Raw genomic sequence first — 46316 nt, 5'->3', positions numbered from 1 at the left:
GAGGTTCTCGTGATTTCAACCAGGCTCGCCGCTACCAACGTCCTGGCCGGGTACATCTAGCGCCCTCTACCCGCCGCGCACCAACCGTGAACCCGCACCAACCGTGATCCGGCGCCAGTCCTGGACCCGTACCACGCCGGGCTCTCCCCCCACGCCACTGAGGGGCGCCCGGTCCTCGGCGCCGAAGCGCGCGGGGTTTCTCCAGAATGAGCCGAATCTTCGCCAGCACCACTCATTCCCGAGAAGACCGCTACGTTCGGACGACTGAATCACCTGGGATGCTCTATCCGGTCGGATTTCCCAGTGAGGCGGCGGGCGTGGGAGCAGCGATCGGGCGGCCCTCAACAGGGCTGAGGCTCATTGAGAATCAACGGAACACAGCCGTTCTGAAGAGCACAGCCGTTCTGAAGAACACAGCCGTTCTGAAGAACACAGCCGTTCTGAAGAACACAGCCGTTCTGAAGAGCACAGCCGTTCTGTAGAACACAGTGGCTGGGATGGCGCGTGAGCGCGCAAAGGGCACGGGACGTAGCTGGGAGGCGGGCTGCTGTAGCGGACCCCTGCCTCCAGGTAGTGAGATCCCACTCAATCGCCTCAAGGTTCACACGGCCAAGCCTTGGCGTGGAAGCGCTACGCCTGGCCGGTCGCGATGAGCCAGATGAGGAGCAGGTTGAGAACCACGATGAGGAGAATCACGACCCAGGTGATCACGCGCAGGACGGTGCCGTTGCGGAATACCCCCATGAGCGTCTTATTCTCGGTGAGGCGTGCGAGCGGAATGAGCGCGAACGGGAGCCCGAGGGAGAGCAGCACCTGGCTCATGACTAGTGCCCACGTGGGATCCACGCCCATCGCGAGGATGATCAGCGCGGGGATCAGCGTGATGGCCCGGCGAGCGACCATAGGAATCCTGACCTTCAGGAGTCCCGACATGATCGTGGCGCCCGCGTAGCACCCGACTGAGGTGGAAGCGAGTCCCGAGGCGAGTAGGCCGAGGGCGAAGACCACGCCAATCGTGGGGCCGAGAGCGTCGGTAATGGCCGCGTGGGCACCCTCGATCGTGTCGGTGCCCTCTACGCCGCGGAGGCTCGCAGCGGCAAGCAGCAGCATTGCGATATTGACGCCACCGGCGACAATCAAGGACAGCCCAACGTCCCAGCGAGTGACCGTGAGCAACCGCCTGAGCCCGCTCGGCGTGTGCGCGGCACCGTGTCGGTCCCGGGCGAGCGCCGAGTGCAGGTATACCGCGTGCGGCATCACGGTGGCCCCGAGCATACTTGCAGCGAGCAGCACGGTCTGCGTGCCCTGGAAGCGGGGCACCAGACCCTCGAGCATGCCCTGCCCATCGAGCGGGCTGAAGAGTAGGCCGGCGAGGAAGCCGATCGTGATGATCGCGAGCAGGCCAATCACCACAAACTCGAAGGAGCGCTGCCCGCGCCTGGACTGGATCGTGAGCAGCAGCATGGACACAAGCCCCACGATGAGGCCTCCCAGCGGCAGTGGGACCCCAAAGAGGAGATACAGGGCGAGCGCTCCCCCGATCACCTCGGCGACGTCCGTGGCCGCGGCAACAAGCTCGGCCTGCAGCCAGTAGAGTCGGCGCGGCCATGTTCTCATGCGGCCACCCAGCAACTCCGGCAGGCTCTGCCCGGTCACGAGCCCCACCTTTGCCGACAGGTACTGCACAAGCATCGCCATGACGTTGGCGACGACAAGCACCCAGAGCAGTAGATACCCGTACTCGGCACCCGCGGTGAGGTTCGCCGCGACGTTCCCGGGGTCGACGTACGCAATCGCGGCAACAAAGGCAGGTCCGAGCAGCCCCACCCCGCTGGCGCGGCGCGCAGGTCGGATACTGCTCGGACCAGCGGTGCGGGGGGCCGAGACTTCGGGTTGCCGGGTCATAAAGTTAGACTAGCCGAACAAATACCGACTGAGAGGTGAAGCCGCAGTCAGCTGAGTGCAAATTGGCCCTATTGACCGAGTCGCACCCTACAGGCTGAGTAGCCGAGTGGCGGCGCTCTCCAGGAGGTCGGCAAACCCCTCAGCACCGAGATACTCACGCAGTGGCGTCAGAAGCGTCCGCAGGGACTCTCCAAGTGCGGGATCCGGCATCGCCGCCAAAGCCTGGAACACGAGCAGCGCATCTCCGGGCAGACGCTGCGCGAGGCGGACCCGAGCCACACTCTCGGACACACACGCGAGGAAGAGTTCGTGTTTGGTGCGGAAGTTCGCATACACGTGCGGCTGCGGCACTCCGGCGCGGGCTGCAATGCGCGCGGTCGAGGTGCCGTGATACCCCGAGAGGCCGAACTCGTGGAGTCCGGCCTCAATCAGGTGTTCACGATTCTCACCGGGCCGCCGGCGAGAGCGGGGCTCCGGCATCTGGTTAACCCAGGTCAAGAATCTTACGGTAGTGCTCACCCACCGGCTCAAAGCCGCGGTGGTTGTAGAACGATCCGATGCGCGCGGTGGCGGTGGACAGCTGTCTCACCCCGCGACCCATGCAGTAGTGTTCGTTCGCCTGCATCAGGCGGTCACCGATCCCCTGTCCGCGGGAGGCTTCGTCAACAACGATCTCCTGGAGGTGGGCGGTGAGCCCGGGGGCATGCAGCAGGCGGGACACGGTAAGAAGCGAGTAGCCTACGACCTTGTCACCGGACTCGGCGACGAACAACACGTTCGTTTCCTGGTCGCGGTGACGCAGAACGTTGTCGTAGGCGACAAGGAACTCGTCGCTCCCGATCGTCTCGCGCCCCGTCGTGAACTGCCGGGCGAGAGCGAGGACGGCACGACCGTCCTCGCTCTGCGCGCGGCGAATCACGATGCGTGACTCGGTCGCCGACTTAGCGGGCGAAGTTGCCACGGTAGTACTCGTAGACCCAGCCCACGACCCCGACAAGCACCAGCGGCACCGTCAGGAAGGAGAACCAGAAGTTGAATCCGATGCACATACCCAGGATCACGAGGGAGATCGCGAATGCCAGGAACAGCGGCCACCAGCTCCAGGGGCTGAACTCGCCGAGCTCGGGATCCCCGTCGTCGATGTCCGAGTCCAGCAGATCCTCGGTCAGAACCCCGCCCTGCTTCTTCTGCACGAGCATCAGATACACAGCGATGAAGGCAGTCAGCCCGCCAGAGAGCAAGATCGTTGTCGATCCGGCCCACTCGACGTAACCGTGCTCGATGAGGTTCCACACGGTGTACACCGATGCGAGCAACACCATGTAGGCGGTCAGGATCCAGAAGATGACAATGTTGGATTTCATAGTGAGTCCTCCTCAGATCACTTCTGCTCGGAGAGCGCGGGAGCCGGTGCCGGCTGCTCCACACCACTGACCTCGGGGTGGTTGAGGTCGAAGGCGGGAGACTCGGAGCGGATGCGCGGAATCGAGGTGAAGTTGTGGCGCGGCGGCGGGCAAGAAGTTGCCCACTCGAGCGAGCGGCCGTAGCCCCACGGATCGTTGACCGTGACCTTGGTCCCGCGACGCGAGGTGATGTACACGTTCAGGAGGAACGGGATCATCGACGCACCGAGGATCATGGCACCGATCGTGGAGAGCTGGTTACCCCACGTGATGCCATCCGAGGGCAGGTAGGTGTAGTACCGGCGAGGCATCGCCATGACACCCAGCCAGTGCTGCACGAGGAAGGTCATGTGGAAGCCGATGAACAGGACCCAGAAGTGAATCTTGCCTAGACGCTCGTCGAGCATCTTGCCCGTCCACTTCGGCCACCAGAAGTAGAAGCCGGCGAACATTGCGAAGACCACGGTGCCGAAGACGACGTAGTGGAAGTGCGCCACGACGAAGTAGGTGTCCGAGATGTGGAAGTCGAGCGGAGGCGATGCCAGGATCACGCCGGTGAGACCACCGAACACGAAGGTGACGAGGAAGCCGAGCGACCACAGCATGGGGGTCTCGAAGGTGATCGAGCCGCGCCACATCGTGCCAAGCCAGTTGAAGATCTTCACACCGGTCGGAACTGCGATCAGCATGGTCATCAGCGAGAAGAACGGCAGCAGCACGGAGCCGGTGACGTACATGTGGTGTGCCCACACAGTCATCGACAGTGCAGCGATCGCGATGGTCGCGTAGATCAGCGTCTTGTAACCGAAGATCGGCTTGCGGCTGAACACGGGGAAGATCTCAGAAACGATACCGAAGAACGGCAGCGCGATGATGTAGACCTCTGGGTGACCGAAGAACCAGAACAGGTGCTGCCAGAGAATTGCTCCACCCTCGCCGCTGTAGATCTGCGCGCCGAAGATACGGTCAGCCGCCAGCGCGAAGAACGCCGCTGCGAGAACCGGGAAGACGAGGAGCACGAGGATCGAGGTGACGAGCGTGTTCCAGGTGAAGATGGACATACGCCACATTGTCATGCCGGGAGCGCGCATCGTGATGATCGTCGTGATGAAGTTCACGCCGCCCATGATCGTGCCGAAGCCAGCGATGCCAAGTCCCAGCACCCAGAGGTTGCCACCCACGCCCGGCGAGTACGTCATGTCTGACAGGGGCGCGTACGCAAACCAGCCGAACGATGCGGCACCCTGCGGAGTGAGGAAGCCACCGACCGCGATCAGCGAGCCAAAGGTGTAGAGCCAGAAGGCGAAGCCGTTCAGTCGCGGGAACGCGACATCGGGAGCGCCGATCTGGAGCGGCATGATGACGTTTGCGAAGCCCGCGAACAGCGGAGTTGCGAACATCAGCAGCATGATGGTGCCGTGCATGGTGAACAGCTGGTTGTACTGTTCCTTTGTCGCGACGACCTCAAGGCCGGGAGCGAACAGCTGCGCGCGGATCACGAGGGCCATGAGGCCACCGATGAGGAACCACACGAAGGAGCTGATCAGATACATGTATCCGATCACCTTGTGGTCCGTGGACGTCAGCCACGAGACAATGACGTTGCCCTTCTTCATGTTCTTGATATCCCTCATTACTCGTTCTGAGCCTTGGCCTGGTCGCCGTAGAAGCGATCCTGGTTCGGGTTCAGGTCAATTCCGGCCTCGCCGGTGTTGCCGGCTTCGCGCAGCGACTTAATGTATGCGTCGTACTCGTCCTGCTCGACGACCTTGACTTCGAAGAGCATCATCGAGTGGTACTCGCCACAGAGCTCTGCACACTTACCCATGAAGGTGCCGGTCTTTGTCGGCGTGAAGCTCATGTAGTTGGTCTGGCCCGGAATCATGTCCTTCTTGTACAGGAACTCCACAACCCAGAAGGAGTGAATGACGTCACGGGTTTCGAGACGGATCTCGGTGGTCTTATCGACGGGGAGGTAGAGAACCGGCATGGTCTCTTCCGTCGGCTCACCCTCGGTGTCGGTCTGCACCTGCACGCCCGAGAAGAACACGTCTTCGTTCGTGTAGTTGAAGTCCCACGCCCAACGCTTGCCGATGACCTCGACAACGTTCTCGGGGTTCTCGTAGCGCGACTCGATCTTGCTCTGCTCCTGCGCGGTGAACGCAAAGAAGCCGAGGACCAGAATCACCGGAACGACCGTGAAGAAGGTCTCGATCGGCATGTTGTACCGCAGCTGGACCGGAAGACCGGTCTGGCCCTTGCGGCGACGGTAGGCGATCGTGGCCCAGATGATCAGGGCCCAGGTGAGCACGCCGACGGCGAGCAGCACGGTCCACGAGGTCACCCACAGCCCGGTGATGCCGTCCGTGTGGTTAGTAGCTCCCTCAGAGCCTGCGGGCAAGAAGCCTCGCTGCTGCTCCGGGGTGCAGCCTGCCAAGAGCAACGCTGCCGAGAGCGCTACCGGGGCCGCAACCCATTTCATTCGACGATTGGAACGCACCGCATACCTTTCGAAATGTTTCGTGCCGCCCGGAATGCAGGCGAAGCTGATTACTCCCTGTTAGCTTAGCGCGAACCGAGGCGTTCCCCGAACCAACGCAGGGTGTCGCGGAATATCGGCGCGCAATTCGCTTACCCGAAGCTGTCGCCGCAGGCGCAGCTGCCCTGCGCATTGGGGTTATCGATAGTGAAGCCCTGCTTCTGAATCGTGTCCTCGAAGTCAATCGTGGCCCCGTTCAGGTACGGGATACTCATCTGATCGACAACAACCTGCACTCCCGTGAAGTCCACAACTGAGTCGTTGTCAAGCTCACGCTCATCAAAGAACAACTGGTAAATCAGTCCGGAGCAACCACCGGGCTGCACGGCGATCCGCAGGCGCAGATCGTCACGTCCCTCCTGGGTCAGCAGGCTCCGCACCTTGTCCTGTGCCGCATCGCTCAGGGCAACCCCGTGCGCCGGCTCCACACCTGTCGCCGCGGCGTCGGCCGCGATCGTCTCAGTACTCATGACTTCTCCTCGCTCGCGCAGTAAATAGAGATGCTTCTAGTCTACCGCCGCGGCGTGGGCAGCAAACCCTCGAAGCAACACGGTATTCTGGGGCACAGTGAGCCCACGCGTGTGGGTCAGGGACCGGGCGCAACAGTGCGCACCAGATCGAGAGGACAGGCGTGTCAAAGAAGGACGCTGCAGACGCGGCGGGCACAAACGAGCAGGACGCTGCCGCAGCTCAGGCCGGCAAGGGTCGGCCGACGCCGTCGCGCAAGCAGGCCCAGGCCGCCAACGCGCGACCCATCGTGGGGTCAAAGGATAAGACGCTCCAGAAAGAGCAGCGCCGCCAGCAGGCCGACGCGCGCGAGCGTGCGCGTCTCGGAATGATGGAGGGCGATGAGCGCTACCTCACCGTGCGTGACCGTGGCCCCCAGCGCCGCTTTGTGCGTGATTACGTTGACGCGCGCTGGAACATCGGCGAGATGCTGATCCCCATGATGCTTGTTGTCCTCGTGATGACCTTCATTCCCGGGATCGTGCAGGTCATCAGCCTCGTCGTGATCTGGGCCTTCGTCGCACTTGCGGTGCTCGACGCGGTGTTCCTCGGAATGCGACTCAAGCGCATCCTGGGTGAAAAGTTTGGTGAGGATCGGGTACAGCCCGGCTTCCGCTGGTACGCGGCGATGCGCGCGTTCCAGTTCCGTCCGCTACGGATGCCGAAGCCCCAGGTCAAGCGAGGGCAGCGTCCCGAGTAGGACTCCCCCGCCACACACCAAGAACGGCCCCGATTCGATCTGATCGAATCGGGGCCGTTCTCGTTTCGGGCGTGGCACTAGGCGGCAGCGTTGCCCCGGTACCCAATCCGGGCAAGCCCGCGGTTGATCGCGCGCGCCCACAGCGGCCCTTCGTAGATAAACGCTGTAAAGCCCTGCACGAGGGTCGCGCCCGCCAACAGGCGGTCGTGCACGTCGGCCGCAGTTGTCACGCCGCCGACGGAAATCACACAGAAGTCGGGATCCGGCGCGGTCTCGCGGATCCGGCGTAGCACCGCAAGCGAACGATGCTTCAGCGGCCCCCCGGAGAGCCCGCCGGCCCCCATCCGCTCGATCTCCCGCTCCGACTCGAGCAGCCCCTCGCGCGAAATCGTCGTGTTTGTCGCAATGATTCCGTCAAGACCCAGCCGCAGCGCGAGCGCAACGATGCCATCGATCTGCTCGTTCTCCATGTCGGGCGCGATCTTCACGAGCAGCGGAGTACCATCCGCGGCGTCACGCACCGCAGCCAACAGCGGCTCCAGCAGTTCGAGCTCCTGGAGACCCCGAAGGCCTGGCGTGTTGGGTGAACTCACGTTGACCGCGAGGTAGTCCGCGATCGGGGCAAGACGCTCGGTGCTCCACACGTAATCCTGCTGCGCGTCTTCAACCTCGGTGATTCGGCTCTTGCCGATGTTGACGCCGATGACGGGGCGGTTTCGGCGCAGCCGGGCGCGCTCGATGCGCGGCACGGCACCGGCCGATCCCCCGTTGTTGAACCCCATGCGATTGATCAGTGCGCGATCTCCCACGAGGCGGAACATGCGCGGCTGCGGGTTGCCGTCCTGCGCGTGACGGGTCAGAGTACCGACCTCGACGTGACCGAAGCCGATCTCGCCGAGGCCGGCAATCCCGATCGCGTTCTTGTCGAAGCCCGCGGCGAGGCCAAACGGGCTCGGGAACTCCAGGCCGAGGGTTCGCACGCGCAGCTGTGGTGCCGGCCGACAGAAGCGACGCACCAGTCCACCCAGGAACGGTGTCGCCTGGATAACTTTGAACGCGAGGTGGTGCGCGGGTTCGGGATCCATGTGACGCAGCACTGTCGAGAAGAGCAAGGGATAGAGGCGCATGGCTACTCCTGGGTCGCGGCCGGTGACCCGGTCGTATGGTCTGCGGGATCGGCGGCGACGGGTGGATGCGCGCGGAGTTCGGAGATCGCGGCGTCGAAGTCCGCGAGCGATTCGAATGCCTGATACACGCTCGCAAAGCGCAGGTAGGCGACCTCGTCAAGATCGCGCAGGTGGGGCAGGATCGCAAGCCCGATCTCATTGGCGTCGAACTGGGCGATGCCGCTCGATCGCACCGACTCCTCAACCTGCTGAGCAAGAACCGCGAGATCCGCCTCGGTGACCGGGCGCCCCTGGCAGGCTTTGCGCACACCACTCATGACTTTTGAGCGGCTGAACGGCTCGACAACGCCGGAGCGCTTGATCACGGTGAGGCTCGCGGTTTCCGTCGTGGTGAAGCGACGTCCGCACTCGGGGCACTGGCGACGGCGGCGGATCGACAGGCCATCGTCGGCGGTGCGCGAGTCGATGACCCGGGAATCGGGGTGGCGGCAGAATGGGCAGTGCATTACGCGGTCTCTTCCTCAAAACGGGTACTGACGGCCTCGCCGTGCGCGGGGAGTCCCTCCGCACCGGCAAGCGCGAGCAACGGTGCCTCAGCCTTGGCGAGCGCGGCCCGGTCGTAGCTCACGATCTGCTGCGGCCGCAGGAACGTGTGGGCACCCAACCCGGACGCGAAGCGCGCGGTACCGCCGGTGGGGAGGACGTGGTTCGATCCGGCCAGGTAGTCGCCGAGGCTCACCGGGGTAAAGCCGCCCACGAAAATCGCGCCTGCGTCGGTGATGCCAGCGAGCACGCCCTCGTCGTCACGCGTCTGGATTTCCAGGTGCTCGGGGCCGTAGGCGTTACTGACGCGCACGGCTTCGGCGAGCGTATCCACGAGGATCACCGCGGACTGCGGCCCGGCGAGCGCGGTTGCCACACGGTCGGCGTGGGCGGTGCGGGGTGCACGATCCGAGATCTCAGCCTGCACGCGCGCGGCGAACTCGGCGGAATCGGTCACGAGCACCGATGCGGCGGCCTCATCGTGTTCGGCCTGGCTGATCAGGTCGGCGGCTACGAAACGGGGGTCGGCCGAGTCGTCCGCGATGACAAGGATCTCGGTTGTGCCGGCCTCTGAGTCGATGCCGACGAGGCCGCTCACCACGCGCTTCGCTGCGGCGACGAACACGTTCCCGGGTCCGGTGACCACGTCAACGGGTTCGAGCCCGATCTCGGGAGCACCGTGGGCGAAGGCGGCAATTGCGCCGGCCCCGCCAATCGCGTACACCTCTTCGATCCCGCAGAGCGCTGCCGCCCACAGGACGGCCGGGTGGGGCAGTCCCTCGTGATCGCGCTGCGCCGGGGACGCAAGTGCCAGGCTCGGCACGCCCGCGGTCTGCGCCGAAACGGCGTTCATGATCACCGAAGATGGGTACGCGGCTTTGCCGCCCGGGGCGTAGAGCCCCACCCGCGAGACCGGCTGCCAGCGTTGCCGGATCACGGCACCATCACCGATGCGTGTCTCCTGCGGGGCCGGCACCTGTGCGGCGGAGCCGAGACGCAGCCTGGCGATGAGTTCGGTGAGTGCTTCGGACACCTCGGGTGGGCAGGCCTCGAGCGACGCCGAAATCGCAGCGGCAGGCACCCGGAGCACGTGCCCCTCGACACCGTCGAAGTCTCGGGCCTGCTCGCGGAGCGCCGCGACACCGCGCTCGGCAACCGCGGCGACAAGCGGGCGAACACGCTCGACGGCGACGTCGGCGCTCAGGGCCGCACGCGGCACCAGTTGCAGGAGATCGCTGCGGGAGAGCTCGCGCCCTCGGAGGTCAATCGTTTGCATCACGGAGTCCAGTCTACCGATGCGGCCGTGGCTCCCCCGCGTCCGGAGTCTGCAAGGATGGGTGAGTCACAACGGAAGGCGGCATATGCGCGGCACACGGACGCGTCGGGAGTGGAATGCGGAGGGCCCGACATGACTGTCGCAACCGCAGCACTCATCATCGGGCTTGTGGTCATCGGCTCGGCGGCCCAACGAATGGCGGGCCTCGGTTTCGCGCTGCTCGTTGCCCCATTTATGACGCTGCTGCTCGGGGCGCACTCCGGTGTACTGCTCGTCAATGTGCTCGGCGTGATCTCCAGCGTGCTGATCCTGCCCCGGGTGTGGCGGGCTGTCGACTGGTCAATGTTCCGCTGGCTCGGGGCGTTCGCGATTGTCGGTGCGGTGTTGGGCTCGTGGCTCGCGCTGCAGTTCTCCCCGGCGGTCATGGCCGTCGCGGTCGGGGTGATCGTGATCGTCGCACTCGGCGCGTCACTCACCCTCTCGGGAAACCGGTTCTCCACGGATCTGCGCGCACCTCGCGGCGTGGCCGGCTTCCTCTCCGGTCTCACGAACTCGCTCGCGGGTGTCGGCGGACCTGCGGTCAGCGCCTACGCCGTGCTGACCCGCTGGAACCAGACCACTTTTGCCGCGACACTGCAGCCGTACTTCATCCTCACTGGCGGCGTCTCCGTCGTGACCAAGCTGCTGCTCGATCCCGTGGCGCTGCCGCACATGGACTTGTGGTTCTGGGTGCTCGTGTTCGTGTCCGTGATCGGGGGCATCGTGCTGGGCGAGCGGCTGCTGCGCGTGGTGACGCCCACCCAGGTCAGACGCTTCGTGATCTTGCTCGCGTTCGCCGGGGCCGGCGCCTCACTGATTCGCGGGATCGTCGACCTGATCGGGTAGCGCGGGCCGGAGCATCCCGAGCCAGGCGAGCTCCCGAGCACCCGCGATCACGGCGGCGCGAGCCGCATCCGGTTCCACTTCCAGGAGCTGCGCGAGCGCGTCCGCGATCTGGCCCAGGGTGAGATCACCGTCGCTCGCGCCGACCGCGGCAGCGAGCAGAGGATCGGCCATGACTCGACGCGCGATCGGCCGATCCGTGACGAGGGTGATCGCGCGCGGCGCGTCCGATCCGGGATCGTGCAGGCGCTCCTCGGTGACCGTGTCACTCACGAGCCAATGGTGCGCGAGGACCTCGGCATCGCTGAGCCGTGCGGCCACAGCCCCTGCCGCGAAAGCACGCTCGAGGTCCGTGCCGAGTGCATCCTCGCTCCAGGCCCCAGTAGCCTGCTCAACGTGGACCACAGACTCGGGTGCGTGATCCGGCGCAGTCCCGAGTTCGCGCCGGATCCGGATCGATCCGAGCCCGATCGCAACGATCCTGCGCGCCGCAAAATCACCGAGCCAGGCATCGAGCAACGTGTCAAATTCCGCACTGCCGGGCCGGGCGCCGCCGTCCCGCGCCCAGGTCTCCGCATACTGTGTCGGACTCACCCGGTCGCGCTCGATGACCCAGGCCGTCACCGGCAGCCCCGAGGCCGCAAGCCACTCGCCCACTCGCTGCAACCCGTTTCCGCCCCACGGGGTCTCCCAGTTCGCAAGGCACAGCAGACTCCCGCCGGGAGCGAGCGCAGCGGGTGCCTGACTCACCACTGCGGCCGCAAGTGCGTCGCCGACAAGTCCGCCGTCGCGGTACTCATAGACCGGCCCGTCACCCGTGCGCGGGGTGATCACGAACGGCGGGTTGGAGAGGATCAGATCGAAGTGCTCCCCGGCGACAGGTTCAAGGAGGCTGCCCAGCCGGAACTCGATTGCGTGGTGCATGCCGTTCAGCACCGCATTCGCTGCGGCAAGCCGGAGGGCGCGCTCGGAGATGTCGGTCGCGATAACGCGGCCGCCGCGCAGCGCGAGGTGCAGAGCAACGATGCCGCATCCGGTCCCCAGATCGAGACTCAGCGCGACATCGCTGACCGGCGCCTGCGCGATGAGCGAGCGGGTGGCCCCGCCCACACCCATGACGTGATCGGGGCGTGCGGGGCCGCGGCGCAGCTGATCGTCGAGGTCGGAGAGGATCCACCACTCCTGCGGTGCATCCGCCCGCGCATCGCTCACGGTTTCCGGGTTCAGCGACAGCGCAGCGCTGAGCCCGGCAGGGGTGTCCGCCACGAGTTCGAGCTCCCGGGCACCCTGCGCCCCGAGTGTCGGCAGCGCCGCGTCGAGCTTCGCCGCGGGCACCGCCTCCCCCAGCAAGAACACGCGGGTGAGCGTGGCGAGCGGCGACGCCTCCCGGTCCGCGAGGGCGCGCGCAGCGGGGACACACACACCCCGCCGCCGCGCCGCGTCCGCGTCCGCACCGAGGAGGTCGCGGACGGCGGCCGAACGGTAGTCTGCGGCACGGAGATCATCGCGGAGATGACGGATCAGTTCGAGGTCCATCCCTCTAGCGTAGGGGGCGTGATCCCCCGGTTCCGCTCACAGAGCGCCGAGCGAGAACGAAGCAGAACGCCGAGGCAGCAAGCCCGAGCGCGGCGAGACCCACAACTGCCGAACGATCACCCACTCCGGTGCGCGCGAGTTCCGCGGGACGCGCTGATTCTGTGGAGCCAGCTGGAGGATTCTCCGTGTGGATTGGGGGATCAGGTTTCTCGGGCTTTACGGGTTTTACGGGCTTTATTGGTGTCGGCGGCTTGTTGTTGCCCAGCACGGTGAACTCGATCGAGTCCGTGCCAGTGATCGAATCAAGCACCCTGCACATGAGACTGAGATAATACTCGACCGACAATGCGTCGTCAGGTATCCGCGCGTCAATGCGGAAGATACCGGATTCCGATGCCACTACCGGTATGCGGAATAGATAATCGAAGGCTAACCCGTCTTCTAGATGGTAGAACGTGAGGTTTACCGTTGGCGTAGCTATACCGCCGATGGAACATTCCCCGCTGAGTTCCACGGTCTCCCCGGGATACGCCCGTGTTGCTGAGCTCCACAGTTCAGAGACAAAGACCGGATCCTCGTAATCGTCCTCGTCTTCCTCAGGCAAGGCGGCTTCGGGTGCACCCGATTCTGATCCGGCAGCGCCCGACGCTGATTCGCTTGATAGGTCTCCATGAAGCAAGGGCCTAGGGTCCGCTGACTCATCCGTTGGCTTGACGGGTTCGAAGCTTGGAGAAGTCGATTCACCTCCCACAGCTTCCCCGGAGGGCGGCGGAACCGCGACGAGCAGCCCGCCTGTCAGTGCAACACTGACGAAGACGCCGAACCCCGCCCTCGACGCAATTCGATGGAACAGACCGACAACGTACTTCTTCATTGCGTACCCGCTTCGGACTCAGGACGGAGCCGAGTACCACTGTACGTGACGAAGACTTCTCGGCACAGCTCGGCCCGGGTCACGGTGCGCATCACCATGACCCGGGCCGAGACCTTCCGCGTCTAGTACGCGAGGGTGAAACGCTGGCGGCGGTGCTCCGGCGTCTCGATCTCGTCGACCACGGCCACGCCGAAGTCGGCGCCCGAGATGTTCGAGTTGCCCTCGGCGTCGGTGAGGAGCACATCGCCGCCCAGACGGTACTCGCCGGTGTACTCTCCCGCTGCCCAGGGGCCGAAGCCGCCAGCCGGGCTGACGTAGAACCAATCGAGCTGTTCGGGGGTGGCGCGCAGGTCCTCAAGTACGTCGCCCATCACGGCGGCTTCCGTCTGGATCTCCGCCGGGAATTCGGGACCGTCCATGACGCGCGGGCCGCCCGGTGCCTGGAGCAACGATCCGGCACCACCCACCACGCCCAGGCGCACACCTGATGCCGCAGCGACTTCGGCTGCGAGTTCTGCGATCGCACGACGCGTCTCGCCAGCCATGTCGCCGCGCGGCGAGATCGCGACAATGATCACGTCGGATCCAGCGATCCAGCGCGCACGATCCGCCGGGTCGAGGATCGAGCCGCGAGTGTAAGTGACCCCGGCGATCTGCTGTGCGACTTCCCCGCGCGTCACGCTCGTCACCGTGAAGCCGCGGACGGCCGCTGCCTCCGCAATGTGCGATCCCGCGTAGCCGCTGCCGCCGATAATTGTCACTCGAGTCATGGGGTGTATCCCTTCATCCGACTGCGTCGCGTGGTTCGCGGCGCTCGCTTCAGGCAACCGTGCCTGGGCCCACCCTATTCCCGTGAATTCGATACGGCAAAGGCCCGTTCCTGTGCGCCAACAGGGCTTGGGAGCACCGTAGCACCGGTCAGAAAGCGGTCCGCGGCGGCCGCAGCGGACCGTCCCTCGGCGATCGCCCAGACGATGAGGGACTGGCCGCGGCCGGCGTCGCCAGCGACAAACACGCCGGGGATTTCGGTCGCGTAGTCGTCTCCGCGCAGCAGCGCGCCGCGCGGGCCAGCGGGGAGCGAAAGCGCGGGATCGGCGACGGGTTCCGGCCCGCTGAAGCCGAGCGCAACGAGCACGAGGTCAGCCTCAAAGAGCACCTCGGTGCCGGGGATCGGGGCCCGCCCCTGCTCGGTGAAGCCGGTTTCGGCAACGCTGAGCCCGGTGACCCGGCCCTGCTCCCCCACGCACTCCACGGTCGCGGCGAGGTAGCGCCGTTCCCCGCCCTCCTCGTGTGAACTTGACACCTCGAACAGTGTGGGGTGCACAGGCCAGGGTTGGCCGGATGGGCGTGCCTCCGGGGGCTGAGCGCCGATCGCGAGGCTCGTCACCGAGCGGGCGCCCTGACGGTGGGCGGTGCCCACGCAGTCGGCCCCGGTATCGCCGCCGCCGATCACGATGACGTGTTTCCCGGCCGCGGAGAGTGCTGCGGGGACGGCCGCATCGGCTCCTCCCTGTTGTTCTCGGTTCGCCGCGGTGAGGAAGTGCATCGCGGGGAGCACTCCGTCAAGTTCTTCACCGGGCACCCCGAGCGCGCGCGGCACGGTCGCACCGGTGGCCACGATCACGGCGTCAAAGCGTCGGCGGAGTTCCGCCCAGCTCATGTCGACGCCGATCTCCACGCCGCAGCGGAACCGGGTCCCCTCAGCCTTCAGCTGCTCGATCCGGCGCTCCACGAGCGACTTTTCAAGTTTGAAATCCGGGATACCGAACCGCAGCAATCCACCCGGGGCCTCATCCCGCTCGTACACCGCGACGGTGTGACCCGCGCGTGTCAGCTGCTGTGCGGCGGCGAGCCCCGCCGGCCCCGAGCCGACAACCGCGACGGTCTTTCCTGTCAGCCGCTCAGGCGGGCGCGGCACAACCCAGCCCTCGGCGAAGGCAGTATCGATGATTGAGTTTTCCACCTGCTTGATGGTGACCGCGGGTTCGGAGATCCCGAGCACGCAGGCCGATTCGCAGGGAGCCGGGCAGGCCCGCCCCGTGAACTCTGGGAAGTTGTTCGTCTCGTGTAGGCGTTCAACGGCCTCCCGGCCCCGGCCACGATGCACGAGGTCGTTCCACTCGGGAATGAGGTTGCCGAGCGGGCAGCCCTGGTGGCAGAACGCTACCCCACAGTCCATGCAGCGTGACGCTTGCCGTGCCACCAGAGTCGGGTCGGCAGGGTCGACGACCTCGCGCCAGTCCATAAGCCGCAGTGCGACTGGCCGTTTCGGTGTGAGCTCGCGCTCGCGCACCGTCAAGAATCCGCGCGGATCAGCCATGCGTTGCCTCCAGAATTTCGTTCCACACGGGTGCCCCGTCGGGGTCGGCCCCAGCGGCGTGCGCGCGTGCCCGGATTGTGAGCACCCGAGCGTAGCCGCGCGGGATCAGTCGGGTGAAGCGGGCGTAACCGCGTTCGGGGTCGGTCGCGAGCTCAGTCAACAGACCCGTGGCGAGCTCGGAGCCCGTTTGCTCAACGTGCCGCTCAAGCAGTTCGCGGATCCGGGAGCGCAGGGCCGCCATCTCCGCATCGGGGATCATGGCCGTGCCGTGCGGGGTCGCGGCATCCCGGCCCCCGCCTAGCCCCTGCAGCTGGAGCGCGCCCGACGCGAGCTCCGCAGCGTTGACGTCCGCGGGATCAAGGTCGAGGATCACAGCTTCTCCGCCGGACATGCCCGCACCGATGTTGCGTCCCGTGGGGCCGAGGATCAGCGCGAAACCTCCCGTGAAGTATTCGAGTGCGTGGTCGCCAGTGCCTTCCACTACGGCGGTGGCCCCGGAGCCCCGCACGAGGAATCGCTCCCCCACAACACCCGCAATCCAGAGGGAACCGCTGGTGGCGCCGTAGCCGATGACGTTTCCCGCAATGACGTTGCCGGCTGCCGAGTGCGCGGCCTGCGGGTGGGGACGGATCGTGATTTCGCCGCCGGAGAGTCCCTTGCCGACGTAGTCGTTCGCTTCCCCCAGCAGTCGCAGGGTAATCCCGGAGGGCAGGAACGCCCCGAGGGATTGCCCAGCCGAGCCTTGCAGGGTGAGGTCGATTGTTTCGGGCGCAAGTCCTGCCGCACCGAAGCGGCGGGTGACCTCATGCCCAAGCAGCGTGCCCACGGCGCGGTCGACGTTGCGCACCGGCAGGTCGAACACCACGGGGCGGCGGGCGGTGAGCGCGTCCTCCGCGAGCGCGATGACGGGTACGTCGAAGTGCGACTCGAGCTCGTGATCCTGCGCCGTACCGTGGCGACGCGGCTCGTCTGAGCCGAACTCGGGGCCGCGCAGGATCGGCGTCAGGTCCAAACCGGATGCCTTCCAATGCTCAACTGCGTCGCTCACATCGAGGGAGGCCGTGTCGCCGACGGCCTCGGCGAGCGTGCGGTAGCCGAGCTCCGCAAGGATCTCGCGCACTTCCTCCGCGATGAAGGTGAAAAAGTTCACGATGTGGGCAGCCTGCCCGGTAAAACGCTCCCGCAGCTCCGGATTCTGCGTCGCCACCCCTACGGGACAGGTGTCCAGGTGACACACCCGCATCATGATGCACCCAGAGACCACCAGCGGCGCGGTGGCGAAGCCAAACTCTTCAGCTCCCAGCAGCGCCGCGATCACGACGTCACGACCGGTCTTGAGTTGCCCGTCGGCTTGCAATACGACCCGCTCGCGCAACCCGTTCAGCATGAGCGTCTGCTGGGCCTCGGCGAGGCCAAGCTCCCACGGACTTCCCGCGTGCTTCAGGGAGTTCATCGGGCTCGCACCGGTGCCACCATCATGGCCGGAGACGAGAATCACGTCAGACAGGGCCTTCGCGACGCCGGCCGCGACCGGCCCGATCCCGCTCTGAGCGACAAGCTTCGTGGAGATCCGAGCGGCCGGGTTAGCGCGCTTCAGATCGAAGATGAGCTGTTTCAGATCCTCGATCGAGTAGATGTCGTGGTGCGGCGGCGGCGAGATCAAGCCAACCCCGGGCGTTGCGTGACGGGTGCGCGCGATCCACGGGTACATTTTGCCGGGTGGCAGCTGCCCACCCTCGCCGGGCTTGGCCCCCTGCGCGAGCTTGATTTGAATCTCGTCTGCGCTCGTGAGGTAGTGGCTCGTCACCCCGAAGCGACCGGAAGCGACCTGCTTGATCGCGCTGCGGCGCGCGGGATCGTCGAGACGATCCTCGCTCTCACCACCCTCGCCCGTGTTGGACCGCCCACCGAGCTGGTTCATGGCGATTGCGAGTGTTTCGTGTGCCTCAGGCGAGATCGACCCGTAGCTCATCGCACCGGTGGCGAATCTCCGCACGATCGAGTCAACTGGCTCGACCTCGGCGAGCGGCACCGCCGGCCGCTGCGGGGCGAACCGGAAGAGGCCGCGCAGCGTCATCAGGCGCTGCTCCTGTTCGTTCACGCGTGCCGTGTAGTCGGCGAAGACGTCGCGCCGGCCGGAGCGCGTCGCGTGTTGCAGCGTGAACACTGTCTGCGGGTCGAACAGGTGCGGCTCTTCGCCCCGCCGCCATCGGTACTCGCCACCCGTGTCGAGGCGGGCGTGCGCGAGCGGCGCGGAGTCGTCCGGGTAAGCGGCGCGGTGCCTGGCGGCGATCTCAGCCGCGAGCACATCGAGACCGACGCCCCCGAGCCGGGAGGCCGTGCCCGTGAAGTAGCGGTCGACCAGCGGCTGACCCAAGCCGATCGCTTCAAAGGTCTGCGCGCCGCAGTAGGAGGCGACTGTCGAGATCCCCATCTTGCTCATCACCTTCAGCATGCCCTTGCCGAGCGCCGTAATCAGGTTCGCCACCGCGCGCGGCTCGTCCACGCCTGTGATCGAGCCGTCCCGCACGAGGAGTTCGACGGTCTCCATTGCCAAGTATGGGTTCACAGCGGCCGCCCCATACCCGATCAGTGTCGCAACGTGGTGCACCTCGCGCACGTCGCCGGATTCCGCGATCAGTGCGACGCGCATGCGCGTCCCCTCCCGGATCAGGTGGTGATGCACCGCCGAGACCGCAAGCAGTGACGGTACCGGGGCGAGCGCGCGGGTGGAATCGCGGTCCGAGATGATGAGAAACTCGGCACCGGCCAGGATCGCGGCATCAGCCTCCGCGCACATCGCCTCGAGCCGCTCGGCGAGGCCCGCGGCACCCCGTTCCACGGGGTACAGGCCGCGCAGCGTGACCGCCCGCTCGCGGAGCGGATCATCTCCGAAGTGTTGGATGCGCGCCAGGGCGTCATTATTGATGACCGGGAAGTCGAGGATCACCTGCCGGGCGTGCGCGGCGGACTGCGTGAGGAGGTTCTCCTGCGGCCCCATGCCGGCGCGCAGACTCGTGACGAGCTCCTCCCGGAGCGCGTCAAGCGGCGGGTTTGTGACCTGCGCAAACTGCTGCACAAAGTAGTCGTGTACATGGCGTGGGCGATCCGAGAGCGCTGCGATCGGGGTATCGGTCCCCATAGCGGCGAGCGGCTCCACGCCGTCACGGGCCATCGGGGTCAGCACGAGGCGCAGCTCCTCCTCGGTAAATCCGAAGGTGCGCTGGCGGCGGTTGATCGAGGCGGGCGGATGCACAAGATGCTCACGTTCGGGCTGCTCGGCGAGCCTGATCCGGCCCTCCTCCAGCCACTGCCCCCACGGCGCGCTCGTGGCGAGTTCCTGCTTCACCTCGGTATCCTCACGAACCTGCCCGGTCGCAAGGTCAACCGCGAGCATACGGCCGGGTCGCAGCCGCCCCCGGTGAGCGACGCGCTCGGGTTCGATGTCGAGCACCCCGGCCTCGCTGGCGATCACAAGTAGACCGTCGGTTGTGGTGAGCGTGCGCCCGGGACGCAAGCCGTTGCGATCCAGCAGCGCAACGAGCTCGGCCCCGTCCGTCGCGATCATCGCCGCGGGGCCGTCCCACGGCTCCATGAGCAGCGAGTGGTATTCAAGGAAGTCGGTGAGCTCGGCGCTGAGCCCGGTCTCGGACTCCCAGGCCTCGGGCACCATCATCGCGAGGGCGTGGGGCAACGAACGTCCCGCCATCACAAGCAGCTCGAGAACCTCGTCAAAGCTCGCCGAGTCGCTGCCGCCCGCCGTGCAGATGGGCAGCAATTGCCGCACGTCGCCCAGCCGTTCCGAAGCCAGCTGCGACTCTCGCGCGCGCATCCAGTTCCGGTTGCCGCGGACGGTGTTGATCTCCCCGTTGTGTGCCACGAGGCGCAACGGCTGCGCGAGATGCCACGACGGGAAGGTGTTCGTGGAGTACCGCGAGTGCACGATCGCGAAGCGGGACACGAGGCGCGAATCACCCAGCTCCGGGTAGAACCTGGCAAGCTGCAGGGTCGTGACCATTCCCTTGTAGACGATCGTGCGTGATGAGAGCGAGGGCAGGTACGTGCCGGTTTCATGCTGCACACGTTTCCGCAGGCGGAATGCGCGTCGCTCAAGCTCGTCCGAGGACAGCGGGGCGGCGGGGCCGGAGGTCACGATGAGCTGCGAGATTGTGGGGGCCGCGGCCCGTGCGCTCTCCCCCAGCACCTCGGGCCGCACGGCAACGGGACGCCAGCTCAGCACCGCGAGGCCCTCCTCGGCGGCGAGGGCGGCGATCCGGAACTGCACCGCGCGGCGTTCGGTTGACTGCGTCGGGAGGAAGGCGAGCCCCGCAGCATAGGCCCCGGCTGCGGGGAGTCGGAGTGTCGGATCCTGCGCTGCGAGTTCCGACCTGATCAACGCATCGGGGATGTCGCATAGGATCCCCGCCCCATCGCCCGTGCCCGCGTCGGAACCCACCGCGCCGCGGTGTTCGAGGTGTTCAAGCGCTCGCAGCGCGAGTGCCACGATCTCGTGATCCGGGGTCCCCGTGAGCGTCACGACCGCTGCAAGGCCACAGGCGTCGCGCTCATCCGCGGGATCGTAGAGTCCGACCGCAGCGGGGTGTTCTGAGGGGGTGCGTGCGCTCATCGAAGTCCTCTACTGTTCGGGGACTTCGAATCTAACACTCGTTTATTCGGCGTTTTGACCAAATACACGCAGTTCCTGCGGGGCGTTCGGCCAACACCCCACTAGCGCCGTAGATCATGCGAGTATGCCGCCCGCGTGCCGCAGGTCTCGTGCGCCCGTAACACGATCGAAACACAACCGTTTCCCGGCGGAAACTGCGCCCGAGCAGGGCGAATCTGACCGGATTCCGATACCTGAAAACACCAGCCCACACGGTCCAACTATCGAACACTCCTCGCCGGACCACCGTCGGGTCAACCTCGAAGGGTGAGTTGTGGCTGCTTCCATTCGAGGAAGCAGCCACAACTCACCCTTCGATGATCGCGAGACGCGGCGCGATGTGACGCGGCGCGACGCGACGCGAGACACGCTCGGCGCGGGAGCGCGCGTTAGCCGCCGAAGCTGCTCGTGTCGCCCACGAGGCGAGTGTTGTCCGCGGGGACCGGCTCGACGGCGGCGAGAGCGACCTCTGCCGCGAACTCCGCAACGTTGTACAGGCGGCCGGCCTGTTCGCGGCGCTCCTCGATCGCGCCCGGGTTCAGGCGGTTCAGCAGGGTCGCGGTGACGGTGCCCTCGATCATGTCGCCCGATACCACCACAAACTCGATGCCGCGCTCAGCGAGGGCCGGGATCCGCTCACGCAGCGCGTCCTCGCCGGCGCGCTTCGAGCGAGCCACGGGCTCGTACTCAGGCATCGTGGGCGTGGTGTTGATGAAGTGCGCCTGGTGGCTCGTCACGAACACTACCCGCGCACCCTCGGCCATCAGCGGCAGCGCCGCGTCGAGCACGGAAAGCTGCGCATCACGATTCAGCTGCAAGGCATAGTCCTCGGCCATGCCGCCCTCCATGCCTCCGGAGGCGTTCAGCACCAAGATGTCGAGCCCGCCGAACTCTTCGCGGATCGCGTCCATCATGCCCGCGACGGAGGCGGGATCGGTGAGGTCCGCACCCTGAACAAATGCGCGCACGCCGAGTTCGCGGAGCTGCGTCGCGAGCTTCTCAGCGCGCGGGGCCTTGTTCCGGAAGTTCACGACAACGTCGGCTCCGGCCTCAGCGAAGGCGCGGACCGTGTCGGCCCCGACCCCGCGGGACGACCCGGTTACGAGCGCGCGGCGGCCGGAAAGACTTCCCGGCTCAAGAATCTGTGTCACTAGTGCTCCTCACATCGACGAAGTGAACGTACTCAAGGGTACTGGAGGCGGGCATATCCCCGGGGCATGCTCGGGCGAAGTCGAGTTCCAGGACCCCGGCTGACCGGCGCGCGGCCGACCCCAGCCACCGAACTCGCGTTCTCGCGCTTTCCTCGGCGACGTTCGGTGCCAAATAGGCTTCTCGGCACGCGCGTCGCCGGGGCTCCGAGCGGAGTCTCGCCCCGCGCAGGGCGTGCTCCGGCCCCTGGGGAGGGGCTATCGGCGAGGGCACCGAAAGGAGTAGGCTGCGAAGCACGGGAGGGGCACGTCCAAGACCGGCCCCAAAGGCGAGGAGGTCCAGCATGGCCGATCGAACACTTCGCGGGACGCGCATCGGCGCGACCAGCCTGCAGGGCGAAGAAGGCGTGGAGCTTTCACCGCGTCGCGCAGTCGAGTACCTCACCGACCGCGGCACCCGATTCTCGGTGCTGTTCGACGCGGACGCGGAGCCCCCGGCCGAGTGGCTCGACCAGAAGAGTGGTGAGCTTGGCTTCCTCGACGACGAGGCCGGCCGTACCGCCCGGGCCGAGTTTGAGGAGAAGGAGTCGTCGCAGCGTACCCCCTGGGACATGCTGATCGAACGCCGCACACGCGAAGAGCTTGAGGAACTCCTCGAAGAGCGGCTTCAGCTCTTGCGCGCGCGCCGCGGCTCGTAACCCAGCAGTATTCCGCTCGCCGCACCCAACGCGCCGAGCAGCATCCACGCGCCCGCGATCACGGCACCGAAACGCAGTGCGGGCGTGGCACCACTCACAAGCGGGATCTCCGCAACCATCGCGTCGGCGGTGAACGGCGTCAGGCCGTCGAGTGTCTGCCCGGTCGGCGAGACCATCGCGCTCGTGCCCACAGTCGAAATGTTGACAAGCGCGCGCCCGGTCTCGATCGCGCGCAACCGCGCAATCTGGAGCTGCTGCGCGCTCTCGTCCGTTCGCCCGAAGTCGGCGTTGTTCGTGGGGGCAAGAATCACCTGCGCGCCGCCGTCGACAATCGCCTCGGCCTGCTGATCAAAGATAATGTCGAAGCAGATCGCCAGCCCCGCCGCGACAGCACCGGCGGGCGTATCGAGGTTCAGCACCGCGGGCCGGGTGCCGGCCGTGTACTCAAGCTGCACAAGATCCACGAGATCCGGCGCGAGCATGTGGAAAAAGTCGCGGTTCGGCATGTACTCGGCAAACGGCACGGGGAATCGTTTGTCGTATCGCTCCCCCGTCGCCCCGCGCGCGTCCCATACGACCACACTGTTCGTGTAGGTCCCGTCCGGATCCTGCAGAATCGAACCCGCCACAATCGGAGCACCCGCCCGCCGGGCGAGCCCCGCCACCTCGAAGTCGCGGAGCGTGTTTCCCGGCAGGTCGAACTCGGCACTGTTTTCGGGCCACACGATCAGGTCGACGGACTCCCCCGCGGCCTCCAACTCGTCGAGCAAGCTTTCGGTTTGGCGGGCGTGGTCACGGAACACGGCACCCGACTCCCGATCGTCGAAGATCGCGGATTTCGAGTTGCCCTGGATCGCGGCGACCTTCAGCGTCCCGTCCTGAGGAAGCGGGGCGGCGGGAACGAGCCCGAGCGCCACGAGGAGCACCACGGCGCCAGCGACCGCAGCCCGCGCGGGTCGCTGGATCGCGGACCGATCGGCACCGACACGAGCGCTCCACAACGCGACCCCGGCCGCCACGCACAGTGCCGCCGCGAATGCGATCGCCCCACTGAGCCCGGAGAATCCGAGCCACGACACCGACTCCGCGAGCCAGCCCGTGGCCTGCGTGTGTGCGAGCCGCCCCCAGGCAAAGCCGCCGTAGGGCCACGAACTTTGCACGGACTCGCGCAGGACCCATAGCCCCGCGCCCGTGGCAGCCTGAGCCACGAGCAGAAGCGCCGGACGGCTACGGAACACCGCGGCCCGCGCGATCCCGCGCGTGCCGGCGCCCACGAACAGTCCGAACAGCGCGAACCACGCCGTCATCACGGCGGTGAGACCCGCCCAGGGCACCAGACCGAGGTAGAGCGTAAGCCAGGAGATGTGCGGGCCCCAGAACGCGAGGCCCGCCACAGCCCCCGCAAGCAGGCCCCAGCGTGCACGCTGCTGCCACACGGCGAGGAAGATCAGGGCCGCGGCAGGCAGCGCGAGCGGCCACCAGCCCAGACCCGGCCCGGCCGTATCGAGCAGCAACCCGCCCACCGCGGCGGCCAGCAGCGAGGTCCACCAGCGGAGCCGGCGGGGTTCAGACGAGAGCGTCACGACGTACTCGACGCCTCAACGATGCCGCGTCGCACGGAGCGCTTCGCCGAGCGTGCAAGCTGCGCAAGTTCGCCGAGATCTGGCTCGACGAGGCCGGCGCGCACACCCGCCTCGCAGGCTTGAGCGATCTGATCGAGCAGGTCGATCGTTTGTTTGGTCCAGCGGACGAAGTCGCCCGCGCCGAGACCCGCGTCTTCGAGCACACGCTCGATCGGCTGGCCAGACGCCCACGCGTGCATTGTGCTCGCGAGACCCGCGTCTGGCATCTCGCTGCGCGGCAGGCGCGAGCGCTCCGAGAGGTCGTCGAGACGCTCCCACAGGTCGAGCACCCTGTCGTGCGCGGCCAGGAACGCGGGGCCACCGGGCAGACGTGGCGAGCCCTCCTCGTCGCGCCGGGCCTCGTAGCTCAGCACGCAGCACATCGCCGCGAGTCCGGCCGCATCAAGCCCACGGAAAACATCCTCGCGAAGGCACTCGGCCACGAGCAGGTCCCGCTCACCGTAGATGCGTCGCAGCAGTTCACCCCAGGTCGTGACCTGCGGCTCACCCGAGATTCGCTCCAGGTAACCGAGTTCAAGCAGCATCTCGACAACCCTGTCGAAGGTACGCGCGATCGTTCCGGTGCGCGAGGCGACCTGTCGGCGGCCGCGCTCGATCCGGCGCCGCAGCTTCCGCGCCCGATCCTCCCACCGCTTCCGATCAGAGCCCTGCGCTTTCGCGGCCGCACGGTCATAGCCAGCGAGGGAGTCCTGCTCCGCCCGCAGCTCGCGCGCCTGATCCACAACTGCCCGGTCTGCCTGGAACTGCGCGAACGAGAGTTCGAGGGTCTCCCGAACGTGCTCCTCATCCATGCGCTGCAGCAGGTTCACCGCCATGTTCGGTGTGGGCCGGAAGCTTGAGTTCACGGGGAACGAACGCGCGCCAGCGAGGTGGGCGAGCGCTTCGAGTTCTACGCTGTCGCTCCACACGACAACCGCGTGGCCTTCCACATCGATGCCGCGCCGGCCGGCGCGACCCGTAAGCTGCGTGTACTCGCCCGAGGTGAGCGGCACGCGCTGCTCGCCGTTGAACTTGTCGAGCCGCTCGATCGCGACAGCCCGGGCTGGCATGTTGATGCCGAGCGCCAGGGTCTCAGTCGCGAACACAGCTTTGACGAGTCGGCGCTGGAACAGGCGCTCCACAACCGCTTTGAATGCGGGCAGCAGCCCGGCGTGGTGCGCCGCGATCCCACGTTCGAGGCCCGCGATCCACTCGCGGACGCCGAGGACCCGGCGCTCCTCCTCGCTCATGTCCCGCGTCTCTGCCCGCGCGATGCGCCGGATCTCCTCGCGCTCCTCACGGGTCGTCAGCGTGATGCCCTCAAACAGGCACTGCCGCACGGCCTGATCGCAGCCGTTGCGGCTGAACACAAAAACGATGGCGGGCAACAGCTCGGTCTCGTCGAGGGCACGCACGATGTCGGCGCGGGAGACGCGGCGCCCCCGGCGCTGGGGCGCACGGCCACGCGCGCGGTCCCGCCCGCCGCGGCCCGAACCGCGGCCGCCCGCTTCGAGCATGCGAAGCTCAGGATTCAGTCGGCCCCGGTCCACGAGTTCACCGTCCCGCCCCACGTACAGTGGCAGGAGCTCCTTCGGGGTGAGGACGTGCTGGTACAGCGGCACGGGCCGGTGCTCGGAGAGCACAACATCGGTGTCACCACGCACCGCGTGCATCCAATCACCGAATTCTTCGGCGTTGGAGACCGTGGCGGAGAGCGCCACGAGCCGCACCTGGCGTGGCAGGTGCAGGATGATCTCCTCCCACACCGCGCCCCGGAAACGGTCGCCCAGGAAGTGCACCTCATCGAGCACCACGAACGCGAGATCGGCTAGCGCATCCGACTCCGCGTAGATCATGTTGCGCAGCACCTCGGTCGTCATCACCACGATGGGCGCGTCGCCGCGAATGTTCAGGTCGCCGGTGAGGAGCCCCACCTCATCCTCGCCGTATTCGTCGCACAGCTCGCGGAACTTCTGGTTCGAGAGCGCCTTAATGGGCGCGGTGTAGAAGATGCGGGCGTCGCGCTCGCGGCGCGCGAGATAGACAGCGAACTCGGCGATTGTTGTTTTGCCGGACCCGGTTGGGGCGGCGACAAGCACGCTGCGCCCTTCTTCCAGGCGCTCACAGGCCGTGATCTGGAAGGTGTCAAGCGGGTAGTTGAGGCGGCCGGCAAAGAACTGCAGCGCCGTCTCCTCTGGGGTGGTGATGGGCGCTGCAGTCTCGGTCATTCGTCGTCCTTTGTCGATACGGGATCGAGGTCGTATTCGGCGAACTCCACGGCCCGACGCTTGTCCACGCGGCGGTCGTGCAAGAGCGCGATGCCCGCGGCGGCAAAGTACAACACCACCATCGGAGCGGCGAGCAAGAACATGCTCCAGAGATCAGCCGCGGGAGTCGTGATCCCAGCAAACAGGATGATGAGTAGGATCGCGAGCCGCCAGCTTTTCAGGATGGACTGGCCGCGCACCACCCCGATGAAGTTCAGCATCACGAGCAACGCAGGGAGCACAAAGCCGATCCCGACCGCGAGCAAGAGCTTGATCGCGAAGTCGAGATACAGTCTGGCCTGCAGGTAAAACGCGTCCTCGTCGGGCTGGAAGCTCGCCAGCAGGCGCACGATGTTCGGCATCACCATCCACCCGGCAAACGCGCCACCGAGGAACAGCGGCACGGCCGCCGCAAGGAAACCCACGCCGTAGAGCTTTTCGCGCTTTGTGAGGCCCGGCGCGAGGAAGGCCCAGATTTGGTACAGCCATACGGGCGAGGCGATCAGGATCGCAATAAACAGCGCGATCTGCACTTTCGTGTCGAAGGCTCCGGTGATGTCGCCGTAGGCGATGATCGCGTCGCGCCCCTGCTCCCCCAACTGTTCGATGGGGCGGCGCAGCATGTCCCACACCCAGTCCGAGAGGAACCAGCCTGCCACGAGCGCGATCACGATCGCGATTGCCGCAATCATCAGGCGTTTGCGAAGCTCGACAAGGTGGTCGCCAAGGGTCATGCGCCCGTCTGGGGAACGCTGTGTGCGAGGCTCTCGTGCCATTCGTTCAGTCTATCCCAGGACTGTCGGCGCCCCGGTGTGTGGCACCGGTGAGCCGGGCCACTATTCGTCGTAGCTCGCGAGGGCGCGCTCGGCCCACATCTTGACCGCGTCCCGCGCAGAATCGGGCGACACGATCGCGATCTCCCCGGGCGCAAGCTGCACCAGCCGGATCGCGGTGTCCCGGTGCCACGCATCCACGCGGACCTGCACAGAGCCATCCGTGTTCTCTTGCAGCACTGTCGGCTGGAACCCTGCGAGCCGGGGCAGCGCGTGCGACGCGACGCGCGCCACAATTGCGGTCACCGCGGGAGCAGCCTCCGGTTCCTGCACCGGCAGCTGACCCTGCACCGGCACCTGTACCTGCGCTGCCGTCGACGCGAGTTCCGGGCCGATTTCCGGCGCCGCTTCCGGGCAGTCAAGCTCAGACATCTGCTCGACGCGGAAGGTCCGCTCCGCGTCACGGTCGAAGCAGTGCGCGCGCAAATACCAGCCTCCGGCCCGCTGGGTCAGCGCAATCGGGTCCACACTCCGCAGCGTGGTCGCGCCCGAGGCGTCGCGGTATACAAAGCGAACGGGCCGTCCCGCGTCGATTGCCGCGACAAGACGCGGCACCCGCGGATCCTCCGGATCGGCACTCACCGACATTGTGGGCTCCGCACCGCCGAGCGCCGCGCCCAACTTCGCCGCGATCCCGCGTGCAAGCTCTGCATCTGCCTCGGGCAGCATCGCGGTGATTGCCTGCAACCCGGCGACAAGTGCGGCGGTCTCCGCGGGTGAGAAACGCGGGGCCTCCTCGACGGCGACCGTGCGCGTCAGACTCACCTCGTCGTACAGATCAAGGGCATCCCAATCGATGTCGAAGAGATCCTCGTCCTGATAACTCAGCGTCTCGCCGGGCACCCCCGCGGTCCCCAGGAACCGGACAAGTGAGCGCAGCAATTCCGGGGTCACATCGAAACGCTCCGCGAGCTCCGTCACGGATACCGCACCGTGCTCACGCAAGTACGGGACCAGCGACAGGAGCAGCAGCACCCGATCCGGGCCGAGTACGGGCCTACGCATGCGTGTCCTCCCCGAACTCTTCATGGGTGGCCGAGATCCGGCGCAGCCCGGTGGTGACGAGCTCTCGCAGCGTCGGAGGTGACACGACCGCAACGTCCGCCCCAAAACTCAGCAACTCTGCGGCGAGCAGGTGTGGATCGAGCATGCCGAGCGACAGTTCGAGATTCAGCTCGGTATCGAGCGCCGGATCCACCGCGACATGATCTCGGGCGCGCGGCGCGAGCCGCGCCTCCGCGATCGAGCCGCGCCGTACCCGCACCGTGGCGCGCTGGCGCTCGCGCAGCTCGCGCAGCTCGGCCTCCGCGGCGGGAACTCGATCCCGAAGCTCCGGATCGAATTCTGCAGTCTCGAGCGTGACCGGGCCCTCAATCCGGGCCAGCAAGAACACGCGATCCGCCGCGCGTTCGAGATCCCACGAGAGGAGGTGCCAGCGGCCGTCCACGCGGTGGAGTCGCAGGGGGGCGACCCGGCGCTCGAGCGGCGCATCGCGACCCGGCAGCGTGTATCCGAAGCGCACAATCCTGCCCTGCGTGATCGCGTCCTGAAGCGGCGCGGCCGCGGGCTCCAGGGTGCCGAGTCGCGGGGCGACGCCGAGGTGCTGCACATCGAGTCCGGCACCGAGTGCTTCAAGCTTCATCGCGGCGCGTCGCGACTCAGCGCTCAGGCTGCCTTCCTGCCAGGCGAGCGCAGCGAGCCTGAGCAACACAAGTTCCCGCTCAGTGAAGCGGAGCTCCCGCGGAAACTCGAGCCGCTCCTTTGAAATGCGGTAGCGGGTGAGTTGGTTATTGCCCGGTTCGAGCGGCGAGTCTCGCGTCTCGATCTGGATACCCAGCCCACGGAGCTGGTCCTTATCCCGTTCGAACTGACGTTCCAGTGCCGCCGTTCCCGCGCCGCGCTGCGCGCGCCCGGCATAGCCGTACACGGAGGAAAGCAGCTCCCGTTTGGTCAGCCCCTCCGGGCTCACGACAAGAGCGAGCACCAGGCTGAAGACCCGCTGCTCGCTCGGTACCGTCGAACGGTCCGCCACTCGGTGCCTAATTGACCCCGAGCACGTCGACGACAACTACGCGTGCAGCGCCGCCTTCGTTCTCGACGATCACCACCTGGGAGCCGAGCTTGGCGCCCGTGAGCTCCGTGCGGAACGTGTTGCCGGACTGCGAGATCTGGTCCTCGCTGCCGAGGGCCATGAGACCCGTGTTCCAGGTGTTCTGCTGCGGCGTACCGTCCCAGCCCACGCTGAGGACCTGGCCGATGACGTTGTCGCCGGCCGCAACAACCGCGCCGTCCCCCTCGATCCGGATGGCCGAGGTCGTGCCCTTCGGTGCCGCGCGAGGCGGCAGGACAACGCCGGGGACGCCATCCTCGTTGGTGACAACGGCCGGGTAACCGTTTGGCAGGCCGCGCACGGGGCCCTGCGCCGCGAGCGGTGAGGTCGAGGTGACGTCGAGCACACCCACGAGCGCACTGCCCGGGGTGCCCCCGAGCTGCATCGCGAGCTGCATGCTCTCCTCCGGCGACAGCGCGAGCGCGACTCGGTCGCCCTCGGCGGCGCAGCGCACGGCCTCGCTCAGCGGGTTCGCCATGTCCTCGGATACCAAGAGGTACTCGGGTGCCATATCGGAATCCACGAAACCGGGGCTCTCGTAAAGCTTCTTGCCGCTCTCCGCATCAACAAAGGCCATATTGACGCCGACCAGGGAGTTCTCGGATGCGACAGTGCTGCGATCCGATCCCTCGCTGATGACCGTCCGCTGGGACGACAAGATCTCCGTGTCCTTCGGCGCAGTGATCTGCGGGCTCTGCCCGAACTCTCCGAGCACCACCACGTTGTCGCTCAGCGCACCGGGAGACATCGAGGGGGCGCAGTCCGCGCTCGCCGCGTTTTGCGCGGTGCACCCGGTGACCCCGACGATGAGCAGCGTCGCCACTGCGGTTGCGGGAACAAGTCGACGAAGCATATGCACCTCTCGCGGAAGCCTCAGTGTGAACTCCGCCATCCTATCGAACCTCGGCTGCGCATCTGCGCACCCCACCGGGAACGGCGATCACGCGTCCGCGTCGCCGCCGTACGCGGCCGCGTCGGCACCGCGCTCGTCGGCGAGGGTGCGGGCCTCGCGGACCTTCTTCCGAAGCACCTTCTCGCTCTTGGGTCGCTCGCCCATCGCTTCGGGCGTCCACACCTCGTCGCCGCTCGCCTCGCCGCCGAGATCCGGCAGCCAGGTTGCCAGATCCTCGTCGCTGAACTCACCCTTCGATGCGCGCCGCTTCAGGCTCGGCATCACCGTGTTCGGGGCGAGGCGGCGGGCCGTGATCAGGAAGCCCGTGTGCGCCACCATGCGATGATCCGGGCGGACGGCCAAGCCCTCGACATGCCAGCCGCGCACCATCGTCTCGGAGGACTGCGGGTGAGTAAACATGCCGCTGCGCCGGATCTGCTCCGCCGTACGCGAGAGCTGCGTGACCGTCGCGACGTAGCAAATCAGCACGCCACCGGGCTGCAGCGCGTGTGCGGCGACGTCGACGCACTCCCAGGGAGCGAGCATGTCGAGCACCACGCGATCCACCGTGCCGTCCGGGCACACGGCGGGGAGCGTGTCCTGCAGGTCGCCGACCGAGAGCGTCCAGTTCTCGGGAGCGGAACCCGAGTACGCGGCGACGTTTGCGCGCGCCACATCCGCGAACTCATCGCGTCGCTCGAAGGAGAACAGCTCACCGGTCTCGCCGATCCCGCGCAGCAGGTGCAGGGACAGCGCGCCGGATCCGACACCCGCTTCCACGACGCGGGCACCGGGGAAGATGTCCGCGAGCGACAGGATCTGCGCCGCGTCCTTCGGGTACACGATCGCGGCACCGCGCGGCATCGACATCACGAAGTCGGAGAGCAGCGGGCGCAGCAGGAGGTACTCCTCACCGCTGCTGTTCACCACGACGGAGGCGTCCGGAAGGCCCACCATGTCCGCGTGCGCGATGACACCGCGGTGGCTATGAAACTCGCCGCCGGGAACGAGCGTGATTGTGTTCAACCGCCCCTTCGGGCCGGTCAACTGCAGTCGGTCCCCATAGCCCAGCGGGCCGCTCGGTGCTGGGGTCCCCATGACCGCTTCCTGTTCGCTCACGCGTGTGTGTCCTCTCGGGTGGATGTGTCCGCACGCGCGTAGCGGCGGAATCGTTCAGATAGTGTGTCGGCGTCCACACCCGCAAGCGTGGGCCAGTGTTCGTGTGCGGGTGCCGCATCGATGTTCAGGAGGTTCGGGATCCCAAACGTCACCGCCCCGGAGTCTCGCGCCGAGCGCACCCCGGTGAAGGAATCCTCGAGCGCCACGCAGTCCGTGATCGTGACACCGAGCAGCTCGGCGCCGCGCAGATACGGCTCCGGGTGCGGTTTCTCGTGGGTCACCTCGTCACCCCCGAGCACCGCGGCGAACTGCAGTCCGTTCGGAAGCAGCTCGAGTACCACGTCAGCAATTTCACGCACCGCCATCGTGACAAGCCCGAATGGAATCCCCGCCTCACGCAGCGACGCCAGGAGTTCGATCGCCCCCGGCCGCCACTGCGGCCCCACGGCGCGCAAGCCCGCGATGACACTCGCCGTCCACTCGGCAATAATCTGCTCGATCGTGAGCGGCACCCCAAGACCCTGGAACGTGGCCGCTGCAGCGCGCAAACCCGAGCCGATGAGGCTATCCCGCACCGCGTCAGTCAGCTCGATATCGTAGCGCCGCAGCATCGTCAGCTCCGCGTCCAACCAGAGCGGTTCGGAGTCGATGAGGGTGCCATCCATGTCCCACAGCACGGCTGCGGGGGTTCGGAGCACAGGATTCGAGATCATCTGCACCATTCTATCCGCCCGGTGTCGTTATCCTTGAGGCAGGCCGCCAGTCGTATGGCCTGATCCGTCGACCCAAAAAGGAGCACCCCGCAGTGACCGACGTCTCCCCCGGGTACCCCCGCGTACTCATTGCCGCCTTCCAGGGATGGAGTGACGCGGGCGACGCCACCACTGAGGTCCTCGAACATCTCAGAGACCTCGTCGACGCGCAGGTGCTGCACGTGATCGGCTCCGAGGGCTACGTCGACTACCAGGTGCACCGGCCGAAGGTAGTGCTTGACGAGGCGGGAGATCGCAGCCTGGAGTGGCCCGACACGAGGCTACTCGGCACGCTGCACCGCCCCGGCAGCGAAGACGAAGCCGATGACGCCGAGGGCGACACCGTGCGACGCATCGACGGCGGGCGGGTCACCGAGCTGTTCTTGCTCTCCGGGGTCGAACCCGCACGTGACTGGCAGAGCTTCGCCGACGAAATCGTCGAGCTTGTCGATGTCTGGGCGATCGATACCGTCATCATCCTGGGCTCGATGTACTCCGACGCCCCGCACTCCCGCCCGGTCGTGACCACGATTACGAGCGAGAGTGCCGAACGGCGGGAGCTCACCGGCGCGACGCGGAGCACTTACGAGGGGCCCGCGGGCATCGCGACGGTTGTCGATCTCGCCCTCACCGCTGCGGGCATCCCGCCGGTATCGCTCTGGGCGCAGGTTCCCCACTACGTGCACAGCACGCCATCACCGAAGGTCACGCTCGCCCTGCTCGACAAGCTCGAGGAGCTGCTCGACGTCGTGATCCCGCGCGGAGAACTCCTCAGCCAGGCGACCGATTGGGAGGCGAACATCAACCGGATCGCCGCCGCCGACGAGGACATGTCACGCTACATTCGCGGGCTCGAAGAGACCCGAGACGAGGCACTCGCGGCGGAAACGACCGGTGACGCCATTGCCGCGGAGTTCGAGAAGTTCCTTGAGGATGGTTCGCGCCGCGATACGGATGCCTGGTCGGGTGCTGATGCTGCAGTTGATGCGGCAGCTGGTGCTGACGCAGAACCCAATGCGTCGTCCGATGAGGCAGCTGGACCTGAGGCAGGAGCCGGCGCATCGGCGGGCGCAGCATCCGCGGCAGGCGTGACCGGCCCATCCGCCGAGGCTGAAGATGCTGCTGGTGCTGCTGGTGCTGCTGACGCTGCTGGTGCTGCTGGTGCTACTGGTGCTACTGACACTGACACCGACGCTTCTGCTGGGTTCGGGGCAGCGAACGAAGCCGACTCGCCCGAAGACCCCGAATCGCACTAGCAGGGCCGCACCTACGCAGCCTCACGGCACCCGCCTACGCTGATTCCAGGCCCATCCCGCATTCTCGCGCGTTCCGGGCGCTATTCGGGTTCGCTTTCGCGTTCTCGGCGTGTTCTTTGTCGCCCCGGAGGGGCTTCTAGGGTGTGGGGTACACCCCGAGGCCCCTGCGCTCCCCTTCGACGCCGAGCCCGCAATCACGCACGTTCAGAGCACTGGGAAGGTGCCCAATTGAGCTCTCGCGAGCAAAGCCACCAGTAGAGCCCCACGGGAGGGGATGACGAGTTGCTCGCCAGGCCTACCGCTCGCACATTGTCTCCCGGCTGGGCCCCGCATATCCCGCGAGTCCGCACTCTGGTACCTTCTGGCGCACAGTAACGTGCGAGATTGAGGTCTCGGCAGGCTGGGCTCGCCCTGGGAGACTCGCACCCTTCGGGCCTCACCCTAGGAACGCGCTCGGCCAGGATATCTTCACCCCTGGAAACACTTGTCCTGGGGAAACTCGCATCCCGAGAAACTCGAACACCCGAGGAGATTCACATCCCGGAAGGCTCTTACCCAGGAGATGCGCTCACATCCGGGGATGCGCTCGCCCGAGGACGCACTCACCCGGAGAAGTCCTCATCCTTGGATACACTCACCCCGGGAAATTCGACCCCCGGGACGCAGAGCCTCCGCGACGCAGAGCCCCCGCGACGCAGTGCCCCCGGGACGCAGAGCCCCCGGGACGCAGAGCCCCCGGGACGCAGTACCCCCGGGACGCAGAGCCTCTGGGAAGCCCCCAAGTGCCCCCGAAGCATCTCCAGACACCCCTGCACCCCGGGCACCATTGGCATTGTGCGCTGCACCCTCGCCGAGACCGCAATTTCGCACGAAGCGAAGGCTGGAAAGGTGCACAATTGCGTTCTCGCGTGGAACACCGCAGGGGGCTTCCAAGGGAGCTTCCAGGGGAGCTTCCAGGGGAGCCTCCAGGGAGGGACACCCTGGAAGCCCCATCAGAAAGCTAGAGCCGCACCCCCAGCAGGGCGAACACCGCGTCGGCGATGAGTTGCGGTTCATCCACACCCCGGTCGAGCGCGGCGTCGAGTGTGGCGAGCATCACCGGAGTATCGAGGTCGTTGGCCAGCGCCGCGCGGAGTTGCTGCAGTACCGTCTCCGCGGCCACGGGATCCGTGCACGGCCGCTCGAGTCCGGCGCGCCACGCGTCGAGGCGTCGCTTCGCGGTAGCGAGGTCGGCGTCGTGCCACTCCCACTCGGAGCGGTAGTGGTGTGCAAGCAGGCCCAGACGAATCGCCGAGGGATCAGCCCCGGCGTCGAGCAGCTTCGAGATGAACACGAGGTTGCCGCGCGACTTAGACATCTTGTGCCCCTGGTACGCGACGAGTCCGGCGTGACAGTACGCGTGAGCGAGCGGGGTGCCGGAGAGCGCGGTGGCGTGTGCCGCGGTGAACTCGTGGTGCGGGAACACGAGATCTGCCCCGCCGCCCTGCACGGTGAAGGCCCCGCCGAGCGCGCCCGTCGCGATCACAGAGCACTCGATGTGCCAGCCGGGCCGGCCCCGCCCCACGGGCGAGTCCCAGCTCGGCTCCCCCGCGCGTGCAGCGCGCCACAGCAGCGGATCGAGCGGCCCTCGCTTCCCGGGCCGATCGGGGTCGCCCCCGCGTTCGGCGCTGAGGCGGCGCATTAGCTCGGGATCGTAGGGTGCAACGTCGCCGAGCCGCCACTGCGATTCGCGCTCGGCCGCGGCCGTGTCGAAGTAGATGTCGTCCTGCGCGGGATCCTCCGCGTCAGGGGTGTCAACTGTGTACGCGAATCCGCGGGCGCGCAACTCGAACACGGCCTGCGCGATCTCCTCGATCTGCTCCGTGACCGCAATAAAGTGTTCCGGCGGCAACATCCCGAGCCTGTGCATGTCTGAGCGATACAAGCCGATCTGGTCGTCGGCGAGCTCACGCCAGTCCACGTTGGTATCAGCGGCGCGCTCAAGCAGCGGGTCGTCGATGTCCGTGATGTTCTGCGCGTACACGGTCTCGATCCCCGCGTCACGCCACGCACGCTGCATGATGTCGAACGTCAGGTACGTAAAGGCGTGCCCCAGGTGGGTGGCGTCGTAGGGGGTGATCCCGCACACGTAGAGCAGCGCTTTGCCCTCGGGGATCGCCGGGTACTCCATCCGCTGCGTCGCGGTGTTGAAGAGCTTCGGGGCGGTGCCCGTGCCGGGCAGCTCGGGGAGCTCGGGCGGGGTCCAGGTCCTCACAGTGCGTGTCCTTCCAGAACGGCCGCGGCCTGGGCGGCGGCGGTGCCACCCTCAGCGGTCAGCACCCCGGTGCCCAGGAGCACGAGGATCACTGCGCCGAGCAGCACACGGTAGATCACAAACGGCATGAAACTGCGCTTCGAGATGTAGCGCATGAAGAAGCCGATCACGAAGAGCGCGATCACGAACGCGACTACCGTCGCGATGAACGTGAGACCCATCGGCGTGGTGTCGGCGGGCGCGCGCAGCGCTTTCGCGAGCTGGTAGAAACCCGATCCGAAGACCGCGGGGATCGCGAGCAGGAACGAGTATCGTGCGGCAGCTTCACGGGTGTAGCCCATGAGCAGGCCCGCGGTGATGGTGCCGCCCGAACGGGAGACGCCCGGGATCAGCGAGAGAGCCTGAGCGAAGCCGAAGCCGACGCCGTGCTTCCAGGTGAGCTTGTCGAGCGGGCGCTGCTTGCGGCCGATCCTGTCGGCAATACCGAGCAGGATACCGAAGACAATGAGGCTGATCGCGACAAACCACAGCGAGCGCAGCGACCCCTCGATTTGATCCTGGAACAGGAGTCCGAGGATCACGATCGGGAGGGTGCCGAGGATGATCCACCACCCCATAAGCGCGTCGGGGTCCTTGCGCGGGATCTTCCCGGTGAGGGATCGGAACCAGGCACCGATGATCCGTACGATGTCGCGCCAGAAGAACACGATGACCGCGGCTTCCGTGCCGATCTGCGTGATCGCGGTGAACGCGGATCCCGCGTCCCCAATTCCCATCAACTCGCTTGCGATGCGCAGGTGTGCGCTCGATGAAATCGGGAGAAACTCGGTGAGCCCCTGAATAATTCCGAGCAGGATCGCCTCAAAGATTCCCACGGTGTCCTTTCCTGGCCGGCACGCATGGCGCACCTCATCAAAACGGGCCGCCGTCCAGACTAGCCCACGACCCCGTGCGACTTCACGTTGCGCGGGGCCGTGTTCTCAGCTGCCGGGACTAGTACGTGCGGAGTAGATCCACGAGGACGCGGTGGCCGAAGTCGAGCGCGTCGAGCGGCACCCGCTCGTCGACGCCGTGGAACATGCCCGGGAAGTCCAGGTCGGCGGGGAGCCGCAGTGGCGCAAAGCCGTAGCCCACGATGCCGAGCCGAGAGAGCGCTTTGTTGTCGGTCCCGCCCGAGAGCAGATAGGGCAGCACCCGCGCCTCGGGATCGTGCCGGGTGAGGCTCGCGGTCATCGCGTCAACGAGCTCGCCCGCGAACGGAACTTCGAGCCCGATGTCGGAGTGCACCGACTCGACCTCGATGTCATCTCCCACAATTCGCTGCACTTCGGCGAGCACGCTTGCTTGTTCGGACGGCAGTGAGCGCACGTCCACGAGCGCCTCTGCGGTGTCGGGAATGACGTTGTGCTTGTACCCCGCGGTGAGCACCGTCGGGTTGCTCGTATTGCGCAGGCTGGCCTGGATGAAGCCACCGCCCTTGCCGAGCCGAAGTACAAGTTCCTCGGGAGCGACCTCCTTCGGGTCCTCCCCCAGGATGGCGGCGATTGCGTCGACAAGCTCGCGGGTGGTGTCGCACAGCGCGAGTGGCCACTCATGGCGGCCGAGCGCGGCGATCGCCTCGGCGAGGCGGGTGACCGCGTTGTCGTGCCACACCCGTGAGCCGTGTGCAGCGGTGCCGCGGGCGCGCAGTCGAATCCAGTCGAGGGACTTCTCCCCCGTCTGCACGAGGTAGGCGCGTGTCCCCTCGATGTCGATGGAGTAGCCGCCGACCTCGCTGATCGCGGTGCCTGCCCCGGCGAAGAGCTCGGGCCGGTGCGTTACGAGGTGGTGGGCACCGAAAATGCCACCGTTTTCCTCATCCGCGAAGAACGCCACGATCACGTCGCGCCGCGGCCGCTCACCGGCTCGCAGCAGCTCAGCGATGGCTGTCAGGATCATCGCGTCCATGTCCTTCATGTCGACCGCGCCGCGGCCCCACAGCATGCCCTCACGGATCTCGCCCGCGAACGGGTCCACGCTCCAGTTCGCAGCATCCGCGGGCACCACGTCGAGGTGGCCGTGCAGCACGAGTGCGGGCAGCGCGGGATCGGTGCCAGTGACGCGAGCCACGACACTTGCACGGCCCGGTGCCGACTCGATGATCTCCGGGTCGAGGCCAAGCTCACGCAGATAGGCCGCAACATAGTCGGCTGCGGGCCGCTCGGGTTCCGCGTCGCCGCCGCCGCGGTTCGACGTGTCGATCCGAATCAAATCGCGGGCGATACGGACGGTTTCCGAGAGCGCGAGCTCGTTCGCTTCAGCAGTCATGTCTCCCAGGCTACCCGGCAGCCTCGGCAATCTGCTCGGGATCACGAACTATGTCAGAGACGGGCCTGCCGGGGCGAAATGATCAGAGCTTCCTGAGAATCGGCCCACTGGTTTCCCGCGCCACGGAAGCGAACACTTGTTGTGAGGGGCAGCCGCCTCCTCGTACCTCCACACGAAGCATGGAAGAGGAAGAGCATGAACACTCAGGGAGTTCCCGGACGATTCGCTGGCAAGACGGTGATCGTGACGGGTGCGGGATCGGGGATCGGCAAGGCGATCGCTCAGCGCATACTCGCGGAGGGTGGCGTGGTTGTCGCCTCCGATGTCTCCTCAGAGCGGCTTGCCGAGTTCGCTGCGGAGGCTGGCACGGAGGCGCTGCGCACCGTCGTCAGTGATGTCACCGTCGAGGCGGACATCGCGCGGGTCGTGGCAGCCGCCGGCGGCACCGTCGATGCAGTCGCGAACAATGCGGGGATCATGGACGGGTTCCTCCCAGCAGCCGAGGTGACCGACGAGGTCTGGGACCGGGTCTTCAATATCAACGTCACGGGCGTCATGCGGCTCACGCGTGCGGTGCTGCCCGGCATGATCGAACGCGGCGTCGGATCGATTGTCAACACCGCGAGCGCTGCCGGGATCCGTGGCAACGCAGCGGGCGCGGCGTACACCTCGTCGAAGCACGCCGTCGTCGGCTTCACCAAGCACGCGGCATTTATGTACGGTCCTCAGGGAATCCGAGTGAACGCGGTTGCCCCCGGCGGCGTCGCGACAAACGTTGACGGAGCATTTCACTCCGAATCGGCCGCGGCGCGAATGGGACCGGCGTTCCAGACCCTCGGCCTCCCCACAGCAACGCCCGAACAGCTTGCCAGCGCGATCACCTGGCTCTTGAGTGACGACTCCGCAAACGTCAACGGAGTGGTGCTCGCCTCCGACGGGGGCTGGTCGGCACAGTAGCCGGTCAACACAGCGGCTCGTCAACACAGCGGCTCGTCAACACAGCGGCTCATCAACACAGCGGCTCGTCAACACGTTCACTGTCCAGATACGCGAAAACCCCCTTCCGAAGAAGGGGGTTTTCTGTTCGTGCGCGGAGGGGGACTTGAACCCCCACGCCCTAATACGGGCACTAGCACCTCAAGCTAGCGCGTCTGCCATTCCGCCACCCGCGCGAACATTTTCAGCTTGTGATTTCTCACCGGCCGAACAGGGAATAACTTATCACGGAACTCAAGCGCCCATCCAATTCGTTCGGGAACTCGCGCGCGTCGCGGTACCCGTTGCCCCGAAAAGCCCCGTGTTTGTGCCGATCGGGGCGAGAATCGCGGAGGTCGCTCGACACAGCTCGGCCGGTGCCAGCTCAATGTCCAATCCACGCCGACCGCCCGAGACCAACACAGTCTCGTGCTCCATCGCGGACGCATCGACAACTGTGCGCAGTCGGGTGCGCTGTCCCAACGGACTGATCCCGCCCACGACGTACCCCGTGCGCCGCTCGGCGAGTGTCGGATCCGCCATGACGGCTTTCTTGCCACCGAGCGCGACCGCGAGCGCCTTCAGGTCAAGTTTTCCCGCCACGGGCACGACAGCGACCGCGAGCGTGCCGTCCACCTCCGCCAGCAACGTCTTGAATACCCGCTCCGCGGGCACTCCCAGCGCGGTGACAGCCTCGTCCCCGAAATCGGTCACCGCGGCATCGTGGGCGTAGCTGCGCTCGGTGTACGCGATCCCGAGCCGCAGCAGTGCGACGGTCGCGGGGGTCGACCCCGCACTCTTTTTCGCCATGGGCCCCAGCCTACGGCCGAAGCCGCCGTCGCAGCAGGTCGATGCGCTTTTGGAGCTGCGTGACTGAGGCCTGGGGCACCGCGGGACCCCCACAGACGCGGCGCAGCTCAGTGTGGATGTCCTTGTGCGGCTCCCCCGAGACCTTGGAGTACATCCCCACGAGGCTCGAGAGCAACTTCCGCTGCTCCCCCAGCGTGCGGTGCAGCGCTTCGGGGGCCTCCGCGCGATCCGGCGCGTGCTCAAGGATTCCTTGCTTGGTGGCGCTGCGCTTTGCCTGACGGGCCTGGCGCTGTTGCAAAAGTGCCTTCACCTCTTGGGGCTCGAGGAGGCCGGGGAACCCCAGGAAGTCGAGCTCTTCTTCGCTCTCCACTTCGGCGTAGCCGCCAAACTCGGCCCCGTCGAACACTGCACGATCGAAGTGGGCGTCAGAGCCGAGTGCCTGATACACAAAGCCCTCGCCCTCGAGCAGCTCCGAGGACGCCTTGTCTTCTTTTTCGGCGGCGTTCATGAGCGCCGCTTCGGCGTCCCACATCTCCTCGGCGCTGCCGGGGCCTTCGAGGACGTGCCCGCGTTCCTTTTCGAGCTCCGCGGCGAGCTGCATCAGCGTCGGCACGTTCGGGATGAATACCGTGGCAACCTCGCCACGACGCCGCGACCGCACAAAACGACCGATTGCCTGCGCGAAGAAGAGCGGGGTGGCTGAGCTCGTGGCGTACACGCCCACGGCAAGTCGCGGCACATCGACCCCCTCGGACACCATGCGCACGGCGACCATCCAGCGGGAGTCACCCCGAGAGAACTCGTCGATCCGTTCGCTCGCGCCCGTATCGTCCGAGAGGATGAGGGCAACCTGCTCCCCCGTGATCTCGCGCAGCTGCTTCGCGTAAGACTTCGCGGAGGCGTGGTCGGTCGCGATCACGAGCCCGCCCGCGTCCGGAATGTCCTCCCGCACTTCCGTGAGGCGGCGATCCGCAGCCTTCAGGACCTTCGCGATCCAGTCTCCCGCGGGATCGAGCGCGGTGCGCCACGCCTGCGAGGTGATGTCCTTGGTATTGCCCTCGCCGAGGCTCGCCTCCATCTCCTCACCCGCGGAGGTCTGCCAGCGCATCTTGCCGGCGTACACCATGAAGACGACGGGGCGAACGATGCCGTCGGCCAGGGCACGACCGTACCCGTAGTCGTAGTCGGTGAGCGAAATGCTGGAGCCATCACCCTGCGGCGCGTACTGGACAAACGGGATCGGAGCGTCGTCGGAGCGGAACGGAGTTCCGGTCAGCGAGAGTCTGCGAGTGGCCGTGCCGTAGGCCTCGCGGATTGCGTCGCCCCAGCTCAGCGCGTCGCCGCCGTGATGCACCTCGTCAAGAATCACGAGCGTGTCGGTGTTCTCCGTCAGCAGGCGGTGTTGCACGGGCTTCATGGCGACCTGCGCATAGGTCACCGCGACCCCGTGGTAATGGTTGCCGTAGCCCAGGCCATCGCTGTTTGCGTAGTCGGGATTGAGTCGGATCCCCGCTCGGGTGGCCGCGTCCGCCCACTGTGACTTCAGGTGCTCCGTGGGGGCGACCACGATGACCTGGCGCACCGTGTGGTTGGCGCGCAGGATCGCGGCGAGGCGCAGCGCGAAGGTTGTCTTACCGGCACCCGGGGTCGCCGAGGCCAGGAAGTCTCGCGGCGCGGCGGCGAGGTAGCGCTTGATTGCCTCCTCCTGCCAGGCGCGCAAGGTGCCGGCGGTACCGTGAGCGGCGCGCTCCGGATACACCGGAGGCAGATGCTCAGCGGCACTCGTCCCTGGGAGGTGGAGGCCCGGGTCCGAATCTGTCACAGCGCCCTAGACTAGCGGTACTGTGTGTGCGTCGGGACCGTCGCACCCAAGGAGAATCGGAGTTTCGTATGGCAGAGGATCGGGCAGGCATCGAGCTTCCCTGGGCACGCTTCGTGGCCATTGGCGATTCTTTCACCGAGGGTGTTGGTGACCCGGATGCGGACAGCCCGGGCGGGTTGCGTGGCTGGGCTGATCGCTTCGCCGAGGTGCTCGCGGAGCACAGCGAAGAGTTCTCTTACGCGAACCTCGCGGTGCGCGGCAAACTGATCCAGCAGATCACCGATGAGCAGCTCTCGGCTGCGGAGGATCTGCGTCCGGATCTGATCAGTGTCTGCGCGGGTGGCAACGATGTGATCCGCCCCGGCACCGACCCGGACGAGGTCGCGGCGAAGCTTGAGCGGATCGTGTCCCGCTTGAGCGCGACTGGCGCGACGATCCTCGTTTTCACCGGCGTCGACACCGCGTTCCAGCCTGTATTCCGCAGCATTCGCGGCAAGGTCGCGATCTTCAACGAAAACGTGCGGAAGGTCGCTCAGAAGTACGACTGCGTTGTGGTGGATCAGTGGGCGATCGCTGAACTCCAGGACAGCCGCTACTGGGCTGGTGACCGGCTCCATCTGAACGCGCTCGGCCACCACACTATTGCGCGCGCCGCGCTTGATGCACTCAACGTGCCGCACGAGCTCCCCCCGCTCGACCCCCCGGCGCTCCCCAATCGGAGCTGGCGCGAGGCGCGCAAGGAGGACGTTGTGTGGGCTCGCGAGCACCTCGTCCCCTGGGTGATCCGGCGCATCAAACATGTCTCATCCGGTGACGGGATCGAGCCCAAACGACCGCAGGCGGGGTCGCTCCGTCCGGCACGGCACGGCTCTGTCGATGATGCGCCCGAGCAGGTAGGCTGACGACATGGCATCTCTCACGAAGCAGCTCGCAGACACCGTGACGCAGGTCGGGGTGCACTCCGCATACGGCGCACCCGTCGAGGTCGACGGCACCACGATCCTCCCGGTCGCTTGCACCAGCTATGGTTTCGGTGCCGGTGAGGGCATGGGTGAAGGCCTCGGTGAAGATTCCCCCGCGCAGGGTGAGGGCTCCGGCGGAGGCGGCGGCGGCATGTCCGTTCCGGTGGGCGCGTATGTGACGCAGGACGGCGTCACCCGGTTCCAGCCCAACGTGATTGCGTTGCTCGTTGTTGCGGTCCCCTTCGTGTGGGTGACCGGTCGGGCGCTCGCTCGCATCATCCGCGCGCTCAAGCGCTAAGGCTTTCACACTCCACCGCAGCCGGAGGCTGTGGCTAATCGGTCGCGTTCGGATCCCACCGCCACGGTGTCCGCGGGAGTTCGGCCGGATTGAAGCGCTTCAGCAGCGTGGATACCGGCACGGTCTCTCCGGGGGCAGCAAGCCCGAGCGAAGTCGCGATCCAGCCGCGCGTAACGTCAGGGGTGACCCCGCGGTCCCCCAGTTCAGCCAGGGTGACCGCCCCGTCACGCTTCGCGAGCCGAGCGCCGCTCGGGCCAAGCACGAGCGGCACGTGTGCGTACTCAACCGCGGGCGGGGTCGGCAGCTCGAGGAGACGCTGCAGCAGTATCTGACGCGGGGTGGAGGGCGCGAGATCGTCGCCGCGCACGATCTGGTCGACCCCCATCTCGGCGTCATCGACCACGACTGCGAGATTGTAGGCGACAGTCCCGTCGCCGCGCTGCAATACGAAATCATCGATATCGCCCCGGCTTTGCCCCAGCACGAGATCCGCGAAGTCGAGCGAGCGCAAGCCCTCCGGGGCGCGGAGGCGTAGCGCTGGGAGCCGGGGTGCAATCGCGGCGCGAGCCACCTCACGCTCGGCGTCGCTGCGGTCGCGGCAGGTCCCCGGATACGCGCCGGGCGGTGCGTGGGGTGCACTCGGGGCAGCGAGGATGTCTTTCCGCGAGCAGGTGCACTCGTATACAAGACCCGCAGCCGCCAGTTTCGCGATTGCGGCCGCGTGATCCGCACCCCGCTCAGATTGCAGGACCGGGTCGCCGTCCCAGTCGATCCCGATCCGCCTGAGGTCCTCAAGCTGCCGTGCACCGGATCCGGCATCGCGCGCGCGATCCAGATCCTCGATCCGCATCAGAAACTCACGGCCGCTCGTGCGCGCGAAGAGCCACGCCAGCAGCGCGGTGCGGAGATTTCCGAGGTGTAGATCCCCGGAGGGGCTCGGAGCGTAGCGTCCTGCTCCGGCTGTGTGCTGTGGCATAGAGCAATCCTCCCACGGTGGGTTCGCCGTGCCGATCGTGTCGTGCACTGTCTGGCGGGTCGCGTCATGCACTGTCTGGCGGGTCGCGTCGTGCACTGTCCGGCGGGACGTGTTGTGCGCTGTCCGGCGTGTCGTGTCGTGCGCTGTCCGGCCGATCGGACGCGCAAGCGAACCGCCGGTTGCGCGACACGCCGCGCCCCTCAATAGACTCGAAGTTGGGTTGCCGAGCGGCGGCCGCAGGCGTTGACGAAGGAGACAACATGGTGGAGCTGCAGGATCTCGAAAGCCGCCTCGGCGAGCGTCTGATTCGCGATCCGGAGCTCGTGGCCCCGTACGCGCATGACAGTTCGCGGGCCGAACCAGAGGGTCAGCCCCTGGCTGTTGTGCGCGCCCGCGACACCGCGGACGTGTCCGCCGCCCTTGCGTGGGCGCACGAGCATCGCGTGCCGGTGAGTGTGCGCGGCGCGGGGACGGGACTCGCGGGCGGCGCGAACGCCTATCCCGGCGGTCTGGTCATTTCGCTTGCAGATATGACCGAGGTATTGCAGCTTGACACGGCCAACCGCACCGCGACCGTTCAGGCGGGGGTCATCACCGCGGAACTCGACACGCTCGCACGCGAATCGGGGCTATTCTTCCCGCCTGATCCCGCGAGCGCACGCACCTGCACGGTCGGCGGCAACATCGCGACCAACGCGGGCGGGCTGCGCTGCGTGGCGCACGGCGTGACGAGCGACTCGATCGCCGCACTCGTGGTGGTGCTCGCCGACGGCCGCGTGATGCGCACCGGCGCCCTGACCCGGAAAAACGTTGTCGGCTACGACCTCACGAGCCTGTTTGTGGGGTCGGAGGGCACACTCGGCGTTATCACCGAAGCCACGGTGCGCCTCAAGCCTGTGCCGCCGGGGACGCCCCGCACGTTCCGCGCGAGCTTCGACACGCTTGAGGAAGCCGGGGCGGCAGTGACCGCAATTGTGAACGGTCCGGCACAGCCTGAGGTGCTCGAACTCATGGACGCGTTCAGTGTGGAGATCATCGAGTCGTTCCAGCCGAGCGGACTCACCGTGCCGGCCGGTGCAATGCTCGTTGGGCAGACGGTGGGGCTCGACTCCGCGGCGAAGGCCGAAACGATCACGGCGATCTGTCGGGCGCAGGGGGCGACCGATACCGAGATCTCCGAATCCGACTCTTTGCTCGAGGCGCGGCGACTCTCAAACCCCGCTCTCAATGCTCGCGGCCTCAAGATCAGCTGCGATGTCGGCGTGCCAGTTGCTGCCCTTTCCGAGGTATTCCACGGCGTCGCCGAGCTCGCTACCCGACACGGCAAGCGCGTTTCCACGGTCGCACACGCGGGAGACGGGAATCTGCACTGCACCGTCGAGTCCCCCGACACCGTGGCCGGTATCGCCGAGGCCGACGCGCTCATCGATGACATCACGAAGCTCGCAATCTCCCTCGGCGGGACAATCTCGGGCGAGCACGGCATCGGCTCCGTGAAGCAGCACGAGTTGCCGTGGCAGCTGGATGAGGCCGCGCTCGATGTGCAGCGTGCCATCAAGTTGGCGCTGGATCCACGCGGGATCCTCACCCCAGGCCGCGGGATCTAGGGCGGCACCGCGGCCGCTACTGGGTGCTGCCGCTGAGCCGGGAACTGAGGGAGCCGCTCAGCCGGGAACCGAGGCCAGCGCCGGTGACGGGGCGGAAGAGAGGTGCGTTCAGGCCGGGGCTGGTGCGTCACAGTGTTCGAGAGACAGCGGGATGCTGGGGCCGGGGTTGGGGCGGGTCCTGTTACTCGTACTCGTACTGGGGCCTGGGCCTGGGCCTGGCATGGACCTGGACCTGGACCTGGACCTGGACCTGGACCTGGACGAGATTCGGGGATGAGCCTGAATGAGGACTCAGCTGCATAAGGGCTGAGCCTGCACTTGGGCTGATCCAGCATCAGGACTAGGCCAGCATCAGGGCCGAGCCTGCATCGGGGCTAAGCCAGCACCAAGGCGAGGCCTGGATCAGGGCGGACACTGCGCTAGTGCTCAGCCTGCATCAGGGCTGGCCCTGCACTAGCGCTAAGCCCGCATCAGGGCTGAACCCTGCATCTTCGTTGAATTGGGTTGGCGGCGCAATGCTGACCGCGCTGGTTGAGCCGGATTCGATTCGGTGCAAGAGGCCAGATTTTGCGACAGCCTCAGAACCGTGGGCAGACTCACCGGGCAACTGGAGGCAAAGACAAAGTTGCAGCGTTCACTATTTCCATGATCGCTCGCAGCTGCGGGGATGGCGTCGCCGGAGCCCAGACTTGTTGAGCCACTGAAATGCCGAGATCTGGCACACCTCGTGTCTAGTTGTCCCAGCATCTCAGTTCACGCTTCGCTCAGTAGTCATAGCCGCTCGACGCCTCACCTTCGTAGCCGGGCATTGCACATCGTGATAAGCGGATTCATCACCTGTACGCAGAAGGGGGCGAGTTTGGACGCGGCGTCGAATTCTCGCCTCCAGTTCGCCCCATCATTCGGCGTGTGATGAATGGCTCCCAAGCGCATTAAAACGGGTGTGGTGCATCCGAGACTTCAGGGCTTCCCGGTGACGTGTCCATTGCTGGGAGAGTTTCGGGCCCGGGAGCTCCTGACGGTGTACCCCTTCTCGGACGACCGTCGGCGGGTGGTTCGATGACGGGTACGAACCTCACCCGGCTCGGTGGCCGGTCCAGATACTTTCGTCCGGTCGGGTCGGTCCAGGTCACATCCCCCGCATCGTGTTGGGTGATTGTCCATCCGGTGTGGTGTTTCATGACGTGATGACTACGGCACAGGTGTGCCAAGTTATCGATCCTGGTGGGTCCGCCTGTTGCGGCGTCGAGTGTGTGATCGATATCGCAGCGGTGCACGGGGACCCGGCAGCCGGGGGTGCGGCAGTGTTGGTCTCGTGCGGCGAGATACC

38 protein-coding genes and 1 tRNA gene are annotated in these 46316 nt (G+C 66.6%); 8 read left to right on the top strand and 31 right to left on the bottom strand.

Annotated features, from left to right (window positions below; all coding sequences use genetic code 11):
* Nucleotides 1-630: 630 nt before the first annotated feature.
* From FM113_RS16805 to FM113_RS16775, 7 genes are all read right to left on the bottom strand, one after another.
* A complete protein-coding gene (locus FM113_RS16805) occupies nt 631-1905 on the bottom strand; it encodes an Nramp family divalent metal transporter (RefSeq protein WP_087015981.1) in 1275 nt (424 codons plus the stop codon).
* 87 nt (nt 1906-1992) lie between these two features.
* A complete protein-coding gene (locus FM113_RS16800) occupies nt 1993-2403 on the bottom strand; it encodes a TetR/AcrR family transcriptional regulator (RefSeq protein ID WP_140393402.1) in 411 nt (136 codons plus the stop codon).
* Nucleotides 2390-2866, bottom strand: coding sequence for a GNAT family N-acetyltransferase (locus FM113_RS16795; RefSeq protein WP_254909065.1), 477 nt, complete (start codon nt 2864-2866; stop codon nt 2390-2392). The genes FM113_RS16800 and FM113_RS16795 overlap by 14 nt, the downstream gene beginning before the upstream one ends.
* Nucleotides 2847-3269, bottom strand: a complete 423-nt coding sequence (locus FM113_RS16790) for a cytochrome c oxidase subunit 4 (RefSeq protein WP_087015979.1) — start codon at nt 3267-3269, stop codon at nt 2847-2849. The genes FM113_RS16795 and FM113_RS16790 overlap by 20 nt, the downstream gene beginning before the upstream one ends.
* A gap of 17 nt (nt 3270-3286) precedes the next feature.
* Nucleotides 3287-4924, bottom strand: coding sequence for a cytochrome c oxidase subunit I (gene ctaD / locus FM113_RS16785; RefSeq protein WP_254909066.1), 1638 nt, complete (start codon nt 4922-4924; stop codon nt 3287-3289).
* A 17-nt stretch (nt 4925-4941) separates the two neighbouring features.
* The gene (coxB, locus tag FM113_RS16780) at nt 4942-5790 is read right to left on the bottom strand and encodes a cytochrome c oxidase subunit II (RefSeq protein ID WP_087015977.1); all 849 of its coding nucleotides are present in this window, start codon (nt 5788-5790) and stop codon (nt 4942-4944) included.
* Between the two features lie 149 nt (nt 5791-5939).
* Complete coding sequence (locus FM113_RS16775) at nt 5940-6317, bottom strand: iron-sulfur cluster assembly accessory protein (RefSeq protein ID WP_087015976.1); 378 nt, start codon at nt 6315-6317, stop codon at nt 5940-5942.
* 161 nt (nt 6318-6478) lie between these two features.
* Between FM113_RS16775 and FM113_RS16770 the strand changes: the two genes are divergently transcribed.
* Nucleotides 6479-7054: a DUF3043 domain-containing protein gene (locus FM113_RS16770; protein WP_087015975.1), complete on the top strand. Its 576-nt coding sequence runs from the start codon at nt 6479-6481 to the stop codon at nt 7052-7054.
* Nucleotides 7055-7131: 77 nt separating this feature from the next.
* Here FM113_RS16770 and FM113_RS16765 read toward each other — a convergent pair whose 3' ends face one another.
* From FM113_RS16765 to hisD, 3 genes are read right to left on the bottom strand one after another with little or no spacing between them, the layout of a single operon-like run.
* Nucleotides 7132-8181 (bottom strand): quinone-dependent dihydroorotate dehydrogenase, encoded by a 1050-nt coding sequence (locus FM113_RS16765; protein ID WP_087015974.1) that lies wholly within the window; start codon nt 8179-8181, stop codon nt 7132-7134.
* Between the two features lie 2 nt (nt 8182-8183).
* A complete protein-coding gene (nrdR, locus tag FM113_RS16760) occupies nt 8184-8687 on the bottom strand; it encodes a transcriptional regulator NrdR (protein ID WP_087015973.1) in 504 nt (167 codons plus the stop codon).
* Nucleotides 8687-10000: a histidinol dehydrogenase gene (hisD, locus tag FM113_RS16755; RefSeq protein ID WP_087015972.1), complete on the bottom strand. Its 1314-nt coding sequence runs from the start codon at nt 9998-10000 to the stop codon at nt 8687-8689. The genes nrdR and hisD overlap by 1 nt, the downstream gene beginning before the upstream one ends.
* Before the next feature lie 132 nt (nt 10001-10132).
* Here hisD and FM113_RS16750 point away from each other — a divergent pair, with 132 nt between their 5' ends.
* Nucleotides 10133-10885: a sulfite exporter TauE/SafE family protein gene (locus tag FM113_RS16750; protein ID WP_087015971.1), complete on the top strand. Its 753-nt coding sequence runs from the start codon at nt 10133-10135 to the stop codon at nt 10883-10885.
* Here the strand turns inward: FM113_RS16750 and FM113_RS16745 are convergent.
* The 6 genes from FM113_RS16745 to FM113_RS16720 form a co-directional block, all read right to left on the bottom strand.
* Nucleotides 10850-12418 carry a methyltransferase gene (locus FM113_RS16745; protein ID WP_087015970.1) on the bottom strand — a complete coding sequence of 523 codons (1569 nt, stop codon included), beginning with the start codon at nt 12416-12418 and terminating at the stop codon, nt 10850-10852. The two genes, FM113_RS16750 and FM113_RS16745, sit on opposite strands and share 36 nt — an antisense overlap.
* 4 nt (nt 12419-12422) lie before the next feature.
* The gene (locus FM113_RS18020) at nt 12423-13292 is read right to left on the bottom strand and encodes a hypothetical protein (protein ID WP_140393401.1); all 870 of its coding nucleotides are present in this window, start codon (nt 13290-13292) and stop codon (nt 12423-12425) included.
* 122 nt (nt 13293-13414) lie between these two features.
* The gene (locus FM113_RS16735; protein WP_087015968.1) at nt 13415-14062 is read right to left on the bottom strand and encodes an NAD(P)-dependent oxidoreductase; all 648 of its coding nucleotides are present in this window, start codon (nt 14060-14062) and stop codon (nt 13415-13417) included.
* A gap of 74 nt (nt 14063-14136) precedes the next feature.
* Nucleotides 14137-15612 (bottom strand): glutamate synthase subunit beta, encoded by a 1476-nt coding sequence (locus tag FM113_RS16730; protein ID WP_087015967.1) that lies wholly within the window; start codon nt 15610-15612, stop codon nt 14137-14139.
* Entirely contained in the window at nt 15605-20239 is a 4635-nt protein-coding gene (gltB, locus tag FM113_RS16725; RefSeq protein ID WP_087015966.1) for a glutamate synthase large subunit, read from the bottom strand. Before gltB ends, FM113_RS16730 begins: the two co-directional genes overlap by 8 nt.
* A 428-nt stretch (nt 20240-20667) precedes the next feature.
* Nucleotides 20668-21429, bottom strand: a complete 762-nt coding sequence (locus tag FM113_RS16720) for an SDR family oxidoreductase (RefSeq protein ID WP_087015965.1) — start codon at nt 21427-21429, stop codon at nt 20668-20670.
* Between the two features lie 341 nt (nt 21430-21770).
* On the opposite strand from FM113_RS16720, the gene FM113_RS16715 reads away from it, so the two are divergent.
* Nucleotides 21771-22124, top strand: a complete 354-nt coding sequence (locus FM113_RS16715; protein ID WP_087015964.1) for an RNA polymerase-binding protein RbpA — start codon at nt 21771-21773, stop codon at nt 22122-22124.
* On the opposite strand, the gene lnt is transcribed toward FM113_RS16715, so the two are convergent.
* From lnt to FM113_RS16675, 8 genes are all read right to left on the bottom strand, one after another.
* Entirely contained in the window at nt 22094-23707 is a 1614-nt protein-coding gene (lnt, locus tag FM113_RS16710) for an apolipoprotein N-acyltransferase (protein WP_087015963.1), read from the bottom strand. The genes FM113_RS16715 and lnt overlap by 31 nt on opposite strands.
* Complete coding sequence (locus FM113_RS16705) at nt 23704-25974, bottom strand: RNA helicase (protein ID WP_087015962.1); 2271 nt, start codon at nt 25972-25974, stop codon at nt 23704-23706. The genes lnt and FM113_RS16705 overlap by 4 nt, the downstream gene beginning before the upstream one ends.
* Nucleotides 25971-26789 carry a twin-arginine translocase subunit TatC gene (gene tatC / locus FM113_RS16700; RefSeq protein ID WP_254909064.1) on the bottom strand — a complete coding sequence of 273 codons (819 nt, stop codon included), beginning with the start codon at nt 26787-26789 and terminating at the stop codon, nt 25971-25973. The genes FM113_RS16705 and tatC overlap by 4 nt, the downstream gene beginning before the upstream one ends.
* 60 nt (nt 26790-26849) lie before the next feature.
* On the bottom strand, nt 26850-27851 hold the full coding sequence (locus FM113_RS16695; RefSeq protein WP_087015960.1) for a YafY family protein: 1002 nt from the start codon (nt 27849-27851) through the stop codon (nt 26850-26852).
* Entirely contained in the window at nt 27844-28878 is a 1035-nt protein-coding gene (locus FM113_RS16690; RefSeq protein WP_087015959.1) for a YafY family protein, read from the bottom strand. Before FM113_RS16690 ends, FM113_RS16695 begins: the two co-directional genes overlap by 8 nt.
* Nucleotides 28879-28885: 7 nt before the next feature.
* The gene (locus FM113_RS16685) at nt 28886-29809 is read right to left on the bottom strand and encodes a peptidylprolyl isomerase (RefSeq protein WP_087015984.1); all 924 of its coding nucleotides are present in this window, start codon (nt 29807-29809) and stop codon (nt 28886-28888) included.
* 87 nt (nt 29810-29896) lie between these two features.
* Nucleotides 29897-30946 carry a tRNA (adenine-N1)-methyltransferase gene (locus FM113_RS16680; RefSeq protein WP_087015958.1) on the bottom strand — a complete coding sequence of 350 codons (1050 nt, stop codon included), beginning with the start codon at nt 30944-30946 and terminating at the stop codon, nt 29897-29899.
* Nucleotides 30947-30963: 17 nt separating this feature from the next.
* Complete coding sequence (locus FM113_RS16675) at nt 30964-31680, bottom strand: HAD family phosphatase (RefSeq protein ID WP_254909063.1); 717 nt, start codon at nt 31678-31680, stop codon at nt 30964-30966.
* A gap of 92 nt (nt 31681-31772) precedes the next feature.
* Here FM113_RS16675 and FM113_RS16670 point away from each other — a divergent pair, with 92 nt between their 5' ends.
* The gene (locus tag FM113_RS16670; RefSeq protein ID WP_087015957.1) at nt 31773-32975 is read left to right on the top strand and encodes a PAC2 family protein; all 1203 of its coding nucleotides are present in this window, start codon (nt 31773-31775) and stop codon (nt 32973-32975) included.
* Nucleotides 32976-33975: 1000 nt separating this feature from the next.
* On the opposite strand, the gene mshC is transcribed toward FM113_RS16670, so the two are convergent.
* The 3 genes from mshC to FM113_RS16655 all read right to left on the bottom strand — a co-directional run bounded on the left by mshC (nt 33976) and on the right by FM113_RS16655 (nt 37536).
* Nucleotides 33976-35229 carry a cysteine--1-D-myo-inosityl 2-amino-2-deoxy-alpha-D-glucopyranoside ligase gene (gene mshC / locus FM113_RS16665; RefSeq protein WP_087015956.1) on the bottom strand — a complete coding sequence of 418 codons (1254 nt, stop codon included), beginning with the start codon at nt 35227-35229 and terminating at the stop codon, nt 33976-33978.
* Nucleotides 35226-36104 carry an undecaprenyl-diphosphate phosphatase gene (locus FM113_RS16660; RefSeq protein ID WP_087015955.1) on the bottom strand — a complete coding sequence of 293 codons (879 nt, stop codon included), beginning with the start codon at nt 36102-36104 and terminating at the stop codon, nt 35226-35228. The genes mshC and FM113_RS16660 overlap by 4 nt, the downstream gene beginning before the upstream one ends.
* A 118-nt stretch (nt 36105-36222) precedes the next feature.
* Nucleotides 36223-37536 carry a M20/M25/M40 family metallo-hydrolase gene (locus FM113_RS16655; RefSeq protein ID WP_087015954.1) on the bottom strand — a complete coding sequence of 438 codons (1314 nt, stop codon included), beginning with the start codon at nt 37534-37536 and terminating at the stop codon, nt 36223-36225.
* Nucleotides 37537-37731: 195 nt separating this feature from the next.
* On the opposite strand from FM113_RS16655, the gene FM113_RS16650 reads away from it, so the two are divergent.
* Nucleotides 37732-38493, top strand: coding sequence for an SDR family NAD(P)-dependent oxidoreductase (locus FM113_RS16650; protein WP_087015953.1), 762 nt, complete (start codon nt 37732-37734; stop codon nt 38491-38493).
* 130 nt (nt 38494-38623) lie between these two features.
* Here the strand turns inward: FM113_RS16650 and FM113_RS16645 are convergent.
* The 3 genes from FM113_RS16645 to FM113_RS16635 all read right to left on the bottom strand — a co-directional run bounded on the left by FM113_RS16645 (nt 38624) and on the right by FM113_RS16635 (nt 41143).
* A tRNA-Leu gene (locus tag FM113_RS16645) sits at nt 38624-38708 on the bottom strand.
* A 58-nt stretch (nt 38709-38766) separates the two neighbouring features.
* Nucleotides 38767-39321, bottom strand: coding sequence for a Cys-tRNA(Pro) deacylase (gene ybaK / locus FM113_RS16640; protein ID WP_087015952.1), 555 nt, complete (start codon nt 39319-39321; stop codon nt 38767-38769).
* Nucleotides 39322-39331: 10 nt separating this feature from the next.
* Nucleotides 39332-41143, bottom strand: coding sequence for a DEAD/DEAH box helicase (locus FM113_RS16635; RefSeq protein ID WP_087015951.1), 1812 nt, complete (start codon nt 41141-41143; stop codon nt 39332-39334).
* Nucleotides 41144-41211: 68 nt separating this feature from the next.
* On the opposite strand from FM113_RS16635, the gene FM113_RS16630 reads away from it, so the two are divergent.
* Nucleotides 41212-42045: an SGNH/GDSL hydrolase family protein gene (locus FM113_RS16630; RefSeq protein ID WP_087015950.1), complete on the top strand. Its 834-nt coding sequence runs from the start codon at nt 41212-41214 to the stop codon at nt 42043-42045.
* A 4-nt stretch (nt 42046-42049) separates the two neighbouring features.
* Nucleotides 42050-42403 carry a spore germination protein GerW family protein gene (locus FM113_RS16625; protein WP_087015949.1) on the top strand — a complete coding sequence of 118 codons (354 nt, stop codon included), beginning with the start codon at nt 42050-42052 and terminating at the stop codon, nt 42401-42403.
* Between the two features lie 34 nt (nt 42404-42437).
* On the opposite strand, the gene gluQRS is transcribed toward FM113_RS16625, so the two are convergent.
* Nucleotides 42438-43379, bottom strand: a complete 942-nt coding sequence (gene gluQRS, locus FM113_RS16620) for a tRNA glutamyl-Q(34) synthetase GluQRS (RefSeq protein WP_087015948.1) — start codon at nt 43377-43379, stop codon at nt 42438-42440.
* A 260-nt stretch (nt 43380-43639) separates the two neighbouring features.
* Here gluQRS and FM113_RS16615 point away from each other — a divergent pair, with 260 nt between their 5' ends.
* Nucleotides 43640-44986: an FAD-binding oxidoreductase gene (locus tag FM113_RS16615; RefSeq protein WP_087015947.1), complete on the top strand. Its 1347-nt coding sequence runs from the start codon at nt 43640-43642 to the stop codon at nt 44984-44986.
* Nucleotides 44987-46316 lie beyond the last annotated feature (1330 nt).

The sequence above is a fragment of the Leucobacter sp. 7(1) genome (assembly GCF_900163635.1).
Taxonomy (GTDB): Bacteria; Actinomycetota; Actinomycetes; order Actinomycetales; family Microbacteriaceae; genus Leucobacter.
This window is presented reverse-complemented; position numbering and strand designations above follow the sequence as displayed.

Bases quoted from the DNA above. Each gene is read 5' to 3' on its own strand.
- ctaD (WP_254909066.1), bottom strand. From the start codon at position 4,924: ATGAAGAAGGGCAACGTCATTGTCTCGTGGCTGACGTCCACGGACCAC.
- FM113_RS16715 (WP_087015964.1), top strand. From the start codon at position 21,771: ATGGCCGATCGAACACTTCGCGGGACGCGCATCGGCGCGACCAGCCTG.
- FM113_RS16630 (WP_087015950.1), top strand. From the start codon at position 41,212: ATGGCAGAGGATCGGGCAGGCATCGAGCTTCCCTGGGCACGCTTCGTG.
- FM113_RS16685 (WP_087015984.1), bottom strand. From the start codon at position 29,809: ATGCTTCGTCGACTTGTTCCCGCAACCGCAGTGGCGACGCTGCTCATC.
- hisD (WP_087015972.1), bottom strand. From the start codon at position 10,000: ATGCAAACGATTGACCTCCGAGGGCGCGAGCTCTCCCGCAGCGATCTC.
- FM113_RS16775 (WP_087015976.1), bottom strand. From the start codon at position 6,317: ATGAGTACTGAGACGATCGCGGCCGACGCCGCGGCGACAGGTGTGGAG.
- FM113_RS16745 (WP_087015970.1), bottom strand. From the start codon at position 12,418: ATGGACCTCGAACTGATCCGTCATCTCCGCGATGATCTCCGTGCCGCA.
- FM113_RS16790 (WP_087015979.1), bottom strand. From the start codon at position 3,269: ATGAAATCCAACATTGTCATCTTCTGGATCCTGACCGCCTACATGGTG.
- FM113_RS16680 (WP_087015958.1), bottom strand. From the start codon at position 30,946: ATGGGGACCCCAGCACCGAGCGGCCCGCTGGGCTATGGGGACCGACTG.
- nrdR (WP_087015973.1), bottom strand. From the start codon at position 8,687: ATGCACTGCCCATTCTGCCGCCACCCCGATTCCCGGGTCATCGACTCG.
- FM113_RS16765 (WP_087015974.1), bottom strand. From the start codon at position 8,181: ATGCGCCTCTATCCCTTGCTCTTCTCGACAGTGCTGCGTCACATGGAT.
- FM113_RS16705 (WP_087015962.1), bottom strand. From the start codon at position 25,974: ATGACCGAGACTGCAGCGCCCATCACCACCCCAGAGGAGACGGCGCTG.
- FM113_RS16615 (WP_087015947.1), top strand. From the start codon at position 43,640: ATGGTGGAGCTGCAGGATCTCGAAAGCCGCCTCGGCGAGCGTCTGATT.
- FM113_RS18020 (WP_140393401.1), bottom strand. From the start codon at position 13,292: ATGAAGAAGTACGTTGTCGGTCTGTTCCATCGAATTGCGTCGAGGGCG.
- gltB (WP_087015966.1), bottom strand. From the start codon at position 20,239: ATGAGCGCACGCACCCCCTCAGAACACCCCGCTGCGGTCGGACTCTAC.
- coxB (WP_087015977.1), bottom strand. From the start codon at position 5,790: ATGAAATGGGTTGCGGCCCCGGTAGCGCTCTCGGCAGCGTTGCTCTTG.
- FM113_RS16695 (WP_087015960.1), bottom strand. From the start codon at position 27,851: ATGCGTAGGCCCGTACTCGGCCCGGATCGGGTGCTGCTGCTCCTGTCG.
- FM113_RS16750 (WP_087015971.1), top strand. From the start codon at position 10,133: ATGACTGTCGCAACCGCAGCACTCATCATCGGGCTTGTGGTCATCGGC.
- FM113_RS16655 (WP_087015954.1), bottom strand. From the start codon at position 37,536: ATGACTGCTGAAGCGAACGAGCTCGCGCTCTCGGAAACCGTCCGTATC.
- FM113_RS16805 (WP_087015981.1), bottom strand. From the start codon at position 1,905: ATGACCCGGCAACCCGAAGTCTCGGCCCCCCGCACCGCTGGTCCGAGC.
- FM113_RS16650 (WP_087015953.1), top strand. From the start codon at position 37,732: ATGAACACTCAGGGAGTTCCCGGACGATTCGCTGGCAAGACGGTGATC.
- FM113_RS16735 (WP_087015968.1), bottom strand. From the start codon at position 14,062: ATGACTCGAGTGACAATTATCGGCGGCAGCGGCTACGCGGGATCGCAC.
- tatC (WP_254909064.1), bottom strand. From the start codon at position 26,789: ATGGCACGAGAGCCTCGCACACAGCGTTCCCCAGACGGGCGCATGACC.
- gluQRS (WP_087015948.1), bottom strand. From the start codon at position 43,379: ATGCCACAGCACACAGCCGGAGCAGGACGCTACGCTCCGAGCCCCTCC.
- FM113_RS16730 (WP_087015967.1), bottom strand. From the start codon at position 15,612: ATGGCTGATCCGCGCGGATTCTTGACGGTGCGCGAGCGCGAGCTCACA.
- FM113_RS16625 (WP_087015949.1), top strand. From the start codon at position 42,050: ATGGCATCTCTCACGAAGCAGCTCGCAGACACCGTGACGCAGGTCGGG.
- FM113_RS16675 (WP_254909063.1), bottom strand. From the start codon at position 31,680: ATGATCTCGAATCCTGTGCTCCGAACCCCCGCAGCCGTGCTGTGGGAC.
- ybaK (WP_087015952.1), bottom strand. From the start codon at position 39,321: ATGGCGAAAAAGAGTGCGGGGTCGACCCCCGCGACCGTCGCACTGCTG.